This window comes from Sagittula salina, from assembly GCF_017813235.1.
Taxonomy (GTDB): domain Bacteria; phylum Pseudomonadota; class Alphaproteobacteria; order Rhodobacterales; family Rhodobacteraceae; genus Sagittula; species Sagittula salina.
Genome location: NZ_JAGISH010000011.1, coordinates 1 through 57056, shown reverse-complemented (window position 1 = coordinate 57056; position 57056 = coordinate 1). Strand labels below are relative to the sequence as shown.

Below are 57056 nucleotides of genomic sequence, written 5' to 3'. Positions count from 1 at the left end.
GTAGGTATGCGGGTTCTGCGCCACCTGGGGCAGCCGCCTCAGCAGCCGCGCGCGGTCTGCCTCAGATATCGTGGACAGCGCCGTGTTGGCGGGGTGGAAGCTCTCTGTTTCCACGCCATTTGCGAACAGCACCTCGTGCCGGGGCAGAAGCAGGTGGATGTAGGTCACCTCGCGCACGGAGGTATCCAGCCGCACCGTCGCCCCATTCACCAGATCGCGCGCGGCCACCAGCACTTCGGGCGTGTTGAAAAGTGCCCGCGCGACCACACCTTTCACCACCATCCGGTGCTCCGGCGAAACGAGGATCTCCTCGTCCGGCTCGCCGATTCCGAAGGCGCCGGGATGGATGCGGATCGGGCGCAGCTTTGGCATGGCAAAGAGCCGTGCGCCGGACATGCGCCGCGACCCGACCCACTGGATTTCCTGCGGCCCGCTGTCCTTCGTCTGCACATGATCGCCTTCGCGCAGGGCCTCCACCGGCACCGGACCATCCGGCGTCAGCAGGCGCGTCCCGGGGCTGAAACAGATCACACCCGACGCCTGTTCACCGGTCGCGTGGCCGCCGCGCAGGTCCAGCGTGTGATGCACGATCCACAGGTCGCGCCCGGCGGGCGGGAGTTCATCGAGGAACATCAGCAAAGGGAGGGAGCCGCGCCCGACTTCGATCAGCGTCACCGTGTAACTGGCCGATCCGTCCGTGACGACAAAGCTCGAATCCGTCAGCGGGTGGTCTGCCTCCACTCCGTCGATGCGTGTCTTGCGTGGTATTGCCGCCCCCACGAGGCGTCGCACCATGCGCGCCGCCCGCTGACGCAGATCCGCTTCGCCTTCTGCCTGATCCAGACGCAAGACCGTTCTCGGACCATCCACCCGAACCGGTTCGCCACGCCAGGACCAAGCGGCCCCGACGATCAATGCGGACGATGGCGCGGCCTTCAAGCCGCCTATTTCCGTCTGCGACCAGGAGATGACGAACGTGCCTCGATAGCCCGCTGCCATGCCAGTATTCCTGCCTGAGAACTATACCGTTCTATTGTTCTTATTGTTGAAAGACTAGCGAATGACGATACCGTTGGAAAGCACCACCTGTACGAACCAGCATGTCGGTGTAAGGACCAAATCCAGCGTCCTCCCGTTCCCGTCAAACCACGGAAAACCGGCCGCGAAGCGTGCTCAGAACGAGAGATCGATCCGCATGGAGCCGACAAACTGTCCCTCGGGCTGCGCCTCGAACTCCTTCGACAGCCATGTGACACCGTAGAACAAGGCCTTGTTGTCGCCCTGCCAGTGCAGCCCGGCGCGTGCCCGCGACCTGTTCGTCACATCGTAGCCACGGCTGGCGGGCATGAGCTTCGAGCTGTCCACATAGGCGAAATCCCCACCCAGCACGTAGGAAAACCCCGGCATAGCATCTGTCACCACGCGATAGCGCTGGCCGGAGATGCCATCGCGCACCAGAAACTCTCCCTGCCCCACCGGCCCAAAGGTCAGGTCAACGCCCGCGCGCACCATGGTTTCCAGCCCGACGCGGGCCTCGGCAAAGGGGCGCAGCACGCCCCGGCCCAGGGGAATGGTGTTGGCGACCTCGACCACCGCCGTCGGATGCACCGCGTTGGGGATCTGGTTCGACAGCACCGACGGCGAAGCGGCCACCACCCCCATCAGGTCATGCATCGCCGTCTGGAAGCTACCGATGCCGGTCTGCGAGCCGGTGGCCGAAAGATCGGCACCCAGGCTGAACTCCACCGGGCCGCGCATGAAATGCGTGTGCAGGCCCAGCGACACGACCCCGGCGAATGGCCGGTCATCGGGCGCGGGCACGCGGATGTATTCCGGCGACACCACCTGCACGCCGAGGCGGTACTCCAGCACGTCAAAGGGATGATCGGGCAGCATACCGGTCCATCCCCCCCGCGCCACCACGCGGGAGGCAGAGACAGAACCGGTTTGCCAGCGGTCGCGGCGATCACCAAAGAGGTCATTCGTGGTCAGTCGGCCATGCCCCACCAGAACCCGGCCCCCAAAGCCAGTGTCAGGGCTGCCGGGGCCACTTGGCGTATAGGTGTAATCGCCATGGTCTCCAGAATAGATGTTCGCCGCGTCAATGCCGGGGGTATAGTCGGGCGCATCATCAGAACCGGCGTAATCCACCAGATGGTCGGCGGTCTGGGCCTGCGACTGCAGGCTGGGCGCAATTGCCAACAGGGCGGCCAGCGCCACGGCATAACGACGGAGCATCGCGGTCCTCGGTCTTCGTGCCCCCCCGGGCCAGAAAGAGGTAACACAATCCTGACGATCCGCAGAAGTCTGCGGCCACATTTTTCGCTTTCCTGTGGCGGCTTTGCCCTTGCCGATAGCCGGAGCCCACGCGCACGTCCGGACACGCGAAACGCCCCGCACGGGGCCCTCTGGTCTTGTTTCGGCAGTGTGGTGCCGGTGAAGCGTGTTTAGTTCCCGCTGCAGGCACCGCCCTGGCCAATATCCTCAGCAAAACAAGGGGTACCTGCAGTTGGGCGGTGGGGTCAACAGGTGCGTTGTGGTCTACGGTTTGGTCTACGGGCCAAGTGAGCGCCTTTTGATTTACCAGTTCCGCCGATAGTAGAGCCGTTGGCTTACCTTGGCCTCAATGACGCCACACGGGGTGCAAGGGCTTGTGCGGAGTTCGTGCGCATCACAGAGAATGTCGGGGGTGTCCTTTTCTTCACGGGCCATATTCGGCAGCACTTCTGTTGCGATTTTCGAGCGGAAGCTTAGCGCTTGTGGTGCGGTGGACCCGAGTATGAACTGGTAGAGCAACCGCTGTGACAGCAAGAACGATGTCTTTATGCCTCGATATTCAGTAGCCACTTCCCAGAAAGGGAAATGGGCTACGAACTCCTCAGTCAAGCTCGACGAAGATCCGGGCAAAGACCCCCATACGCGCGGACGAACCGGTTGTAGAGCGTCCTGGACGGGCCATAGACGAAAGGCGCGCCCTTCCACTGCAACCCGTTCTTCTTAAAGTAGATTATCCCGCTTAGAACCCGCCGGTCATCCACCCGCGGCTGGCCTCGGGACTTCGGAAAGAACGGCCGCAGTCGCGACATCTGTTCGTCGGTAAGCCAGAAATGCCCGCTCATCATGCCCCCTGTGTTTGAGAGCTTGAATCATGCAGCCCGTGGAGCCTCAAGCACGTTTATGGGGCCTGACCCTAGGAAATCGATCAGTAAACCAAAATATCATCCGTGAGCGCTGCAAGGTTCGTATTCAGGACCGTCAGAGTATCACCGCCGCCGAAATCGAAGACAACATGGTTTCCACTCTGGGTGGCGTGATTGAGCGCATCTTGTGCGTTCGCCAGACCAAAGTTGCGGAAGACAACGGTATCTACATTGTCAGTGAAATCGTTGATTTGATCCTGATCCCAGCCAAGGTTGAAGTTGAAGTGATCGGCTCCTGAATGCCCCACGAGGATGTCATTCCCGAGGCGACCATGTAGGTGATCATTGCCTGATCCACCCCAGATCGTGTTGTTTCCGGCGTCTCCGCGCAAGTTGTCGTCACCATTTCCGCCGTGCAGGCTTTCGATGCTGATATAGGTATCACCTGTCGCCGCGCCGGTGTTGTATTGTGAAAACTGAAGGTCTGCTATGAAACTGGCGCCGGTGGCGTAATACATAGCACGGTCGATACCCGCCCCGCCGTCGAGACGATCTGCGCCATTTCCGCCGTAGAGGATGTCATTCCCGTCTCCACCGCGCAGGTCGTCGTCGCCATCACGCCCGTGCAGCTTGTCGTGGCCATTCCAACCCCAAAGTAGATTAGCCCCAGCATCGCCACGTAGGTCATCATTGTAAGCTGACCCATGAAGGTGCTCGATACTGTCGAAGGTATCGCCTGCCGCTTCGCCGGTGTTGAGGGAGGCGTTTTGCAGGTCGACGAGAACAGCGGCAGTTGCGTTGCTGTATTGCGCACGGTCTATGCCCTCGCCCCCCATCAACTGATCGGCTCCAGCATCCCCAAAGAGAATGTCATTGCCTTCGCCCCCATCCAGACGGTCTATACCGCTGCTACCATAAAGGGAGTCGTTGCCCGCGCCACCAAATAGGTCGTCGTTGCCAGACAGACCGTAGAGGCGATCATTTCCATCCGCCCCCCAAAGCGCATTGTGCCCGGAGGAACCATATATGCTGTCATTGAAGTTCGAACCGTATGCGTTCTCGATATCGATCAGGGTATCGCCTGCTGCATCGCCCGTGAAACTTGCCGCACTTGTGTTGTCAATGCGGACCCAAATCGCTGATCCGGCATCGGCGTAACTTACGGCATCGACACCGCTACCGCCATGAAGCGTGTCACCGCCCGCGCCACCGTTCAGGATATCGTTTTCATCATTGCCGGAGAGATGATCGGCCCCGGCACCTCCAATGAGGATATCCGCATCCCCACCACCGTGCAGCGTGTCATTGCCGCTACCACCATCCAGATGGTCGAAGCCAGCACCACCTTCAATGCTATCGTGGCCGTCACCACCTTCAATACCGTCATGGCCCGCACCGCCAAGAAGCGTGTCGTTGCCTGCATCTCCTTGCAGGCGGTCGTCACCGAGCCCACCGTCCAGGTTGTCGTTACCTTCTCCACCATCGAGGTCATCCGAACCGGCATCACCACTGAGTTGGTCGTTCCCTGAACCGCCAAGCAGAGCATCGGACCCATCTCCCCCCCTCAGCGTATCGGCACCATCTCCGCCCAAGAGGTAGTCTGCGCCCCAGTTGCCGACCAAAACATCGTTACCAGAGCCGCCTTTAAGAGTATCCGAGCCTTCGTCTCCATCCATTTGGTCGTTGCCAGAGCCCCCTTCGAGGACATCGGAGCCTTCTTTCCCATACAGGAGGTCGTCGCCCGCATCGCCACGCAGATAGTCGTTGCCAGAGCCCCCGGTCAGCGTATCGTTCCCAGCCTCACCGATCAGAGCGTCGTCGCCATTCTGTCCATTCAGAAGGTCTTCGCCAATGCCCGCCCAAATCGTGTCAGCACCATCACCGCCATTCACGGTGTCATTGCGCCCCGTAGAAGCAGCATAGGCCTGATACCAGGTGAAGTAGACATCGGACGTGATCGAATCATTGCCGGGGCCGCCGTCAATCGAATCCGCACGCGTTTCCCAGCCAAACATCGTCGCGTTCGGGTCCGTCACAGCAATGTTGTTTGCCCAGTAAAAGCTGTCTTGGTTGTCCTCTGCTGCATTGACATACGCCAGGGTAATTGTGCTGCTTGCGCCTGCTCCAGACGTCAGAAACGCGTCCCAATCAGCATCTGGCAATGATGATGCTATGACAGCATCAGTTTTCCCTGCGGCACGCCCGTGCTGAATGTAATGGATAGTTGCCCCCGATAGATCGGTGCCATAGGCTGCCCGCACGTCAGCGTAATTGCGCAAGTATTGCTCAGCATTGAAGTTGCCGGTACTTCGGCCCTCATCCCGACCATGGTTGATATAGTGCTTCGTTGCATTGAAGAGATGGATGCCATAAGCGTTGTAAACATCGGCATTTGCAGCAAGGTATTGCAGAGCATTGAACGTGATCTGCTTGTCTTCGCCCTGTCCATGGCTCAGCCACCAGTCTTCACCTGTTTGCCAATTCGTTCCGAGGGCATCAATCAGATGGTTATGGCTGGCAATCAGAGATAGTGCGAATTCCGCTGTGGAGGGGCGATCCAGATGTGTCCAATGCAGTTGGTGATTTCCACCATTGAACGTGACCTGCTCTACGTCCTGCACCTGGACAAAGGTATCGCTTGACCAGAACAGATACTGACCGACGCCTTGTGCGCCGTTTTGTACATGTTTCCAATCCCACATGTTCGCGCTGCCGCTTAGGATGAGCTTGTCAGTCCCTGTGCCGCCTTGCACGACATTGTTACCCCCATAGATCGTGAGGGAAAATGTGTCATTGCCTTCACTGCCGCGATATATGTCATCCCCGTGGCTATCATGGAACAGATCGTCGCCCGCGCCACCTTCGGCATAGTCATCGCCATGGCCTCCATGGAACGTATCGTTTCCGTCATTGCCAAAGAGCTGATCATCACCGTTCTGGCCTTCCAGAACATCCGCTCCCGCTCCACCGTGAAGGCGGTCGTCACCATCCGCACCACGTAGCGTATCTTGTCCGCCACCACCAGAGAGATAGTCATCGCCAGTCGATCCGAAAATATTGTCCTTTCCAACTCCACCGATGAGCATGTCATCACCTGACCCACCGTGCAGGTAGTCATTGCCATCCCCACCAAATGCGACGTCGTCTCCGGCCTGTCCGTACAGTTTGTCATTGGCGCTGCCGCCGAGCAGCATATCGTCACCACCGGCAGCTTTGATCGTGTCTTTACCGCCATCCCCGGACAGCATGTCATCAGCACTGCCAGAAGTTATGTTATCCGCGCCATCTCCACCATAGATTGCTACAGATCTGTCTGAGTACGCTGCGGTGAAAGTATCGTTTCCTGATCCGCCATAGGCTGCTTCGAACTCGTTGGTCTGCAGATCAAAGGTAATGCCGGTGTCGCCTATATAGATCGCGGTGTCATAGCCTGAGCCGCCCCGGACAATAGCGTCGTGCGCGTCAAAGAAAATCTGATCGTTGCCACCATAGCCAAGCAAATGGTCCGCGCCCGCATCACCAGACAGCAGATCGTCCATATGCCCGCCATAGATAGCATCCGCCCCAACCCCGCCAGATACCTGCACAGACCGTGTGTGGTTTCGAGCGTCGAGTTGGTTGTTGCGGTCATCACCAGTCACGCCGTCGAGCCTATCAGCCGTCAGGTTCACGGCAGCTAAACCTGTGCCATCCATTACAGCATAGTTGTAAGATTGCCCGCTTTCGAGCTCTATAGAGTAGCCAATTTCCGTTTCTACTCGCCTCCAGCCAATAGAGTTATAGGCCAAAGACACATCCCCGACACCTCCCTCTACGACTTGGCCGTTCATGGTGAACGATGCCAGGCCATGTAGCGTGTTTCCAAAAATAGATACGTCGTCATCGGTGTTGCTATAGGCGGAGCCGTCATCGTAGCCTAGGCTGATCTGAGTGATTCCCCACTCACCGAGAGTACGCAGCTCGCCGTCATCAGTCTCGCCGTCCTGGTCAAGGTCTTGCCAGATACGTAGCTCCGACTCAATTGAGTCTTGAGAGTTCAGTATACCGTCGTTGTTGTCGTCAAAGGCACGCCTTAGTGCTTGAAGGTCGGTGTCACCTGAGTTGCCCCATAGGGAAAATGCCAACTCACGCCCTTGGTTGATCTCTCCATCGCCAGCCCCACGACTACCATCTGCATTCAGATCAATAACCAGAAAGCCATCGTCTGGAGCTGCCCAGGTGGTTTGCTCTCGAAAACCATCTCCATCCACATCGAAATGCGCAGTTGAAGCTATGGAAATCTCGATGCCGTCCTGATCGAGATCCATAATAACAGGCCAAAGCCCAAGAAGATCACCAAGACCATCCCAAAACCCCGAGCCGTCTGTATTCAAGTCATCAGGCCGGGATACGGGTCTTGGAGAAGTATCCCCGTTTTCGTTTGTTACTGTGTTTTCAGCCCAATCCCAGTAGTCATCATCTAAATCTTGTGTGTAATCGTATGCGTATCCATCCCCAATAACGTTGTCACCCAAGGCACCCTCAACATAAGAGTACGGCTGTGGGCTGTCGTTCTCATCGTAATATATTCCAGTTTGCCCATTTGTCGCATCTAAAAAGACCTGGTTGAGATCGATATTAACTTCACCATTCAAAGCTTCCTCAAGCGCATTTGCTAAGCGTGGATCATCTAGCTCTGAAATTAGCTCGCCATTTTCCGCAGCAGCTTGAAGAAGGTCTTCAACTTGACCCCAAGTCAAACCCATCGATGCGCCTACGCTCGCAATGGTCATGCCAACGGCATTGTTGTACAAATCCCTGATAGAATCAGCTTTCGCCAAAGCGTCAGCCTCTCCAGAAACAACCTTGGCAATCCCCGGCACGATCTCCTTAAGGAATCCCATGTATTCTGCGGTTGAGGGGTAACCACTACGTGAAAATGGATTAACTCCCGGGTGATTATACGCCAACTTAGCCGCCACATATGTGTGAGCCATTGCGTTGATTTGTCCGGTGGTGTCAAAACCAAATGACCGGGCGAAATCAATCGCAGGACCAGCAACCATGTTAACAACATCACCCCACGCCTGCTTCGGCGTTGGAAGTCCTTCCCACCACAACTCACCATTGGGACCATTCTGAATTACAAAGCCGTCCAATTTATCAACCCTATTCTATTTCTATTTTATAAAATTTCCCGCCCACAGGAGAAGCGGACTTTCTTACTGAGATCCAACTTTCAGAAGAAACAAAACAACCAGAGTTTTGAAAAATAACCCTGATGCCGTCAGAGGTAAAATTTACAATCTCATAGATCACATTGCCTGATTCAGAAACCAATATTACAAAGCTTTCAAGCTCACCCACGAATACATCAACGTCAATATCCAAATTATTATCTAAGACAAACTTGGAAACCTGAGTGTATTCTGGGACAACGCAGACAGATCGATATTCTGGAAACAGGCCTGACAGGCGAAAATAACCAGGCCGCGCAAATTGATCAGATAGATTCCGGCTGGATTCCGCATAAGAACCGATTGCAAAGATCGAGAAAAACACTATCAGATTATTTATGCGAGAGACAAGCATCCTAACGCCTCTTCTTCCCAAGCACCTTGATGACGTGATTGCGAACCTGGGTGCGCCGCTCCTGCACGACGATGTATTTGTCTTTCTTCTTTCGGCCAAAGACGAATATAGCGCCAAGACAATGCCGCCGAGAATCAAAAGCAGTTCCATCAAGCCCCCACACTCGTTCCTTCCGGGCAGACTACCCGCCTGGCGAGAAGTGTAAACCGGTTATTCCCCGCTATAGGAACTCAAATTTTTCTTCGAATGGTTTGAAATCTTCGCTCCGGGCCAGGCGCTGAAGAACGGCCTGCTTGCAACTCTCGTGCTCGAACTGGCAATAGACACGATTGCCCACATAAACGCCCTCGTGTTGCACATCGTAATGCAGGCTAGGGGCACCTTCGAGCATGGCCTGGGTATGGGCATAAACCTGGCGCAAAAACTTGGCCGTGTCCTTGCCGTTATGCTGCTCGAAGAGCCCGAAGAGGGGCTTCTGACCGGGCCGATCGACAAGGAACACGCCATCGGGCACAATGTAGCCAATGCCGCCGCTTTCCACATCGATGCGATTGTCAGCCAAGCTCTTGCCGCCCTTGTTGTTGCGGTTCGAGCCGCTGGATTGCTGGAAGTAGCAGGAGAAGAACCGGCTCTGATGATGTGACCGCCCTCCGGCGGCATCAGTGTTCCAAGGTGTGTCTGCAACGATCCACATAGGAGAGCGGTCATGTCAGAGACTATCACGGTCGGGCTCGATCTGGCGAAGAATGTATTTCAGGTGCATGGGGCCGATGGCACTGGCCGTGCCGTCCTACGCAAGAAGTTGCGGCGCGCTCAGGTGCTGGAGTTTTTCGGCCAGCTTCCGTCTTGTGTCGTCGCAATGGAGGCCTGTGGCGGCGCTCATTTCTGGGGGCGCGAGATCGGCAAGCTGGGACATGAGGTGCGGCTGATCCCGCCCGCCTACGTGAAGCCCTTCGTGAAGCGTCAGAAAAACGATGCGGCCGGTGCCGAGGCGATCTGCGAGGCCGCGCTACGTCCGACGATGCGCTTCGTGCCTGGGAAGAGCGAAGAGACGCAGGGCGCGGCGATGGTGTTTCGCGTGCGCGAGCTTCTGATCCGGCAGCGGACCCAGGCCATCAATGCACTGCGAGGGCATTTGAGCGAGTTCGGACAGGTCGTGCCACAGGGGGCAGCGAATGCATCGAAGTTGATTGCAATCGTCGAAGATGGGCGAGCGGTCCCTGCGACGCCTGCTGATCATCGGGCCAACAGCGTCATTATCAAACGGCATACCCACGCTTCGGCCAAGCCCGGCACGTGGCTCGGCGGCATGCTGTCGCGCAAGCCGCCGATGCTGGTGCGCGTGGCACTGACGAACAAAATGGCGCGCATCGTCTGGGCTCTGATGGCCAGGGGTGGTGTCTATCAGTCTCCGGTCGCGGCGGCATAAGCCGACCGTCGATCGCGAGAACGTCGGAGCGGAAGAGGGCAAGGAGCAGTTTGGCGCAACAGTCGAGAGACGGGATCGGGAGAACCAGTGCGCAACAGAGTGCCATCGAGCACGCGGCTTTGATCTGGACCCGACCTTCGAACACCATGCGGGCCCGCGGCATGCTCGACGCCGCATCTTGAGGCCGGACACATTTCAGCACCCGGTGACACGCGGCAGCCAGCTCTAAAATTACCTCTTTCGCATGGGGCGATTACACATGTTGCACAAATCCCGTGTGGGATTCATCTCATGAATCCAGCGTAGTAGCTGGGGTGCATGAGCAGACCTACACCCCCGACCTACAAGACCAAGAACTGGCCAGCCTACAATGAAGCGCTCAAGCGCCGTGGCTCGCTGACGATCTGGTTCGACCCCGATATGCGCCCATTTGGCCGCGCATGGCTGGGCCTTCGACCCGGCGGATTCGGCGCGGTATGACGCGGAGCGAGCCATGTTCCCGGCGGATGTGCTGGACTGGGTGCGGGTGTCACAGCCCAAGGCTTGGGACGTGCTGGAGAAGCGCGGCGCGGATGCGGTGCTGGACCGGCTGCGCAAACAGATCGACCAGCGCGGGACGCTCGAAGTCCTGCGCCATGGCATCGAGGCGATGGGCCTCCGCTCGCCCCTGAAGCTGGCCGAGTTCAAGCCTGCGGTCGTAGTAGACCTTGCCGAACGGATTGGTGAAGTCGATGCCGATCTCGCTGGCGGCGAAGTTGATGACCGAGCGCACGGTCCCGAAGACCCTCGTGATGCTGCTGCCCGCCAGCTTGCGCTCGATAAGGTCGTCCCGTAAGCGATTCGCGTCCGCCTAGGTGTACTGCGTGATGTCCTTGTCGCCGCATACGTCGGTGACGTAGCCACAGGCGCGTTCTGCAGCCCGCTGGAAGGTGGCAGGACGCCCCTTGCTTTTGAGCGCAGATAGCTTCAGTAAGGCTCACAGCGGCGCTCTGTGTGGCTACAGCAGTAAGCTGAGGTGCGGTGATGACGCCGGGCGAGTCGTTGACGGCTTGCCGGATGAGGTGCTTGCCAGGAATGTCCGTCTCTTCGACCCGCAGATGATACCAGAACTGATCAAGCTGCTGGGCCGCCTTGGTCGCCCGAGACGCGGCGATTGCGGCCGCCCGTGTCCAAAGCGAATACGATACTCGATTGGAAGAATAACGGTGCCGAAGATCACGCGGAACGCGTCGGCTGAAGTAAAAGATGCCCGCCTTTACAAATGTAAACGGCACGGATGTCGGGGTGATTTTGGTCTTCGCCATGGTCTACGCCTATGTCAGCTCGTGTCAAAGCTGAGGCTTATCAATGGCTCGGGCCTGTTAGTGGTGCCGGTGAAGGGACTCGAACCCCCGACCCCATCATTACGAATGACGTGCTCTACCAGCTGAGCTACACCGGCATCTGGTGGACGGCCCAATAGCAGGCCGTCCGCACCTTGAAAAGCCCTAACTTGCGGCTTTCTTGTCGGCTTCCGGAACTGGCTCTCCGACGATCTCCGCGTCCTCTGCCTCGGTCGAGGCGGTGGTTGATGCCTGCGCCGTCTCGGGGCGCGCGGCAGTGGCCGGGCTGATGTCGATGACATCCGCAGGGGCGGGAGAGGGTTCCGCCTGATCCTCGGTGGACTTGTCCTCCAGTGCGCCGACAATCAGCGGCAACATGTTGGCGCCTGCGGGCAGCACGACCTCAGACTGCGGCGGGGTCTTCCAGGACAGCGTGTCAAAGGCCCCGCAGTTCGAACAGGTGGGTCGCCAGTCGCCGTGGATCGTGTTGCAATTCTCGCAGACCCACTGCGGACCACGCGGCGCGGTGACTGCCTTGGCCAGCCAGGCGCGCACCACTTGATCCTTCGCGCCCTCGCCCTTTTCGATGGCCGCCATGATGGCCAGAACGCGGGCGTCAGGCTCCTTCTCCGGCAGATCGCCCAGTGACCGGCGCGCTTCGGGAAAGTTTTCGGCGGCGAGGTTCAGTTCCGCCAGCAGGAGCCTTGTCTCGCGGTGCTCCGGGTTGATCCGGGTCAGCGGCACGAAACGCTTGATGCGCTGGTCGGGGGTCTCGTTCGGCTCGATCTCCGCAAAGGCTGCGGCGAGGTCGGGATGCGGGTGGGTCTCCCACGCTTTCTTGAGCACGCGCATGGCGTTGCGCGGGCGCTTCTGCGCGATGTAGGCGCGGGCGGCCTTTGCGGCGGCGGGGACGAGGTCCGGCGAATTCCTGTTCGCCTCGATCGCCTTTTCGGCGGCGGCGAGGCTCTCGTCACGGTTCTCGATCTCGGTCGCCTGGCTGAGCGCCAACACCGCGTCGCGCCGCTTGTAGACGTCGCGCGGCAGGGATCCGTGCTTCAGCTTGGCCGACAGGGTCTTTCGCGCGCCTGCCCAGTCTTCCTTTTCGGCCTGCAGGCGCAGCAGAGTGTCCTGCACCTCTTCGTGCTTCGGCTTGATCGCAAAGGCGCGTTCGGCCAGGGCCAGCGCGGTGTCGGTATCCCCCGCCGCGAGCTTCTGGTGCATGATACCCCTGATGCCGACAAAGCGCGTGGAATCACGCTGCAGCAGGCGCTTGTAGACCTGCTCCGCCTTTTGGCGGTCGCCGACCATTTCCGCCGCCTGCGCGGTGATCAGGTCGGTCAGTTCCGGCTTGTGCAGGTACTTCTCCGCGCGTTGCGCCTTGGCGATGGCAAGCCGTCCTTCGCCCGAAGCCAGCGCCATCATGCCTTCGGACAGCGCCTCGTATCCCTTGCGTTCGCGGTTGCGGTGGAAATGCCTCGACAGCGCGGTTTCATCGCCGTTGATGAACCGCAGAGTGGCGACCAGCAGCGCAACCACCTGAATGAGAACCCAGACCGCCGCAACGAGGACGATGGCGCCGAGAACCATCATCAGCGGTGTAAGCGTGTATTCCACCCCGGCCAGAGTGATGCGGGCCTGCGCCAGCCCCGAGCCATCCGCCTCGATGAGGTAACCGAGCCCGAGGGTCAGCGCGGCGACCAGTGCGACGAAAACGACGATCTTGATGAGTGACCACAACATGCTGACGCACCCCTTATTTCTGATTCAGTTGCTGCGAGAGTGCCGAAGCTTCGGCCAACGCATCCCGGCGCAGGGTGGCGCGTGCCATCCAGTCCGCCAGCGGCGGCCGCGCCCCTTCGGGCAGGGCATCCAGCTCCGCGAGCGCGGTATCGAGGTCCCCGGCCCTGACGGCGGCTTCGGCGCGCGACAGGATCGCGTCGACCGAACTCCCTTCCTTAGGCGTGACGGAACGGGCGCCCAGCTGGCTCTGGAAGAAACTTCCAAGCCCGGAGGGTTGTTCGGATGGCGCCTTGCGCGACGCGGCGAGCGAGGCCCGCGCGGAATCGGGGAATTCGTTGCCCAGCGCCGCCATGGTCGGCACGCCGTCGGCGGCCGCAGTGGACAGCGCCTCCGGGACGCTGACGCCGCTGTCCGACACGGTGGCCAGCGGTTCGGCATAGGGCTGACCGGCCTGTACGCGGGCCAGCACATCCGCGAGCGCGGCCTGTGCCGCGGCGACGCGGGCCTGATCCTCGGCAGAGCTTTCCAGCGCGCGGGCTTCCTCCACGATCTTCGTGACCTCGGCGGTCTTTTCCTCAAGCTGCTGCGAGAGCGCGGCCTTTTCCGCCTCCAGCGAGGCCTGCTGCTCATCCACGGCGGCGCGAAGCTGGTCCAGCTCGCGCTCGTAGGCGGCGATAGCCTCCGGCGATACGGCAGCCTCCAGCGGGCGCTTCTCCAGTTCCGTGATGCGGCCATCCAGCCCGACGATCTGCTCGTTCAGGCCGGTCAGGCGGCCGTCCATCTGCGTCAGGCTGTCCTGCACCCCGGCAAAACCGCTTTGCAGCGTGCCAAGGTCGATGCCCGCGACCTGCTGTTGCAGATCTTCGACCTGCCCACGAAGGCTGCCCGCGCCCGCGTCGAGACCGGAAAGCCGTTCGTCCTGCGCGCTGAGGGCGGCGCGTGTTTCGTCCTCGAAAGGGTTGGGCTGCGTCAGCCCGTACCATGCCGCGCCATAGCCAAGGCCCGCCGCGATGGCGCCCCCCAGCAACAGCGGCAAGAATCCGCCGCTGCTCTTCTGGACCACTGCAGGCACCGGCGCGCTGGCCGGGGCCGGCTCATCGCGGGTTGTCTCTGTGGCGGTCGCTGTGGGGTCCTCCGGCGTGGCGTCGGACGCGGCGCTCCCGGCGCGCGCTGCGCTTGTCGTCTCAGAATCCATGGGCTCGGAATCTGTGGTCTCCGACGCCGCTGCTTCGGCTTCTGCCGTGGCGGGCCCTGCGCCTTGCGCCTCGGCTTCGGTGGTCCCCGTGAGGGTCGCATCGCCCTCCGGCGTTTCCGCCTCAAAGGCGCCGTCCGTGACCTCGTCGGTGGTCGCCTCGGCCTCTGCGCCCGCCTCCAGCGTCCCTTCGGTCGCGGTCTCGGCGTCGCGCGTTCCGTGCAGCGCGCCCTCGGGCGCTTCGGTCTTGGCCGTATCCTTCGGGGTCTCCCCCGCTGTCTTTTCCCTGTCGGTCTTGTTCTCAGTCGTGTCTGCCACGTCCTGTCACCCTTTTACCTGCCCCCTCGGGGGTCTCCTCCGGCGCGTCCCCGCCGCGCGCCCGTGACTGCGCCAGTGACTGCGCCGGTTTCGCGGCCTCGACCAGCAAGGCCGTCACCGCATCCAGCATTGCCGGCGAGTCGGGTCGCGCCGCGACCTTCAGTACCTCTATATGGAGCGGCGCAACGGCGATGGCCACTGCTTCGCTCATGGCCGCGACAAGAAGCGGCGCTTCAACGCGGTTCATTGCCAGCAATTTGCCCGATCGCGGCGAAAATACCGGCGCCACCACGGGCACCGTCCCGATCAACGCCGCGCGAGCACTTTCGTTCAGCGGCTGCTGCGGCTGATCGTACAGCGTCACCGTGCGCGTGGGCAGCCCCGCATTGGTCAGCCTTTCCGCCACCTCGCCGCGCTGGTGCCGCCCCGCCAGCCGCAGTAGCGGCGCGGCGACCCGAGCCGCCGTCAGCGCCTCTACCAGCGCATCGGCGTCCTGCGCCACATGCGCCACGTACAGCCCGATGCCGCGCGCTGCCTGCGCTGTCGCCTGCCCCACTACGTAGACCGGAACCTTCAGGGAACGCCCCTTTGGCAGAGCCTGCCACGCAGCGACCCCGTGCGCCGAGGTAAAGATCAGGCCCCGCACGTCCTCCGCCGGGACGTCGACCGGCAGCCGTACGATGTCCATCAACGGAGAGATGATCGGATCAAAGACCGCGCCCCGTCCCCGAAGCGCGGCGATGAACCCCTCCGAAACCGCCTGCGGCCGGGTCATCAGAAGGATCGGGCGGGCGTCGGGCATCTGACCTCCGGTGCCGGGGCATTTGGGGCGCGCCCCTGCCCTTCAGGCGCGTTGTTGTCGGCGCCTGCCCCCGGGGACATTGTGGGGGGCGTCCACCGGTGGTAACCCCTTGCCGCATTCATGGCAACGGGAGCGCACCATGGCCGAACCGCTGATCCTCGGGCTGGAGAGCAGCTGCGACGACACCGCCGCCGCGCTGGTTCGGGGCCGCGATGTGCTGTCCTCGGTTGTCGAGGGGCAGAACAGCCTGCACGCAGCCTACGGCGGCGTCGTGCCCGAAATCGCCGCGCGCGCCCATGCCGAGCGGCTGGATCTGTGCGTCGAACGCGCGCTGGACGAGGCCAGCGTCACACTGGCCGACGTCGACGCCATCGCGGCAACCGCCGGGCCGGGACTGATCGGCGGCGTCCTGTCCGGCGTCATGATGGCCAAAGCGCTGTCGGCCGCGCTGGGAAAGCCGCTGATCGGGGTCAATCACCTCGCCGGCCACGCGCTGACACCGCGGCTGACCGACGGGCTTGCTTATCCGTACCTGATGCTGCTGGTGTCCGGCGGGCACTGCCAGTTCCTGATCGTGCGCGGGCCGCAGGATTTCACCCGCCTCGGCGGCACCATCGACGACGCGCCCGGCGAAGCCTTCGACAAGACCGCGCGCCTGCTGGGCCTGCCCCAGCCCGGCGGTCCCTCGGTAGAGATCGAGGCCCGCAATGGCGACGAAACCCTGTACCGATTCCCCCGTCCGCTGCTGGACCGCCCCGGTTGCGACCTGTCGTTTTCCGGTCTGAAAACCGCTCTGATGCGCCAGCGCGACCAGATCATCGCCGACCGCGACGGGCTGACACGGGCCGACCGCGCAGCGCTTTGCGCCGGGTTTCAGGCCGCCGTGCGCGACGTGCTCGCCGAAAAAACCCGCCGTGCCATAGGGCTTTACATGAATGAAACCCCCACCGAACCGGCCTTTGCCGTGGCGGGCGGGGTGGCTGCGAACATGGCCATTCGCACCGCGCTTGAATCAGTTTGCATTAACTTTGGAATCAGATTCACCGCCCCGCCGTTACGATTATGTACCGATAATGCCGCTATGATCGCCTATGCCGGCGGGGAACTGCTGGCGGCGGGCGTGTCGCATGACATGTCGCTGCAGGCCCGGCCACGCTGGCCACTGGACCGGAGGGCCGCACCTTTGGTCGGTCACGGAAAGAAGGGTGCCAAGTCGTAACCCCAAGGGCACGACACCCGGCACCACAAAAGGAGACGGCATGAAGGACGCCTTTGCATGACGGTTTCGGTTTTCGGAGCGGGCGCCTTTGGCACCGCTCTCGCCATTGCGCTCGCGCGCGAAGATCGCCCTGTGACGATCTGGGGCCGCGACCCCTACGCCGTGTCGCGCATCCGCGATCACCGCTCATCGCCGCGGCTGCCCGGTATCCGCATCCCCACGCGTGTGACCGCCACGGCGAACCTCGACCGTGCGCTGGAGGCGGAAACGCTGCTCATCACCGTTCCGGCACAAAGCCTGCATCAACTGCTCGACCGTATCGGGAACAGGGCTGGACATGCCCGCGTCGTGCTGTGTTGCAAGGGCATAGACATGGAAAGCGGCCTCGGCGTTTCCTCGCTCTGGGCAAAGGCCCGCCCGGGCGGCACGCCGCCCGCAGTGCTCACCGGTCCGAGCTTTGCCAATGACATCGCCCAGGGCCTGCCAACGGCGCTGACGCTCGCCTGCAGCAGCGAAGAGACGGGCCAGGCACTGCAAAAGGGTCTCTCCACCTCGGTTCTGCGGCTATACACCACGACGGACACCATCGGCGCCGAGCTTGGCGGCGCGATGAAGAACGTGATGGCAATCGCCTGCGGTGCCTGTATCGGCGCCGGTCTGGGCGACAGCGCGCGCGCCGCCCTGATGACGCGCGGCTTCGCCGAGATGACGCGCCTTGCCACCCACATGGGCGCGCGGGCGGAAACCATGGCCGGCCTTTCCGGCCTTGGCGACCTCGTGCTGACCTGCACCTCCGAACAATCGCGCAACTTCCGTTTCGGCCTTTCGCTGGGCCGGGGGGAGGATTTCGACCCCTCGGTGACCGTGGAAGGCGCCGCCACCGCCCGCGCCGCCGCGCGCGTCGCACGGGAGAACGGCCTCCCCTTGCCGATTACCGCAGCGGTGGCGGAACTGACCACGGGCGACTTGACGGTCCGGGACGCAATGGATCAATTGCTGTCCAGACCGCTCAAGGAAGAATGACACATGCTGATTGCCCTGATGGCTTTTGACAAACCCGGCGCCCTGCAGGTCCGGAAGGACAACCGCGACGCCCACCTCGCTTATATCGAGGCGACCGGCGTCGTGACGCAGGCCGGTCCGCTGCTCGACGACGCGGGCGAAATGGCCGGATCGCTGGTCATCCTCGACGTGGCCGACACGGCCGCCGCGCAGGACTGGGCCAACAACGACCCCTACGCCAAGGCCGGGCTGTTCCAGTCCGTCACCCTCCGTGCCTGGAAAAAAGTCATCTGATGGCCTTCTGGCTTTTCAAATCCGAACCCGATGCATGGTCGTGGGCCGATCAGGTGGCCAAGGCCGACGCAGGCGAGGAATGGAACGGGGTGCGAAACTACCAGGCGCGAAACTTCATGCGGCAGATGGCGGTGGGGGATCTCGGTTTCTTTTATCACTCGCAAAAGGACCGCGCCGTGGTCGGCATCGTCGAAGTCATCGCTGAAAGCCACCAGGACAGCACCACCGACGACCCGCGCTGGGACTGCGTCGATATCAAGGCGGTTGAACCCCTGCCAAGGCTCGTCACGCTCGACACGGTGAAGGCCGACCCGCGCCTGTCGGAGATGGCGCTTGTCCGCCAGTCCCGCCTTTCGGTTCAGCCGGTCACGGCCGAGGAATGGCAGATCGTCCGCACGCTCGGCGGCCTCTGACGCACTGAGCGTGCCCCTCCGGACACCCTTTCCGTTACTGGCAACTGCGGAAGAAGACCCGTCTCGGCACGGTCCTGGCGGGTAGAACAGAACGACCACGTCGAGCGGCAGCACCGCGTCCGTACAGAGCCGGTCGGCTTTTACAGCGCGCGGGTTGCACGGCTCCCTTGCCGGGCGGGCCAGGGCCATCCTCACAAGACCGGCCCTGGACCCGCCCCGACCGCTGACACAGTCCCCCACAACACTGGCGAAAACGCGACATTTATTACGAAAGCGATGCAAACGCGCGTTGTTTACCGGTCGACCGGCATCCTGGAGGGCTTCGGAAACGTGTGCGGGGGACCCCGGCAGCAGCCAAGGCCCCCCTCTCACCCACGTGCTCCCTACGCACCACACGTGAAACTGGATTTTGGGCCTGACCGTTCTAGCCAGATTTGCAAGAACCATACCCTCGGGCGTGCCTTCTGGCAAACGTCGAGTACCCGCAATTTTCCGCAAAGCCCGACAAAAGAAATGACCGCCGGATCTCTCCGACGGTCCCTCGATCACGGTTCGACCCGGTCAGCCGTAGACCGCTTCCTTACCGAAATGCTTCGTCAGCATGTAATAGATCACGGCGCGGTACTTGTTGCGCTCGGACTTCCCGTAGGTCTCGATTACCTGATTGATCGCGTCCATCAGGTCGGGAGTGTCCGAAAGGCCCAGCTTCTTCATGAGAAAGTTGGTCTTCACGGTGTCCAGCTCGCCGGCCTGGCTCGACGCCACAGTCGAACTGTCGGCATTGTAGATCGACGGACCGCAACCAATTGTCACCTTGGTCAGAAGGTTCATGTCCGGCTCCATGCCGCACTTGTTGCGCAGATCATCCGCATATCGCTGGATCAGCTCGTCACGCTTTCCCAATGGTGTTCTCCCTCATTCCGTGGACGCCGCGCGCCCGTTTTTTTCGATGCGGCCCCGCCGGGCCTCGGAAAACATGGTGAATCACGTGGGGGAAGCTGGCAAGGAAAATGCGTCCCCCGTTTTCCCCCTGCCCGCGAACGGGTGTTCCGGTGTCGTTTGCCCCGCGGTCCGCGATCAAAGCCCCGCCGCGACCGCCTCCAGCGTCAGGGCCCCCGGGTGCAGCCCTTCGCGCACCAGTCGCGCGCCCATCGCCTGCATGGCCGCGTTCACCGGAACGGGCACGCCGTGAAGCCGCCCGAGGCGCACGATCTCGCCGTTCAGCCAGTCGGTCTCGATACTGCCGGCACCGCGCAGCAGGCTCTGTGCCGAAGACCCGCCGGGGCGTGCCTCTCCCGCCACCTCCGTGCCGTTCATCAGCGCGCGTTTCGCCGGGTCCGCGTCCCCGCGCCGCTCGACCCGGATGCCCGCCGCGCGCAACACCGCCTCCGCCTCGTCCTTCATCCGGGCGGACAGGTCGCCGAAATCCGCCCCCCGCCCCAGCGAAGCCTCAAGGATATTGCCCAGATTTACCAGAAGCTTGCCGTATTTGGACGCCATCACGTCCTCACGCACGAACCCCGCCATCCCCGCGCCGTCCAACACCATCGCCAGTGCCTGGTCCGCTGCATCCGCCCCGCGCGGGTAGCGGCCCAGGTCAAAGACTCCGAACTTCGGCGCGCCGTTACAAACCACCTTGCCGGGGTGAAGGTAGGTCGCGGGCATCATCACCGTGACGCCGTGCACGTTCGGGAATAGCCGCAGCGCGAGGTCCTCGTTCGTCACGCCGTTCTGCAGGCAGAACAACGGCTGGTCGGTCACTCCCGCCGCGCGCAGATCCTCCAGCGCGCCGGGGGTGTGCTGCGTCTTCATGCACAAGAGCACCATGTCGTCCGCGCGCCAGTCGATCTCCGCGGGGTGACCCACGCAGGCGAGGTGCTCCACCACCTCCAGACCGGGCGCCTTCAGCCACAGCCCGTCTGCCCGCACCGCTTCCAGCATGGCACCGCGCGCAATGGCGACGACCTCCACGCCCGACCGTGCCAACAGCGCAGCGACACTGCCGCCGATCGCGCCCAACCCGTAGACAACAACCCGCATGAACCCCTCCCTTTTGCCGCAGCCTGCAACGAAAAAGGCCGGGCGTATACCCGGCCTTCCGTACCCTTGGGCCGACCGCTGAACGGCCAACCGGCACAGGATGGATTTTCAACCCACCGTCAGTAGCGGTAGTGTTCCGGCTTGAACGGCCCTTCGGGCGAGACGCCGATATAGGCCGCCTGCTCCGACGACAGAGTCGTCAGCTTCACGCCGATTCGGCCAAGGTGCAGCCGCGCCACCTTCTCGTCCAGATGCTTCGGCAGGATATAGACGCCCGGCTTGTAGTCCGCCCCGTTCTTCCACAGTTCGATCTGCGCCAGCACCTGGTTGGTGAAGGACGCCGACATCACAAAGGACGGGTGCCCGGTGGCATTGCCAAGGTTCAGCAGCCGCCCTTCGGACAGCAGGATGATGCGCGAGCCCGAGGGCATCTCGATCATGTCGACCTGGTCCTTGATGTTGGTCCACTTGTGGTTCTTCAGCGCCGCGACCTGGATTTCGTTGTCGAAATGGCCGATGTTGCCAACGATGGCCATGTCCTTCATCTCGCGCATGTGCTCGATGCGGATCACGTCCTTGTTGCCGGTGGTGGTGATGAAGATGTCGGCATCCGCCGCCACGTCCTCCAGCAGCACGACCTCGAATCCGTCCATCGCCGCCTGCAGGGCGCAGATCGGGTCGGCCTCCGTGACCTTCACCCGCGCGCCGGCGCCGCGCAGCGACGCGGCAGAGCCCTTGCCCACATCGCCGTAGCCACAGACGACGGCGACCTTGCCCGCCATCATCACGTCGGTGGCGCGGCGGATGCCGTCGACCAGCGATTCCTTGCAGCCGTACTTGTTGTCGAACTTCGACTTCGTGACGGAATCGTTCACGTTGATCGCCGGGAAGGGCAGCTGGCCGGTCTTGTGCAGGTCATACAGGCGATGCACCCCGGTGGTGGTCTCCTCGGAAACGCCCTTGATCGCTTCCCTGACCTTGGTGAACCAGCCCGGGGAGGCCGCCATGCGCTTCTTGATTTGCGCCTTGATGACCTCTTCTTCTTCCGACTGCGGCACGGGGATGATCTCTTCTCCGGCCTCGGCGCGGGCGCCCAGCAGGACATACAGCGTCGCGTCGCCGCCGTCGTCGAGGATCATGTTCGCGCCGTCCGGAAACTGGAAGGAGCGGTCGAGGTAATCCCAGTGCTCTTCCAGCGTCTGCCCCTTCACCGCGAAGACCGGCGTGCCGCCCGCCGCGATCGCCGCAGCCGCGTGATCCTGCGTCGAGAAGATGTTGCACGAGGCCCAGCGCACGTCCGCGCCCAGCGCCACCAGCGTTTCGATCAGCACGGCCGTCTGGATCGTCATGTGCAGCGACCCAACGATCCGCGCGCCTTTCAGCGGCTTTTCCTCACCGTATTCGACGCGCAGCGCCATGAGACCGGGCATTTCAGTCTCGGCGATGTCCAGTTCCTTGCGGCCAAAATCGGCCAGCGCAATATCCTTGACGACGTAATCCTGGGTCACCGGGGGTGCCTCCGTTGCAAACGAGCTTTGGCGCGGAGTTACCATCAAGGTGATTAACAGGCAATGACACCGCTCCGGGAACTGCACGGCAACGGCCCTTTGAATTCTGCGCGACACCGGACTAGACAATTCCGGACGAACGAGGACCGGCGGAAACGGCGCCGGGCAAGGCAGGACGCGACCGACGATGGCCAGATCCCCCCGCGCATGGCAGCGCATGCTTTCGGGCCGCAGGCTCGACCTTCTCGACCCGACCCCGGTGGACATCGAAATCGAGGACATCGCCCATGGGCTTGCCTTCGTGGCGCGCTGGAACGGCCAGACCCAAGGCGATTTCGCCTATTCCGTGGCCGAACATTCCCTGCTGGTAGAAGCGCTCTTTGCCCGCCAGAACCCGAAGGCGAGCGCTGCCCAGTGCCTGACTGCCCTGCTGCACGACGCGCCGGAATACGTCATCGGCGACATGATTTCCCCGGTGAAGGCGGCTGTCGGTCCTGAATACGGCGATCTGGACAAACGCCTGGCGGCTGCCATCCACATCCGCTTTGGCCTGCCCGCCCTGACCCCCGCGCGTCTGAAACGGCAGATCAAGAAGGCAGACAATATTTCTGCCTGGATGGAGGCGACGCAGATCGCGGGCTTTACCGAGGCAGAGGCCGACCGCTTCTTTGGCAAGCCCGACCGCGACTTGATCGCCGATCTGACGATCGAACTGCGCCCGCCAGTCGAATGCCGTCACGCCTTCACCGCCCGGCACGCGGCGCTTCTGGCGGAGTGCTGAACGCTCAAATCGGGGAAGCTGAAACAATTCGCCGCAAAATCGCCTGATTCGCACGCCATAAGGAAACAAAGGCGGAATTAGCCGCCATTCGTCATTTACGAAGGAGCTTCCCCGTGTCGCGTGCAAGGATCATGATTCTCTCTCTCTGCGTCCTGGCCACTGCCGGATGCGGCGGTGCATCCGTGGTCAGCCGCAACGCCGGGGCAATGGCGTTTTCCACCTCCGGCACGGCGGGCGACCCCGACATGGTCGCACAAGCCCAGGCGCTGGATGTCATGACGCGGGACCTGATGCGGCGCGCAACGATCAAGGGCGCCTCCGTGGGCGCCGCGGCGGGCTGCGGACTCGCGGTGATCTCGGCCTCCGAGGGGGCGAAATGCCTCGCCGGGGCGGTAGCGGGCGGCGCCGTCGGCGCGGTCGTCGGCAACGCCATGGGCCGCGCCGAAGTCGCAAAGCGGGTGGAAATCGTGCGCCTCAGCCGCGTCACCCCGGCGATTTCCGGCGCGCAAAAACAGATGGCGCACCTCAACGATGGCATGGCGGATTTCATGGCAGCCCAAGACGACGAAATGGCAGTGCTGACGATGCAGCGCGATCAGGGCAACCTGACCCCGAAGCAATACGAAGCCCGCCTTGCCAAGGCCCGCCAAAACCGCGCCGCGGTGGCAGAGGCCCTGACGCTGTCCGCACGGCAGGCGCAGATGGCCCATGCAGCGCTTGTGGATGCCCGCGCCAAGGGGCAGACCGGCCTCGACTGGCACATTCTGCAAGTGGAAACGCTGGAGGACGAGGCGACCTCCGCCCGCGCCCGCATATCCCTGCTCTGACGTGTCTCTCGGGCACCGGAAACCAGAAAGGTTTTCGCCCCGTTTTTTCCGGGAAAACGCCCCCGCCGCGACTGGCCCGCCGCGACTGGCCCGACTGGGGCGCGTTCCGTAGGGGCAGCCCTCAGCGGGGCGAGCGTTTGGCCAGGATGCGTTGCAGCGTCCGGCGGTGCATGTTCAGCCGCCGCGCTGTTTCCGACACGTTGCGGTCGCACAGTTCATAGACCCGCTGGATATGCTCCCAGCGCACACGGTCCGCGCTCATCGGGTTTTCCGGCGGCGGCGGCAGTTCGTCCGTCTTCGACAGCAGCGCATTGGTGATGTCGGTGGCGTCGGCGGGTTTCGACAGGTAGTCCGTCGCGCCGATCTTCACTGCGGCGACGGCGGTGGCGATTGCGCCATAGCCGGTCAGCACCACGATGCGGGAGTCGGGGCGTTTCGCGCGCAACACCTCGACAACGTCGAGCCCGTTGCCGTCCTCCAGCCGCAGGTCCACCACCGCGAAGGCCGGTGGCCGCGCCGTGGCGATCGCCGTCCCGGCTGCCACGGATCCCGCCGTTTCCACCTCGAACCCGCGCTTTTCCATGGCCTTGGCCAGACGTTTCAGGAAGGGCTCGTCGTCGTCCACCAGGAGAAGGGACTTGTCCTCACCCAGATCGTCCATGTGGTCTTCGGCCAAGTGCCCGCCTCCTGTTGCGAAACCAGTGAAGGAAACTATTAACCACGCCCCGGTGCGCGGTCAAATGCCGCAAGGTCAGCCTGCGGCACCCGACGGGAACCGGTTCAGGCCCCGCTTCAGGACTTCGCGGCCTCGGTGAAGCAGGACACGCGGTCCGCCATCTCCTGCGGCGTCACCTCGCGACGGAAATAATCGACGAAACCCGCCTCCGGCAGCACGAGGTAGGTAAAGGTCGAATGGTCGACGAGATAGTATTCCGGATCGCCGCCCTCCTGTTTCTTGTAATAGGTCCGGTAGGCTTGGCTCGCCGCCTTGATCTGCTCCGGCGCGCCGGTCAGCCCGATCATCTTTTCGTGAAGGTTCGAGGCGAAGTCACCCACCACCTCCGGGGTGTCCCGCTCCGGGTCGATGGAGACGAAGACCGGCGTTACGCTGATTCCGCGTTCCGCCAGCAGATCCACGGCTTCGGCGTTGCGCGCCGTGTCAAAGGGGCAGACGTCGGGGCAGAAGGTGTACCCGAAATACAGCAGCGTCGGTTCGGTGATCACGTCCCTGTCGGTCACCGTCTTGCCCTGGCTGTCGACCAGCGTGAAAGGCCCGCCGATGTCGCCCGCAACCGCACCCTGGCGGCACTCGGCAAACGTGTCATCGCCACGGCCGAAAAGCCCCGCCTGCGAGGCGATGAAGGTGCCGCCCAGCAACAGGATGACCGCCACCCCGGCGGTGATCGCATAGGTCCTGGCTGTCATGTCTCCCTTTCCGCCGACGTTCGCCGACTGTCACATATGGTTATCAGCATGTTTCCCCTAGCATGCGCCATGGCGCTTGCCAACGCGGCCGCAAGAGACGAAACAAATCCCATGAGCACAACCGATTTCGGCCTCCTCGGCGAAGCGAGCCGCAGCAACTGGATCCGTCTGCGGACGATGATCCTCCTGCGCTGGGTCGCGATCTGCGGCCAGCTCGCGGCCATCGTCATCGCACAGCGGCTTTACAACCTCCAGCTTGAACTGGGGCTGTGCTATCTTGCCGTGGGTGTCTCCATCGTCGGCAACCTCGTCGCCATGTTCGTCTTCCCCGAAAGCAAGCGCCTTTCGGAGATGGAGAATTTTCTCATGGTGCTCTTCGACCTCCTGCAGCTCAGCTTCCTGCTGTTCCTGACGGGTGGTCTGAACAACCCCTTTTCCCTGCTCATCATCGGGCCGGTGACGATCTCCGCCTCGGTGCTGTCGCTGCGCTCCACCGTGATCCTTGGCGCCACCGCCATGGTGCTGGTCACGGTGATGATCACCCACCATCTGCCGCTCCGCACCGACGAAGGCTTTGTCCTCCGCATCCCCGACATCTTCATCTACGGGCAATGGGTCGCGCTGGTGATCGCGCTGGCCTTCCTGTCGGTCTACAACCGCCGCATCGCACGCGAAATGACCTCGATGTCGGATGCGCTCGCCGCCACCCAGATGGCGCTGGCGCGGGCGCAGAAGCTGAACGACCTCGGCGGGGTTGTGGCCGCCGCCGCGCATGAACTCGGCACGCCGCTCGCGACGATCAAGCTCACCTCATCGGAACTGGCGGAGGAACTCGACGACCACCCCGACCTGAAGGAGGACGCCCTGCTGATCCGTTCCCAGGCGGACCGCTGCCGCGATATCCTGCGTTCCATGGGGCGCGCCGGGAAGGACGACCTGCACATGCGGCAGGCCCCCCTGCTGGAGGTCATCCGCGAGGCCGCCGAACCGCACCAGGACCGCGGCAAGGACATCCTGATCGAGGACGGCCCCGGTCCGGGCGGCGAATACCTGGCGCCCGAGGTCTACCGCCGCCCCGAAGTCATTCACGGGCTGCGCAACCTCGTGCAGAACGCAGTCGATTTTGCCCGCTCCACCGTCTGGATCGAGGCGATGTGGACGGACGACATCATCTCCATCCGCATTCTCGACGATGGCCGTGGCTACCCGCCGCATCTGATCGGACGACTTGGCGATCCGTTCATGCGCCGCCGCCGCTCCGACGCGGACCGCAGGGCACGCCCCGAATATGAAGGCATGGGGCTGGGCCTCTTCATCGCCAAGACGCTGCTGGAACGGTCCGGGGCAGAGCTGAGCTTTGCCAATGGTTCCGACCCCTACGCGCCGCACCCGACGCCCGGCACACCCTGCGGCGCCATCGTGGAAGTCGTCTGGCCCCGCGCGCAGATCGTCGCGCCCAGCGGCCCCGGCACCAGACTTGGTGAAAACCAGCGTTTCGAGGCCTGACCCGCGCCATCTGCCCACTCACGGCGTATTCTGTGACGTTTACGCCACATTAACCAAAGTGAATTATTCTGTGCCAGGGGTGAAATTCGCCCTCAGGTTGACGAGCGTGGGTGCTACAGTGTCCCGACGGCGACAGGTGCAACGGGGGACGGAGTGGACCAACTCGATGTCATTGCGATCAGCGCAGGCATAGGCCTCGCCATTCTCGTCGCCGCGCTGCTGGGTCTGGCCATGATGCGGCAGGCAAAAGGGCCGTCCATGGGCGACGCGTCCCCGACAACGACGGTCCTGCTTTTCCAGGATGGCACGGTGATCGACTATACCGCCAGCGCGGGTGCCCTGCTCGACCGGCCGGAATTGCGTGGCACGTCGTGGTCCGAACTGCGCGCCGCGCTGCTGCCCGGTTTCCCGGACCTGCCGAAGGTCCCGCCGACCGCGCCCGCCGCATGGGTCTGCACCATCCTGCCGGATGCCCAGCTGACCGCCATGCCCGCCGGGCGCAGCCTGCGACTGTCGTTGACGGTCGCGCGGGGCGAACCCGCTATACTCTTCCGCGCCGCCAGGGAGAGGGATGAATTCCGCCGTCTCGAAGGTATCTGCCAGGCAACGCCCGCCCCCGTCTTCCAGACCGACGGCGAGGGCCGGGTGACCTGGCACAACCACGCCTTTGCCGCCCTTTGCGAGGAGCACGGGCACGACAATTGCCGGGTGAATCCCTTCGACATGCCGGTGCCGCTCTCGCGGCAAAGCCATGGCACCCGTGTCAGCCTCCCTTCCCCGGAAGGAGAGAGCAGCTGGTTCGAACTGACCTCCTCCCCGGTGGGCGATGGCTGGGTACATTTCGCCAGCCCCATCGACAGCCTCGTGCACGCCGAGATGGCCCAGCGCCATTTCGTCCAGACCCTGACGAAAACCTTCGCCCACCTGCCCATCGGCCTCGCGGTCTTTGACAAGAACCGCCAGCTTGTGCTGTTCAACCCGGCGCTGGTTGACCTGACGCACCTGCGGGTGGATTTCCTCGCCGCGCGCCCGAACCTGCTGTCGTTCTTCGACACCATGCGCGAGAACCGCATGATGCCCGAGCCGAAGAATTATACCAATTGGCGCGACCAGCTGTATCAGGTGATCACCGCCGCGCGCGAAGACCGCTACGCCGAAACCTGGAACCTGCCCTCCGGCCTGACCTACAAGATCACCGGCCGCCCGCATCCCGACGGCGCCGTGGCCTTCCTGATGGAGGACATCAGCGCGGAAATCAGCCTGACCCGGCGTTTCCGCTCGGAGCTTGAGCTGACGCAGTCGGTGCTCGACTGTCTCGACGATTCGGTGGCGGTCTTCTCGCGGTTGGGCGTGCTGATCTTCTCCAACGCCGCCTATCGCGAACGCTGGAAATCCGACCCCGACAGCGCCTTTGCCGAGGTCACCATCGTGGACGCCACCCGCGACTGGCGCGACGCCTGCGAACTCTCGTCGATCTGGACCGAAATGCGCGAATTCGTCCTGACCCTGCGCGAACGCGCCAGCTGGGAGGCGCCGCTCCGAACCCTTCAGGGCGAGGACCTGCTCTGCATCGTGGAGCCGGTCGCCGCCGGGGCCACCATGGTGCGCTTTACCCGCCCCCGGCCCGCCCCCCAACGACAGCAGCGAACCGAAACAAACGACAATACCGTCACCGGGACCAACGCCCCGTCCAACGCCCCGACCAGCGCCCCGTCCAGCGCTCAGGACACCGTGGACACCTGACGGACCCGGCGGCACCGGGGATCTTTTGCGCTTTTCGCGGCGGCGGAAATCGCCCATCTTCCGGGCCATGTCCAACACCGCCGACAGCCCTGCCCTCTCGCGCTGCCCCGCGCTGACCCTGCCCACGCCCGAGGCCACCGCCGACCTCGCCCGCGCTCTTGGCGCGCAGTTGCGACCGGGTGACGTGCTGCTGCTGTCCGGCGGCATCGGCGCGGGCAAATCACACTTCTGCCGCGCCCTGATCCGCTCGCTTCTGGGAGAGGAGGAGGACGTGCCCTCCCCCACCTTCACGCTGGTGCAGGAATACGACACGCCGCACGGCGCCCTCTGGCACGCCGACCTATATCGCCTGTCCCACCCGGACGAAGTTCTGGAGCTCGGCCTCGCCGACGCCTTCACCGACGCGATCTGCCTTGTGGAGTGGCCCGACCGGCTGCGCGACCTCGCCCCGGAGAACGCCCTGAAACTGCACTTTTCCACCACCGCCGAAGACTCCGCCCGCCACCTGTCCCTGTCCTGGAGCGATCCGCACTGGGACAGCCGCGTGCACGCGGCGCTTTCCGCCGCGCCGGACCCGGCCCACGCCACGACGATCGACGCCTTCCTGCATCGGGTCGGCTGGGACGGTGCCCTGGCCGAACCGCTCGCCGGGGATGCCTCTGGCCGATCCTACAGCCGCCTGCTCCGTGCCGGAGGCGAAAGCGCCATCCTCATGCAGGATCCCACCGGTGATACCGGGCTCTTTGCCCGCATCGCCCGTCACCTGACCGCGCGCAACCTCTCCGCCCCGCTTGTCCTGGCCGAGGCGGACGGCCTGCTGCTGCTCGAAGACCTCGGCGACGCGCTCTTTGCCCGCCTCGCCGTCACGCCCGAGATCGAACAGCGCCTCTACCTCACCGCGGTCGAGGCGCTGGTGAAACTGCACGCGACGCCCGCCCCGGCCACTCTGCCTGTGGCCACACCGGACCACCTCGCGCAGGCCATCGACCTCGCCTTTTGCCATTACGCGCAGATGCCCGCCCTGCTGGCGGAGGCCGTGGACACCTTCCGCCCCCTGCTGGCGGAACATGCCCCGCCCGAGGATGTCATGGTCCTGCGCGATTTCCACGCCGAAAACCTGCTCCTGCTCGAAGGTCGCACCGGTGCCGCCCGCGCCGGGCTGCTCGACTTTCAGGACGCGCTTATGGGCAACACCGCCTACGATCTCGTTTCGCTCTGCCGCGACGTGCGGCGCGACGTCCGCCCCGAAACCGAAGCGGCCTGCATCCAGGCCTACCTCGACGCCACCGGCGCCGACCCGCAGGCCTTCCGCGCCGCCTATGCCGTGCTTGGCGTACAACGCAACCTGCGCATTCTTGGCGTCTTTTCCCGCCTCGCCGTGACGCGGGGCAAGACGCGCTATCTCGAATTCCTCCCACGCACATGGTCGCACATTCAGGCACAGATGATGCACCCGGCGCTGGAACCCCTGCGCCCGATCATCAGCCAACTGCCGCCGCCCGACGCCCCCCATATCCAAAGCATTCTCTCCCGATGCCCGTAACCGCCCCGCAAACCCCCGCCGCCGTCATGCTTTTTGCCGCCGGGTTCGGCACGCGGATGGGCGCGCTCACTGCCGACACGCCGAAGCCGCTCCTGCCCGTGGCGGGCCGTCCGCTGCTGGACCACGCGCTCGACCTGACCCATGGCCTGTCGCCGCGTGTCGTCAACGCGCATTACCGCGCCGAACAGGTGGTCCGGCACCTCGCCGGGACCGATGTCCACGTCAGCGTGGAGGCCCCCGAGATCCTCGACACCGGCGGGGGTCTGAAACGCGCGCTCCCGCTGCTTGGCCCCGGCCCGGTCTTTACCCTGAACACCGACGCCGTGTGGTCCGGGCCGAATCCGCTGGATATCCTGCGCGCGGCGTGGAGCCCGGATCAGATGGACGCGCTGCTGCTATGCGTGCCGCTGACCCGCGCCGTGGGCCGCAAGGGCGGCGGCGATTTCAGCCTTACGGATGGACACCTCGCGTGGCAGGGCGATGCCGTATACACCGGCGCCCAGATCGTGAAGACCGCCCGCCTCGCGCAGGTCGAGGAAGACGCCTTTTCCCTCCATCGCCTCTGGAACGAGGCGCTCACCGCCGGGCGCTTCTGCGGCGTCACCTATCCCGGTACGTGGTGCGACGTGGGCCACCCGGAGGGCATCCGCCTGGCCGAGGACATGCTCCGCCACTCCGCGACCTAGGCTGCCGGTCTTCCGTCCCGCGCTCCGAAACCCGGCTTGCCCCCGCCTGCCCAAAGGTCCATCCTGCCCCTCCGGGGCGAAACGGGGCGTTATGGTGCAAGTGACTGAAACAAAACTATTTTACGATCACGGCCCGCGCCTGTTCGCGCTGCCGCCCGGGGCCGACTTCCCCGCCGCGCTGATCGACGGGTTGCGGCAGCGCCTGCATGGCCAGCCGCCGGAGGCCATCGCCCGCGTCGAGCTATACGTGAACACCGACCGCATGGCCCGCCGCTTGCGCGCGCTCTTCGACGCGGGCCCGGCCTCGCTGCTGCCCAAGATCCGGCTCGTAACCGATCTGGCCGATCCGCTGACCCGCGCGCAACTCCCCACGCCGGTGCCCCCGCTGCGCCGCCGCCTGGAACTGACCGGCCTCGTCTCCCGCCTGCTCGAGGCGCAGCCCGACCTGGCGCCGCGCGCCGCGCTCTTCGACCTTTCCGACAGCCTCGCAACCTTGATGGAGGAGATGCACGGCGAAAACGTGCCCCCCGATGCCATCTCTGCGCTCGACGTCTCCGACCAGTCGGGGCACTGGCAGCGGGCGCAGGCCTTCTTCGACATCGTGCAGGGCTATTTCGAGGATGATGCCGCCCCCGACGCGCAGGCCTTCACCCGCCGTGCGCTGGCCCTGCGCATGGACCGCTGGGAAGTGGCGCCGCCGCAGCATCCTGTGATCGTGGCGGGCTCCACCGGGTCGCGCGGGACGACGCATGCCTTCATGACCGCCGTGGCACGGCTGCCGCAGGGCGCCGTGATCCTGCCGGGTCTTGATGGCGACATGCCGGGCACGGTCTGGGACATGCTCGACGATCCCCTGACCGGGGAAGACCACCCGCAGTACCGCTTTGCCCGGCTGATGCGCGATCTGTCGCTGTCGCCCGCGCAGGTCGCGCGCTGGACCGATGCCGCCGCCCCCGCACCCGCCCGAAACCGCGCGCTTTCGCTCGCCCTGCGGCCCGCGCCGGTCACGCACCAATGGCTGTCGGAGGGGCCGAAGCTGCCCGACCTGCCCGGCGCCATGACCGGCGTCACCCTGCTGGAGGCACCCTCCCTGCGCGAGGAGGCGCTGGCCATCGCCCTGCGCCTGCGCCAGGCGGCAGAGGACGGCACGGAGGCCGCGCTGATCACCCCGGACCGGATGCTGACCCGGCAGGTGACCTCGGCGCTGAACCACTGGGGCATCGTGCCCGACGATTCCGCCGGGACGCCCGCGCAGTTGACCCCGCCGGGGCGCTTCCTGCGGCTGGTGGCGGAGCTGTTCACCCGCCCCCTTGCCGCCGACCTGATGCTGTCCATCCTGAAGCACCCGCTGTGCCATGCGGGCGCCGACCGGGGCCAGCACCTGCTGAACTCCCGCGATCTCGAACTCTCCATCCGCAAGCACGGGATGCCCTATCCCACACCCGCAACCCTCTCTGACTGGGGCGTGACGCACGACCGCCCCGCCTGGGCGACATGGGCCGGCCAGCTTTCGGCCTGCGAGCCGCGCGCCCTGCCGCTTTCGGACTGGGTCGCCCGGCACATCGCGCTGGCAGAGGCGCTGGCCGCTGGCCCCGACGGAACGCCCCGCCCACTCTGGGACGAAACCGCCGGCCGCCGCCTGCGCATCATCATGGACGGCCTCGGGGCCGAGGCGGAGCACGGCAGCGAAATGTCCGCCCGCGACTACGCCGACCTGCTCTTTGCGCTGCTCAGCCGCGAGGAGGTCCGCAACCCCGACGCGCCGCATCCGCTGATCCGCATCTGGGGCACGCTGGAGGCCCGCGTGGGCGGGCCGAAGCTGATGATCCTCGCCGGACTCAACGAAGGGTCATGGCCACAGGCCCCCGCCGCCGATCCCTGGCTGAACCGCCGGATGCGGGCGGAAGCCGGGCTCTTGCTGCCCGAACGCCGCATCGGACTGTCGGCGCATGACTTCCAGCAGGCCGCCGCCGCGCCGGAGGTCTGGCTGACCCGCGCGCTGAAATCCGACGACGCGGAAACCGTGCCCTCGCGCTGGATCAACCGCCTCGTCAACCTGATGACCGGCCTGCCCGATCGCCACGGCCCCGAAGCACTGAAACAGATGAAGGCGCGCGCGCAGCCGTGGCTCCGCCTGGCGCGCGCGTCCGAGGCGCCGATCCATGCCGATCCCGCGCCGCGCCCCTCGCCCGCGCCGCCCGCCGAGGCGCGGCCCCGCCATCTGTCGGTCACGGCGATCAAGCGGCTGGTGCGCGACCCCTACGCGATCTACGCCAGAAACGTGCTGGACCTGAAACCGCTCGACCCGTTGATGCAGGCGCCCGACGCGCTGATGCGCGGCATCCTCACCCACTCGGTGATCGAGACCTTCATCAAGGAAACCGTCGAAGACCCCTCGAAACTTTCACCTGACCGCCTGTCGGAGATCGCCGCCGACCTGCTGGCGCAGGTACCCTTCCCGACGGTCCGCACCCTCTGGCAGTCGCGCGTCAACCGCTTCGCCCCGTGGTTCACCGCCTCGGAGGCGGAGCGCCGCCGGCGCGCTACCCCGCAAGCCGCCAATTTCGAGATCGAGGGCAAGGCCGAGATCCCAGCCTTGGGCTTCACCCTCACCGGCACCGCCGACCGCATCGACATGGACGACCGCGCCGGCGCCCATGTCTACGACTACAAGACCGGCACCGCGCCCACCGCCGCCATGCAGAAGGCCTTCGACAGGCAACTTCTGCTCGAATCCGCCATGCTGCTGCAGGGTGCCTTCCCCGGCCTCAGCCCGCGCCATATCGCCGCCGCCACCTACGTCCAGCTCAAACCCGGCGAGCCGAAGGAAATCCCCGCCCCGCTTGAGGACTGCCCGCCGGAACAGGTCTGGGCCGAGTTCACCGCCCTCATCGCCGCCTACATGGACCCGGGCAAAGGCTTCACCGCCCGCCGCGCGCTCCAGAAGGACACCGACCTCAGCGACTACGACCACCTTTCGCGCTTTGGCGAATGGGACGTGACCGACGCACCCGTGACAATGGACCTGACATGAGAGACGACGCCACCGAAGCGCAAGTCCGCGCCGCCGCGCCCTCCCATTCCACATGGCTCGCCGCCAACGCCGGTAGCGGCAAGACCCGCGTGCTGACCGACCGCGTGGCGCGCCTGCTGCTCGAAGGGGTCGACCCCTCCCACATCCTCTGCCTGACCTACACCAAGGCCGCCGCCACCGAGATGCAGAACCGCCTGTTCAAGCGCCTCGGCGGCTGGGCCATGCTCGCCGAACCCGCGCTGCGCGCCGAACTCGACCAGCTCGGCGTCGAAACCCAGCCCACGCCCGCCTTTCTTCAGGACGCGCGCACGCTCTTTGCCCGCGCCATCGAAACCCCCGGCGGGCTGCGCATCCAGACCATCCACAGTTTCTGCGCCGCCCTCCTGCGCCGCTTCCCGCTCGAGGCGCAGGTTTCCCCGCAGTTCAAGGAGATGGAGGACCGCGCCGCCGAGCTTCTGCGCGCCGATCTGCTGGAGGACATCGCCCAGGGCCCCGACCGCCTCCTGCTCGAAGCGATCGCGCCCTACCTCTCCGGCGACAACACCGAACCGCTCCTGCGCGCGCTGACCGCCCACCGCGCCACCTTCCTCGATCCGCCCACGCCCGAAGACATCCGCCAGCACTACGGCCTGCCTCCGGAGGCCTCCGCTGAAACGCTGCTCGGCTCCATCTTCCTCGGGTCCGAAGCCCGGCTTGTGGCCGACCTCATCCCCGCCTTCCAGCAGGGCGGAAAGACCGAACAGGGTCTTGCCGACACGCTGAAAACCTTCCGCGCCGCCGACGCGGAGGGCCTGACCGTGCTGAAATCCGTTGTCCTCACTCAGGGCGGCACCCTGCGAAAGAATTTCCCCACCAAACCCACGCGCAGGAATTTCCCCGACCTCTGCGAGGCCTACGACCAGCTCGCCGCCCGTATCGAAGCCGCGCTGGAAACCGAAAAGGCGCTCGACGCCGCCGCCCGCGACATTGCGCTCACCGCCTTTGCCGCGCGCTTCGTCCCGGCCTACGAGCGTGCCAAACTGCTGCGCGGCTGGCTCGACTTCGACGACCTCATCACCCGCGCCCGCGACCTCCTGTCGAACGAAAAGGTGGCCGACTGGGTGCTCTACAAGCTCGACGGCGGCATCGACCACATCCTCGTGGACGAGGCGCAGGACACCTCGCCCGTGCAATGGCAGGTCATCGAACGGCTGGCCCACGAATTCACCTCCGGCGAGGGCGCGCGCGACACCCGCCGCACGATCTTCGTCGTGGGGGACAAGAAGCAGTCGATCTATTCCTTCCAGGGCGCAGATCCGCGCGAATTCGACCGGATGCGCGAGGATTTTCGCGAGCGGCTGAAAAACACAGATGCGCCGCTGGTGAACTCCGAACTGGCCTTCTCCTTCCGCTCCGCCGAACCGATCCTGCGCGTGGTGGACAACACCTTTGCCCATGCGCTCGAGTCGGGGTTCGACGGCGCGCTGCACCGCGCGTTCAAGGACCGGATGCCGGGGCGCGTCGACCTCTGGCCCGTTGTGGACAAGGTGAAGGACGACGCCGACGGCGAGTGGCACGAACCGCTGGACCGGCAGGCCTCCACCCATCACACGGTGATCCTGGCAAAGCGCATCGCCCGCTTCATCCGCCAGACCATCGACGCGCATCACCCGATCCCCGAGGAGGTCGACCATTCCGGCACCTATGTGCCACGCGCGGTCCACGCGGGCGATTTCCTGATCCTCGTGCGTCGCCGTGGCCCGCTGTTTCGGGAAATCATCCGCGCGGCCAAGCAGGAGGGCCTGCCCATCGCCGGCGCCGACCGGCTGAAGGTCATGGCAGAGCTTGCCGTGCGCGACATCATCGCCGTGCTGAAGTTCCTCGAAACGCCAGAGGATTCGCTCTCGCTCGCCACCGCGTTGCGCTCGCCCTTGTTCGGGCTTTCGGAACAGGACCTCTTCACTCTGGCGCACGGCCGCCCGCGCAAATACCTCTGGGAGGTGCTGCGCGACAGCGACGCGCCCTATGTGACCGTGCTGAAGGACCTGCTGCGCAACACCGATTTCCTGCGCCCCTACGACCTGATCGACCGCATCCTGACCCATCACAAGGGCCGCCGCCTGCTGATCGGGCGGCTGGGGGCAGAGGCCGAGGACGGCATCAACGCCTTGCTGCAACAGGCGCTCAGCTACGAGCAGACAGAGGTGCCGACCCTCACCGGCTTTCTCGAATGGGCGCAGGCCGACAACCTCGAAATCAAGCGCGCCCCGGATTCAAAGGGCTCCACCCTGCGGGTCATGACGGTACACGGCTCGAAGGGGCTGGAGGCGCCCATCGTCATCCTGCCCGACTGCGCAAAGCCCGACACATCCGTGAAGGCCGACCTGCTGCGCGATCCGGAGGGCGTCGTCTGGAAACAGACCGCCGCCCAGCAACCCGCCCGCCAGAGCGCCGCCATCGACGCCGCCAAGACCCGCGAGGCGCAAGAACGCGACCGGCTGCTCTACGTCGCCCTGACGCGGGCCGAAAAATGGCTGGTGGTCGCAGCTGCGGGCGATCTGGGGAAGGACGGCGACGCCTGGTACGATCAGGTGCAGCGCGGCATGGGTGCCAGCGCTGCCGTGCCGCATGTCTTCGACTACGGCGATCTGGGTGCGGGCGAAGGTCTGCGCGTGGAATCAGGCGACTGGGTCACGCCGCCCGCCGACCTGCCAACGGTCGCGGAGGACGAGCAGCCGGTCTACCCCACGGAGATCGACCTCCCCCTGCCGCCACCACCCGTTCCGGCGGTGACGCGCAGCCCCTCCGACCTTGGCGGGGCAAAGGCCCTGCCCGGCGCGGAGGGCGACACGGAGGAGGTCGCGCTGGCCCGTGGCACCGCGCTGCACCTGCTGCTGGAAACCCTCGCCGCACTGCCCGCCCCCCTGCGGGCAGAGGCCGGACCCAGTCTTCTGGCCGAACTGGAGCAGAACCCCGACACGGCGCTGATCCGCGACCAGTTGCCCCTGATCCTCGCGGAGGTTCTCTCCGTCCTCGACACCCCCGCGCTGGCGCGGGTCTTCGACGACCATGCCCTGACGGAGGTGCCGGTGAGCGCCGAACTGCCCGGCATCGGCCGCATCCACGGCATCATCGACGTGCTGCGCGTAACGCCCGGCACCGTCACGGTCGTCGACTTCAAGACCAACCGGACCGTCCCCGCCACACCGGCGGACGTGCCCGAGGGCCTGTTGCGCCAGATGGCCGCCTACCACGCCGCGCTGGCGCAGCTCTACCCCGGCCGCAGCATCGAAACGGCGCTGCTCTGGACCGCCACCGCCCACTACATGCCGTTGCCGCACGACCTCGTTACCCAAGCTCTTGATCGGGCCGCCATGCCTTGACGACTCCCGGCCCGACGCATACCTTCCGGACCTTGAATGCTGACAGCACCGAAACGCCCCCAATCAGGAGGACACTCCCCATGGCCACCGTCGCCGTAACCGACGCCACCTTCGACGCCGAAGTGGTGAAATCCGATGTCCCCGTCGTGGTGGACTTCTGGGCCGAATGGTGCGGCCCCTGCAAGATGATCGGCCCCGCGCTGGAAGAACTCGCCGCCGAATACGGCGACAAGATCAAGATCGCCAAGGTCGACGTCGACTCGAACCCGAATTCCGCCGCCGCCATGGGTGTGCGCGGGATCCCCGCGCTCTTCATCTTCAAGGACGGCGCCCCGGTTTCGAACCGCGCCGGCGCCGCGCCGAAGGCCGCGCTGAAGTCCTGGATCGAAGACTCCATCTGATCCACTGCCCGGTCAGACCAGACGCAGAAGGCCCCCGATCCGGGGGCCTTTTTTCGTCCTCCATAGACCTCCACGGTTGACAAACCGCCCGGCCCCGCAACCCATGGAGGGCACAGACCCGACAAGGATCCCCCATGGCCCGCAACATCGTCCTTCTCTTCGACGGCACCTCGAACGAGATCTGCGCCAACCGGACGAACATTCTGCGCCTTTATGGCACGCTGACCAAATCCGACAGCCAGATCGTCTGGTACGATCCCGGCGTCGGCACCTTCGGGGCGGAAAACTCCTGGCTCGAAATCTCCAGAAAGGCCAACGAGTTCTGGGGGATGGCCACCGGCTGGGGCCTCGATGGCAACGTGAAGGAAGCCTACCGCTTCCTCGTCGACACCGTGCAGACCGACGCGGTCGGGGAACGCGACCGCATCTACATCTTCGGCTTCTCGCGCGGCGCCTACACCGCGCGCGTGCTGGCGGGCTTCCTGCACGCCTTCGGCCTGATGGAGCCGCGCAACCTCAACCTGCTCGACTACGCCTACCGCGCCTACAAACGCATCGGCGACGACGGGGACGAGAACGCCTTTGCCGAAATGCGCCTGTTCGAACGCATCATCCGCCCCGAACGCCCCGTGATCCGCCTGCTCGGGCTGTTCGACACCGTGGCCTCGGTCATCGAATCCGGCCGCGTCCTGCCGCGCCTGCGCAACCACGCGCATGTGGCGCACAACGTCTCGGTCCAGTCCGTGCGCCATGCCGTGGCGCTGGACGAACGCCGCACCATGTTCCGCCCGCTGCTCTGGCCGCGCGGACAACACTACAAGGCGAACCGCTTCGACCCCGCCGACGGCGACCCGCAGGACCTGCGCGAAGTCTGGTTTCGCGGCGTACACGGCGACATCGGCGGCGGCTATCCAGAGGAGGAATCGGCCCTCGCCAAGATCCCGCTCCACTGGATGATCGAGGAAACCCGCCCCCTCGGCCTGCTCTACAAGACGCGCACCGTGAACGAGATCGTGCTGGGCCGGGGCAAGGCAAGCTACGTCGCCCCCGACCCCCGCGCCGACCGGCACGAATCCATGCACGCCCTCTGGCCGATCCTCGAATTCATCCCCCGCCACAAGCCCAAGGATTCGCGGCGCCCGGCGTGGAACGGGCTTATCCTGCCGCGCAAGGAACCCCGCCACCCGCCGCAAAGTGCGCTGATCCATGCCTCGGTGGCCGAAGGTCCGCTGCCGGACAACCTGCCCCCCGATCACGCCTTCTACGACTTCGGGGGCTGACCCTCGTCCAGCCGCAGCGTGAGAAAGGCAAGGTCGAGCCAGCGGCCAAACTTCACCCCGACCTCGCGCATGACGCCGGTCTCCTCGAAGCCCAGCGACAGGTGCAGCCGGACCGACGCGGCATTGTCCGCCTCGATCCCCGCCACCATGACGTGCTTGCCGCAGTCCCGCGCCCGCGCGATCAGCGCCACCATCAGCGCCCGCCCGACCCCGCCGCCGCGCGCGTCCTTGTCCACGTAGACCGAATGCTCGACCGTGTGCTGGTAGCCATCAAAGGCCCGCCAGTCCCCGAAGGAGGCATAGCCCAGCACCCGCGCGCCTTCGACGGCGACGATCACCGGATAGCCCTGCGCCTGCCGCGCCTCCCACCACTGGCGGCGGTTCTCGAGGTCCACGAGCGTCTCGTTCCAGATCGCCGTGGTATGCTCGACCGCATGGTTGTAGATCGCCCGGATCGCCTCCAGATCCCCCTCGCACGCGTCGCGTATCTCCATCCCCGGCCCCCAGATCCCTATCGTTCGCAGGCCTGTATCGGCCCCCGGCAGGGATCATTCAAGTCGGCAAGCGCTTGTCGGGATAGGGCATGAGCGCGCCCGTCCCCGCGAGGGCGGTCGCGGCCAGCGCGGGCTTGTCCTCATTGCCAAACAAAGCCTTCAGGGGGGCAATCACCTTCCGGTCGAGGTCTTCCTCGGATTTCATCGAGAAGACGGGGAGTGCGAAAAAGTAGGCGCCGCCCTCGCCCCACCCCCACAAACCATGCCCATCGTGGTGGATTTCAACCGCAGCCTGTTCAACCGGATCATAATCGGGGGACGTCCAGTGGACGCCTTCGTCTTCACCTTCGTGCCATCCCACGATGAGGCAAGCCTGATCAATCCAAGGCCAATTCGTTTCGACGAACTCCGACTCGGGATCACTGCAGAACCGGATGTGCAGGGAGATCGTGCCAAATTGCCTCGGTTTCCTCGTGCGTCCACGCTGCCCTGGCAGTCGCTTTACCCTTTCGACGACATTGAATTGCCAACCATAACTGGCGTGATCAAAACCTTTGAAGCCTGTGTCGTCGGCACCAGCATCATCTATGGCCCCAACATCAGCGAACCCGGTCTTCAGTCTTTGCCACAGCGTGTCCAGCATCGGGTAGAGCTCCTGCCAAGCCCGAACGATATTACTTGTTGAAGAGGCCAGAACCCTTCCCTTTTCAAGATCGTCCATCACACTACACTCCACAATGGTTCGAACGTCAGGTTTGGAACACGCGCCATCGGGACATTCATCCCGGCAAAAACATGACCCATGTCCGTATTCTGCAGGGCCAACCCGAGGCGATCACTCCAAAGTCCCAGCGCCCCCGGGCAACTGTCCTTCCGTCTCTGAATGTCCGCCGAAACCTCTCTCCATGTCCGCCCATGGAGGACGAGCCCTTCGGCAACCTCGGGGGCTTTTGCCTCGCCCAACAGGACTGCTGCCTCGACGCTGTGACCGCGCCGACGCGCCGCGCACACCTGCTGCTCTATCTGCCTGTCTGACAATTGAGCGTGCCATTTCACCTCTACGACCACGGTCACGCCATTGCAGGTCACCACCACGTCCGGTTCGATGTAACGGCGATCCCCTTCACCCTCGAGCTGTGGCCACAGTTCTATTTCCACCGCGCCGCCAGTGTAGGGCCCCACCGCCTCCGCAAACCCATCGCCCAACACGATGGTCAACGCCGCGTGGCGGTCGGCATCGGCGAGCAGTTTCATCTCCCCGAATACCGAGGAGGTCATGAGGTCTTCCTGTGGCCGGTTCTTGCCCCCAAGGCCAGTGTCAGGTCCTTCGCGGACCCTGCCCAGCAGGCGATGCGCCTTCTTTCGTGCCAAGGCTTCGAGCATGGTCAAACCTCCCCCGTTCGGCCCTGAGTGTGGCACGGGTTGCGAAGGTACACTAGCAAGACCCCGCCGCAGAAGCGTGAAGAATTCGTTAATCCTGCCGGGCCAACCCGTTGAAATCCTTGTGTCCGGGGCATGTCCCACGGTGGGACGCCCCCTCCGGGGCCCCACCCGTTTCACCGGCCCCGCCCTTGCCTGCCCCGCACCGGAGCGCCATATCGAAGGCCAACCAAAGGAGGCACCATGAGCGACGATTTCCCCGGCTGGCACGGGACCACCATCATCGGCGTCCGCAAGGGCGGCAAGGTCGTGGTCGCGGGCGACGGACAGGTTTCCCTCGGCCAGACCGTCATCAAGGGCACCGCCCGCAAGGTCCGCCGCCTCTCTCCGGGAGGCTATGACGTGGTCGCGGGCTTCGCCGGTTCCACCGCCGACGCCTTTACCCTGCTCGAACGGCTGGAGAAGAAGCTGGAGGCCACGCCCGGTCAGCTTCAGCGCGCCTCGGTCGATCTGGCAAAGGACTGGCGGACCGACAAGTACCTGTCCAAGCTGGAGGCCATGCTGATCGTCACCGATGGCACCGATCTTTACGTGATCACCGGCGCCGGCGACGTGCTCGAACCCGAACACGACGTGGCCGCCATCGGCTCGGGCGGGAATTACGCGCTGGCCGCCGCCCGCGCCATGATGGACACCGACAAGGACGCCGAGACCGTTGCCCGCGAAGCCATGGCCATCGCCGCCGACATCTGCGTCTACACCAACGGCAGGCTGACCGTGGAAACCATCGGCTGAGCCTTCATCCCCGCGCTGCCAGTTCGGCGCGCGGGGAATCCTCCGCCCGCTGCCATGCACCGTCACGGCGCAGGTAGGCGACGCGGGACATGGGGGCGAATTCCCGCCCCTCCGCGCCCCAGCTCTCGACCGAGACCGCCTCTGCCGACAGCTCGAGCAGGTTGAACATGTTCACCTCGCCGCGCACGCGACTAGACAGGCTGGTGCCCGCCTGAACGAACAGTAGCTGCGGCCAGGCCCGGAACGGCGCAATCACCGTGTTATGAAGGTGTCCCGACAGGACCACCTGCGCACCGCATTCGGCAAAAGCCTTCAGGGCATCATCCGCGCCGCTCATCAGGCGTTTTTCGACCTCCGGGCCGTGTTGCAAAGGGTGGTGCAGCATGACCACCCGGGCCCGCCCGTCGGCAGCGCCGAACGCCTTGCAGGCGCGCCGCACGCGTGCGGGGGACAACCGCCCGCGTTGCCATGCGAAGCGATTCACCGTGTTCACCCCCACAACGACCATCGCCTCGTCCTCGTAAACCGGTTCAAGCTCCTCGTGAATGGCGGCGCGGTAGCGTTTCCACGGCTTCAGCAAGCGCACCCAGAGATTATCCAGTGGCGTGTCATGGTTCCCCGGCACGGCCAGCCACGGCATCGCCAGCCGGTCAAGAAAGGCCGAGGCCTGTTCGAACTGGGTACGCCGCGCGCGTTGGGTGAAATCGCCCGAGATCGCAACCAGGTCCGGTGCGATCCGTTCGACCACCTCCAGAAGTGGCTCTTCGAGGTCCGCTCGATCCTTACCGTAATGCAGGTCCGACAGGTGCAGGACTCGCCTCATTCTTCCTCCGTCTTTTCAACCACGCGCCCATTCTCCGCTGCTGCATCGGCCAGTGCACACGGCATCACCAGCCGCAGCGACCCCTCCGACATGCCGAACCGCAGGGGCGCGGCCACCCGGCGCTTTTCGCCATCATAGGCCAGCAGGACGCGAGACTTGCCATCCACCTCCAGAAGCAGATCTTCTGCGGCGAACAGATCGTAATCCACGCCTTCTTGCACCGTGCCCAGGGCCAGCTTGAAAACGCGGCTGAATAGCTCCATTCGGGTGCGTGCGTTCACCAGCAGCACGGCAAAACCGCCCTCCCGGATCGCCTGCACCCCTTCCAGCCCGAAGCGTTCCAGCTGAAAGGCCGAGCGCGCGACGAAGACCAGCGCCGTGCGGTATCGCCCACCGTCGCCGTCCATGGTGATGCGCACCCGCATGGGTTTGCGGAACCGCAGGAAGGTCTTGACCACAGACCAGTGGGCCATGATCCGCCGCCGCCCCCAGCGTCGGTAAACGGTTTCCCGAACCTTCAGAATGGAGGGATAGATGCCCACAGAGGCATTGTTCAGAAAGACTTGTCCGTTGACCTGCGCCACGCGGCGCTCGACCACCCGTCCACCGGCCAACTGGCGGGCGGCCTCTCCGGGGTCTTCGGACAGGCCGAGGCCCCGAGCGAAATAGTTGAAAGTGCCCAGCGGCAACACCCCGTAGGCCACGGCGGACCCGAGGAAGGCATCGGCCACCGCCATTGCGGTGCCGTCGCCGCCCGCTGCGATCACCAACGAGGGATTGCGCGCCTTGACCTCCCGGATTGCCTCCAGGAGGCCCTTGCCTCCCTGAAAGGAGACGATCTCTCCTCCCAGCACCTGCGCGGCGGTTTCGACCGCCTGCCGGTCGCGCGAATTTCGCCCCGACTTGCGGTTGGTGATAATGATGACGGGTCCGTCGGATGCCAGCGGCCCGGGCAGGTCGCGGGACATATCGAGCGGCAAGGGGCCTTGATCTGGCATGGGGGCGTTCTCCAACACGAGGGATCAACACCCGGAGGACCGGGTCGGTTCCTTGCGGCGTGTACGCATAACGCGGCGGCAGGCAAAACCGCGCGGTCCCGCGAGGGTTGGAATTTCCGCCGCAACGGTTATCTCACTGGCAACCGTTGCAAAGGACCGACATGACCGACCTGACCCCCCGCGAGATCGTCTCGGAACTCGACCGTTTCATCATCGGCCAGAAGGATGCAAAACGCGCCGTCTCCGTGGCTCTGCGCAACCGCTGGCGGCGCAAGCAGCTGTCGGATGACCTCCGCGACGAGGTCTATCCGAAGAACATCCTGATGATCGGCCCGACCGGCGTCGGCAAGACCGAGATCAGCCGCCGGCTGGCGAAACTCGCCCGCGCCCCCTTCATCAAGGTTGAGGCGACCAAGTTCACCGAAGTTGGCTACGTCGGCCGCGACGTGGAGCAGATCATCCGCGACCTCGTGGACGCCGCCATCGCGGAGACCCGCGAATGGATGCGCGAGGACGTGAAGGCCCGCGCGCATCAGGCCGCCGAGGAGCGCGTGGTCGAGGCCATCGCCGGGAAGGACGCGCGCGAACAGACCCGCGACATGTTCCGGCGCAAGCTGAAGGCGGGCGAGCTGGACGACACAGTGATCGAACTCGACGTGTCCGAAACCGCCAACCCCTTCCCGAACATGGAGATCCCCGGCCAGCCCGGCGCGAACATGGGGATGATGAACCTCGGCGACATCTTCGGAAAGGCCTTCGGCGGACGCACCACGCGCAAATCCATGACTGTCTCTCAAAGCTACGAGGTGCTCATCACCGAAGAAGCGGACAAGCTGCTGGACGACGAAACCGTGAAACAGGCCGCCCTTGAGGCGGTGGAGCAGAACGGCATCGTCTTTCTGGACGAGATTGACAAGGTCTGCGCGAAGACAGAGGCGCGCGGCGGCGACGTCTCCCGCGAGGGTGTGCAGCGTGACCTGCTGCCGCTGATCGAGGGCACCACCGTTTCGACCAAGCATGGCGCGGTAAAGACCGACCACATCCTCTTCATCGCTTCAGGCGCCTTCCACATTGCCAAACCGTCGGACCTGCTGCCCGAGTTGCAGGGCCGCCTGCCGATCCGGGTGAATCTCTCCGCCCTGACGGAACACGACTTCGTCCGCATCCTGACAGAGACCGACAACGCGCTGACCCGCCAGTATACCGCGCTGATGAAGACGGAAGAGGTTGACGTGACCTTTACGGAGGACGGCATCCACGCGCTCGCCCGCATCGCGGCAGAGGTCAATGCCAGCGTGGAAAACATCGGCGCGCGGCGGCTCTATACCGTGATGGAACGGGTTTTCGAGGAACTGAGCTTTGTCGCACCCGACAAGGCGGGCGAGGCGGTCACCGTCGATGCCGCCTTCGTTGAACGCGAGCTCGGCGACCTCGCGCGTTCCACGGACCTCAGCCGCTACGTGCTCTGAAAACTCACGCTCCCCGGGCGCAACCTGCGCCCGGCCACCTGCTTCTTTGGTTCAGAAATACCGCGATGGGGGTTCGGGGGAAGCAGCGCTTCCCCTGGGTCCGTCGTCCGCCGTCAGGCGGGCGAAACCAGCCTCAGCCGGGTCGCTTCTGCAACAGCTGCATCACGTCGCCCATGTCAGGCCCCCGCTCCATGCCGGTCACGGCCTTGCGCAGCGGCATGAACAGCCCCTTGCCCTTGCGTCCGGTCTTCTCCTTCACCGCATCGGTAAAGGTTTTCCACGTCGTCGCATCATAGGGCGGCTCGCCCAGCAGCGGCATGGCCTCGGTAATGAACGCGCGGTCTTCCTCGGCCACCAGCGGCTCCGCCCCGTCCCGGAACAGCGCCCACCAGCCGGCCATGTCCTTGCGAGTGGTCAGGTTCTCGCGAACCACGCTCCAGAACAGTTCCGCCTTGTCGTCGGGCACGCCCAGAGCGCGGACCTCGTCGGCGACCGCCTCCAGCGGCAGGCCGTGCAGCTTCTTCGCGGTCAGCGGAAAAAGGTCTTCGGCGTCGAATTTCGTCGGCGCGGAACCGAACTGCGACAATTCCCAGCCCTCCGCGATCTCGTCCATGGACATCCGCAGTTCCACCGGCTGGCTCGACCCCAGCCGCGCCATCAACGACAGCAGCGCCTCCGGCTCGATGCCGTTTTCGCGCAGATCTTTCAGCGCCAGCGTGCCCAGACGTTTGGACAGGGCCTCGCCCTGCGGGCCGGTCAGCAGCGAAAAATGCGCGAAGTCGGGCGCCTTGTGGCCCAGCGCCTCGATCATCTGGATCTGCGTCGCGGTGTTGGTCACATGGTCGTTGCCGCGCACCACGTAGGTGATGCCCATGTCCACGTCATCGACCACCGAGGCCAGCGTATACAGGAACTGCCCGTCCGCCCGGATCAGCACCGGGTCCGAAACCGACGCCGCGTCGATCGACACAGGGCCGAGGATGCCGTCGGTCCATTCGATGCGTGCGTGGTCCAGCCTGAACCGCCAGACGCCGCTGCCCCGCTCTTCGCGCAGTTTCGCCTTTTCATCCTCCGACAGGGCCAGCGCGGCGCGGTCGTACACCGGCGGCTTGCCCATGTTCAGCTGCTTCTTGCGCTTCAGGTCCAGCTCGGTCGGCGTTTCCCAAGCCTCGTAGAACCGGCCCTTCTCGCGCAGTTCCTGCGCCGCCGCCTCGTAGCGGTCCAGCCGCAGCGACTGGCGCTCCACCCGGTCCCATTCGATTCCCAGCCATTCGAGGTCGCGCTTGATGCCGTCGACGTATTCTTCCTTCGACCGCTCCGGATCGGTGTCGTCGATGCGCAGGATAAAGGTTCCGCCTGCCTTCTTCGCGATCAGGTAGTTGAACAGCGCGGCGCGCAGGTTGCCGACATGGATCCAGCCGGTGGGCGACGGGGCAAAGCGGGTGACGGTCATCGAAAGGGCCTCCTGAACGGGCGGCTAGCAGCGAAAAGGTTCAGGTGGCGGTGTTTTCACGAAATGCCGCTCTTGTCCAGTTGGCGCAAGGGCGCCGACCGGCAAATCCCCCTTGCGGCCACGGCCTGACAGGCCATGGTGGCGCAAAGCAGGAGGTGAGCCATGCAGATCCTGACCGTGACCCTGAATCCCGCACTCGACCTTGCGACGTCGGTGGCGCAGGTGGTGCCGGACCGCAAGCTGCGCTGCGCGGCGGAAACCGCAGAGGCCGGCGGCGGCGGCGTCAATGTGGCCCGCGCGATCACCCAGCTGGGCGGGCAGGCGCAGGCATGGGTGGCGCTGGGAGGAGCGAACGGGGAATGGTTGGGGCAGATCCTCGACGGACTCGGACTGGACTGGCACCGGCTGGACAGTCCCGGGCCGACCCGGCACAGCTTCTCTGTCACCGACGAGGCAACGGCGGAGCAGTACCGGTTCGTCCTCACCGGACCGTCGTGGACCGGGGCGGAACTGGATACCGTGCTCGACCGCATCGTCGAGGCAAGCCCGGCGGATGCCATGGTGGTTTTCTCCGGTTCCATGCCCCCGGGGGCGGAGCCGGGTTTTCTGCCGCGCGCCTGCGCCCGCCTGGCACCGCGCAGGGTCGTCATCGACACCTCCGGTCCGCATCTTGAGGTGCAAGCCACAGGCCCGGCCCCCGCCCCATTTGTCCTGAGGATGGACAGCCACGAGGCCATGGCGCTATCGGGGAAACCTCTGGCGACCCGCACCGAAAGCGCGGCCTACGCCGAAGACCTGCGCCAGCGCGGCGCCGGGGATATCGTCATCATCGCGCGCGGCAAGGACGGGTCGGTCATGGCGACGGCCGAAGGGCGCTGGCACACCTCGGCGGAAAACGACGTGGTGGTGTCCGCCATCGGCGCGGGCGACAGTTTCGTGGGCGGCTTTTGCCTCGCGATCGCCGGGGGCGCGCCGCCCGAAGAGGCGCTCAGGCGCGGGGCGGCGGCGGCCTCTGCCGCAGTGATGAGCCCCGGCACGCAGCTTTGCCACCCACAGGATTACGCCCGCGTTCTGCCACTTACCGGGCTGACGCGGCTGTGAGGCTTTTCGTTTCGCTCACCCTGCCGGAGGCAGCGATCGGGCCGCTTTTGGACCTTCAGGACCGCCTCCCGATAGGCCGTCCCGTGTCCGCGGACAACCTGCACCTGACGCTGGCCTTTCTGGGCGACCAGCCGGAAGCCGCGCTGGAGGGCCTGCACGACGCGCTGTCCACCCTGCGGGCGGCGCCGGTGCCGCTGGTGCTGTCCGGTGCGGCGCTGTTCGGCGGGCGCAAGGGACAGGCGGCCGGGCTGGAGGCAGACGGCGGGGCGGCGCTGACCGCGCTGCACGACCGGATCAAGGCGCGCCTGCACGGGGCCGGTGTCCACTTCGAACGGCGGCGGTTTCGCCCGCACGTCACGCTGACCCGGCTTAAGGGCGGCGCCGACGCCTCCCGCGTGCTGTCGGTTCTGGCTGGCGCGCACATAGGACCCGTGACCTGCACCGGCTTCGCGCTGGTCGAATCGCGCTTGCATCCGGACGGAGCGATCTACGAACCGCTTGCGTGCTGGCCGTTGGGGTAGCGCCGCAGACCACCCGGACTGCGCGGGCTATGGGCGGGCCAGGGGTGAAATTCGAGTATTTCAGAAGCAAAGTAGCCGGGGGCTTCCCGTCGGGCCGCAGGGCGCCTAGAACGGCAGGATGACGCGCACAGATCCCGAAACATTCCTGCAAATGGCGGAGGCTGCATTGGCCGAGCTGCCTCACCCCTTTCGCGGCCCGGCGGCGGAGGTTCTCCTGCGCGTGGAGGACTGGCCGCCGCGCCATATCCTCGACGAGATGGGGATCGACGACCCGCTTGATCTGACCGGCCTCTACGAGGGCATTCCCCTGACGGAAAAATCGGCCGCCTACCCTTCGCCATACCCGGACAGTGTCTGGCTGTTCCGGGAGCCGATCCTGCAGGAATGGCGCGACCGGGCGGACGTGAGCCTGCGGGATCTGGTGACGCATGTCGTGGTGCACGAAATCGCGCACCACTTCGGCTGGTCGGATGACGACATCGCCAGCATTGACCGCTGGTGGGAGTAGGCCCGCCAAAGCCCCATGACTTGCACGCAATGCAAAGGCGATGGGACCAAGGGAAACGTTGGTCCCGCTTCCCCCGGAAATCCCAAAGGCACGGCTGGCAAAGCGCCGCCCTATTCCTCCCGCCAGCGGTGAGCTGCCGGATAGCGGCGATCCAGTCCGAAGGCGCGATCAGAGAGCCGGGGACCCGGTGCAATGTCCGCACGCGTCTTTTCCGAGGACGTCAGCAGGGTCTGCGCCCTGATCACATCCGCCCGATCGTGACCGGCCGCGACGCAATCGGCAACGGAACCGTCGCGGACGACGAGAATTTCGAGGATCGCATCCAGCGGATCGGGGCCGGTCGCAATGACCTCTTGCGGGATCACCATGCCGGGCGGGCCGAGCATCCACGCGCGGTGGTTGGCGTTACGCCATTGGCTCAGTTGCACGGCGCCGGTTTGAAAAAGATCCTTTAACAGCGCGTATCCACCCACCATGGCATCCGGGCCGCAGCCCAGAGCGAGGCCGGACTTGGTCGCCGTGGCGAGCAGCATTTCACCCCCTCTCTCGGCTTCGGTTTCCAACAAGAGAGCGCGCAAGCGGGCGGGCGCGATGTCCGCGACCACGGCAGCCAGCGCCGTCTGAGCCTGGGCCAGCGGCAGCGCGTCGCATCCGAGGCCAAGCGCCGCTGCGCAGGCCCGTGCCGATCTGTCATCCTCCGCTGCCACGCCGCGCACCCGTGGCCGGCCCAGAGCATCGACGGCGACCGCCGCCACCAGCGCCGCGCCCGCACTGCCCAGCCCGACCAGCACCCGGTCAACACCCGTCTTCGCGCAATAGTCCCGCAGACCCAGCACCAGCGCGGCGTAGTCCTGCTCCGAACCGCCGGGATGCGCCACAAAGCGCCCCTCCTGCGCGATCCAGCCTTCAGGCCCGCGCAGGAAATCGACGTGCTCCACGGCCTCTGCCATCACCGGAAGCTGCACTGCCGGCACGCCCCGCGCGTTCAGCACAAAGGAGCCGCCGTCGAAGACCAGCGCGCCCTCCCCGCCCACCATGTTCAGGCAGGCCAGCGGCAGACCGCTTTCCACCACACGCGCCACCACCTGGTTCTGTCGCAGATCGAAGCCGTTGCGGAAATAGGGCCAGGCCGCGGGAACCAGGAGGATCTCGGCCCCCGTTTCCTCCATCGCCTCGACCACGTCCGGGTGGCAGGCGTCCTCTCCGAGCGGCATCCCGATGCGCACGCCGCCCACATTCACCGGCCCCTGCATCGCCCCGCGCGAGAAGGTGCGCACCTCGTCTAAGGCGCCTGAGTTCGGCAGGAAGAATTTGGGCGTGACCGCCGCCACCCGGCCGCCTTGCAGAAGACAATAGCCGTTGTGCAGCGTCCCCGCCTCCGGCCAGGGTGCGCCGATCGCAAGCGCGGGTCCGTCCGCGCAATGGCGGGCCAGCGCCTCCACCTCCGCCACGGCGGCGGCGACGAAGGCCGGTTTCGCAATCAGATCCTGCGCGCCGCCTCCGGTCAGGAACAGCTCTGGCAGGGCGACGAGGTCGGCACCGGCCTCCCGGCCCGCCTGCCATGCCTCCCGCGCGCGGGAGGCATTGCCATGCAAGTCGCCCAAAGTAGAATTCAACTGAGCCAGTGTCAGGCGGAAACGGTCGGTCATGGAGGCTCCTTTCTCCGGGTCTCCCACATAGCAGACCCGCCCCGAGAGGGAAGCGCAGCCCCCGCCCGAGCATCCCCCATTGCCCCAACGCCGCGCCCGGTTTACCAATTGTGACCAGAAAAGACCCGCCGGGAGGGCCCCCAACCATGAAGACCGCAGGCATCATCACCCTGTTGGCCGCGCTGACCGCCTTCGGACAGGCGCTGGCGCAGGACGGCTCCGTCATGACGAAGGAGTACGAAAACGGTGGCGTCTACGAGGGCACCTTTGTCAATGGCAAGCAGGACGGCAAGGGCACCTATCGCCTGCCCAACGGCTACGAATACACCGGCGACTGGGTTCAGGGCGAACCGCGCGGTCAGGGCGTGGCGCGTTTTCCCAACGGGTCGGTTTACGAAGGCCAGTTCGCCCGCGGCAAGCCCGAGGGCATGGGCAAGATCACCTTTGCCGATGGCGGCACCTACGAAGGCACCTGGCTCGACGGCAAGATCACCGGGCAGGGCGTGGCGACCTACGGCAACGGCGTGCGCTATGAAGGCGCCTTCCGCAATGCGCTGCACCACGGCCATGGCGTGATGACCATGCCCGATGGCTATGTCTACGACGGCCAGTGGGTGAACGGCGTGAAGGAAGGCACGGGAAAGATCACTTATGCCGACGGATCCGTCTATGACGGCCGCATGGCGAACGGCAAACGCAACGGCACCGGCACGCTGGTGATGGCCGACGGGCTGACCTACGAAGGCACCTGGCGCGACGGTCAGATCGACGGACGAGGCAAGCTGACGCAGCCCAACGGCGACGTCTACGAGGGCGAGCTGGTGGACGGCCGCCGCGAGGGTCAGGGCAAGGTCACCTACTCTTCGGGCGACGTCTACGAAGGGGCCTTTGACAATGACCAGAGACACGGCTTCGGCACTTTCACCGGGACTGACGGCTACACCTATGCCGGAACCTGGATTGCCGGTCAGATCGACGGCGAGGGGAAGGTCACCTACCCCGATGGGTCGGTTTACGAGGGTACGTTTCAGGGCGATCTGGCGAACGGCAAGGGCAAGATCACCTACACCTCGGGCGCGACCTACGAAGGCACTTGGGTCGATGGCGTAATCGACGGAAACGGCCTCGCCACCTACCCGAACGGCGTCACCTACGAAGGCGACTTCGTCAACGCACGGCGCGAGGGACAGGGTGTGCTGACCTACGCCGACGGCTACCGCTACGAGGGCGAATGGAAAGACGACGAGCGCCACGGCAAGGGCCGCGCCACCTACCCTGACGGTACAGTCTACGAGGGTCAGTTCCGCGACGGCCTGCGGCATGGGATGGGCACGCTGGTGATGGCTTCGGGCTTCCGCTACGAGGGCGAGTGGGCCAACGGCGAAATCAACGGTCAAGGCGTCGCCACCTACGCCAACGGCGACATCTACGAAGGGAATTTCGTCGGCGGCAAACGCGACGGCGAAGGAACCATGCGCTACGCCACGGGCGAGCAGGCCACCGGCGAATGGATCGGTGGCGCCTTGACGAAGAACTCGACGACGACACCAGCAGAGGGAGCCGCGGCGCCGGAGGTCCCGGCCGACCAGTGAACGGTTTCGCCTCGCGTGCCGCGAGGCGACCGACTGGGGGGCTCTGCCCCCCAGACCCCCGGGAGTATTTATCAAGGGAGAAGCAGAAGGAGCGCCCGGAACGGCGGCGTGGGTTCCTGCGCAATACCAGGTGGCTGCAAAGGTTTTTCCTGCGTGTGGCACCGGGCGCTGTTGGCGGCCTTTGACCGGACGTTTCGGCGGGCTCATCCGCCGTTTCCGCCCCTGATGGCATTTGAGGGGGCCCCGCGTGCGGTGGCAGAAGAGTTTGCCTGCGCGCCGATCCGGTCACCGGTGACCGTTTCATCCTGAGCAAGGCAGCGGCGGGCGCACTGACCTCAACCCCGGCCAATGTCCTCGCGCGCGATGGCGACGGTCTTTACCACCGCGAAACATTCCACGCCCTCGGCCAGCCCCAGCGTCTCTGCCGAGCGGCGCGTAACGCGGGCCAGAACGCGGCCAGCAGGGGTGCTGAGCGCCACCAGCGCCCCTGGCCCCTCTCCTGCGCGCAGGCTATCGATCGTCCCGGGCAGGATGTTGAGCGCCGACAGCCCCTCGGGCCGCGTGCGCGAAAGAATGACCTCCTGCGCGGCGATGCGGATGCGAATCATGGTACCCGTGGCCGAGGCGACGCGCGGCAGGAAGAGCGGCACGCCACCTGCATCCAGTTCGGTCAGCCCATCCTCATGGTGGCGCGCCACGCGGACCTCGAGCACCGCGCCAACGCTGCGAATGCCCGCCGGCACGAGGTCGGGATCGCCCAGGATCTCGCTGGCCGTGCCCTGACGCAGCACCTGGCCGGCGTCCAGCACCACGACGTGCGTGGCAAGGCGGGCGACCTCGGCTGGCGAATGCGTAACGTAGAGGATGGGGCAGGACTGGTTCCGCAAGTATTCGAAATACGGGAGAATTTCCGCCTTTCGCGGTTCGTCCAGAGCGGCCAGAGGTTCGTCTGCGAGGATCACGCCGGGTCCGGACAGGAGTGCCCGTCCAATGGCCACGCGCTGCTGCTCCCCGCCCGAAAGCCCGCCCGGACGCCGCGCCAGAAGCTCTCCGATGCCCAACATTTCCACCACGCGGTCCAGATTTGGCGCCCGCCCCCGCGCGCCATACAGCAGATTCTGCCGCACGGTGAGGTGCGGAAATAGCCGCCCCTCCTGAAATATAACACCAAGCCCGCGCTGGTGCGGCGGCAGGTTCAAGCCTTGAGCATCGTCGAACAGCACCCGTCCATCCAGCACGATGCGCCCCCTGTCCGGTGCAAGCAAGCCGGCGACGGCTTTGATCAGGCTGCTCTTTCCGGAACCGGAACGGCCAAACAGTACGGTTAGTCCGGGCGGCAGCGCGAGGTCCACATCCAACTGGAAGCCTTCGAAACGATGCTGGAGGCGGATCTCCAGCATCAGGCGCCGACCCTGCGCGCGACGCGCCGTGACAGCCATTCCGACAACGCCAGCGCCGCCATGGCCACCGCGATGGAGACAGCGACCAGCCGCAGGGCGGAGGCCTCTCCGCCCGGCACCTGCAGGAAGGCGTAGATGGCGGAGGGCAACGTCTGCGTCTGGCCCGGGATGTTGGAGACGAAGGTGATGGTGGCGCCGAACTCCCCCATCGCTTTGGCGAAGGCGAGGATGGCGCCGGTCAGTACGCCGGGCAGGATCAGCGGCAAGGTGATCGTGGCAAAGACCTTCAGGCGGGAGGCGCCGAGGGTGGCGGCGGCTTCTTCAAGTTTGGGGTCGACCGCTTCGATCGACAGGCGAATGGCACGGACCATCAGCGGAAAGCCCATGATCGCCGCCGCCAACGCAGCCCCTGTCCACCGAAAGGCGAAGATTATCCCCACGGCCTCCAGCGCGGCGCCAAGCGGCGCGCGCGGGCTGAGCGTCATGAGCAGAAGGTAGCCCGTCACCACTGGCGGCAGGATCAGCGGCAGGTGCACCAGCCCGTTCAGCATCTGACGCCCGGGAAAACGCCAGCGCGCCAAGGCGTAGGCCGTCAGCACGCCGATGGGCAGAGAGGCCAGCATCGCCCAGAAGGAGACCTTCAGCGACAGCGCGACAGCCGTCCATTCCTGCGGGCCAAGCCAATCCATGCCTACTCCGCCAGAACGCGAAAGCCGTTACGTTCAAACATCGCCCGCGCCTGGGGTGTAGCCAGGAAGGTCAGGAACGGAAGGCCCGCCTGTTCATGTCCTGTCAGCGCGGCGGCGGGATAGGTAATCGGGGGGTGGCTGTCGTCGGGAAAGGTCGCGCGGGCATGCACGCGCGGTTCCGCCTGCGCATCGGTGGCGTATACGATGCCGAAGGGCGCCGCCCCCGTAGCGACCAGCGCAAGCGTGCTGCGCACATTGTCGGATTGGGCAACGGAGGGAGCAACACCGGACCACAACCCAAGGCTGGTGAGCGCGGCCTTGCCGTAGATGCCGGCCGGGACGGAATCGACCAGTGCCATGGCCAGCTTGCCACCGGCCAGCAGCGCGGGTAGGTCGGTCTGCGCGGTCAGCGTCACCGGGGTGCCGGGTTCTGCAGAGACCAGCACAAGCGCATTTCCCAGCAGGTCGCGTCGGGTGCCGGGGGCGAGCAGGCCGCCCCCCTCAAGCGCGTCCATCCAGTCTGTATTGGCCGAAAGAAATACATCCGCAGGCGCCCCCTGCTCGATCTGACGGGCCAGCACGGAGGACCCGGCGTAGGATGCGGTCACATGATCGCCGGTTTCCGCCTCGTAGGCCCGCGCGATCTCCTCCAGCGCAGTGCCCAGCGATGCAGCCGCGAAAACGGTGACGTCCCGCGCCCAGAGCGGCGGCGCGAGGAAGACGGCGAACAGGCAGGCGAGAAAGCGTATCATGCGGAAATGTCTGACACGACAGGCCCCGCCCGGCCAGTTGAAAAACCGACACAGCCCCGCGACCTTCCGCCATGGGTCAGGTGAGTGAAAGCCCCTTGCGCAGGGCGATCAGGTCGAGATCCTGGCTGACAAACACCGCGCCAGCGTCGATGCAGTCCTGCGCCAGAGACAGGTCGACGGCCAGAACGCCCGGAGGCAGCCCCAGCGCCCGGATGCGGCGAATGTGATCAACCACGGCGCGTTTCACCTCTGGATGGCTGGGCTGGCCGGGGTACCCCATGGAGGCCGCGAGGTCCGCCGGCCCGATGAATATTCCGTCAAGCCCCGGCGTGGCGGCGATCTCCTCCATGCGCTCGACCGCCTGCACCGTTTCGATCTGGACGAGGATACAGATCTCGTCACGCGCCTTTTCGTGGTAGCCAGCGATCGTGCCAAAGCCCGTCGCGCGCGTCATCCCTGCCACGCCGCGAATGCCCTCCGGCGGATAGGTGACCGAGGCCACAGCCAGCGCCGCTTCCTCCGGGGTCTGGACGTAAGGCACGAGGATCGTCTGCGCGCCGAAGTCGAGGTATTTCTTGATCAGCGCAGGCTCCAGAACCGCAGGCCGGACGATGGGGGACACCATATAGGGCGCCACGGCTTGGAGAAGAGGCAGGATGTTGTGTATGCCCGTCGGGGAATGCTCCGTGTCAAAAAGCATCCAGTCATAGCCACATCCTGCTGTCATCTCGGCCGCGAGCGGGTCCGAAAGGGTGCACCAGATGCCACGCTGCAGGCGCATCTCCTGCAATGCCGTCTTGAAAGCATTCTTTTTCAACAACATTTCACCCTCCTGTAGGGGTGCAAATTTTTTTCATCCAGGACATTGAGGAACAAAGACTCAGCAGCATTCCGCGCGCAAATTTTTTTGCTGCTCCTGCGCATAGCCTGAACCCCGTGTGACGGCAAGCTCAGCCTTGCAGGATTGTAGCCGGGTAAAGGCATGGATCTACTATGACCTGCCACGGGATTTACCCGCAACCCGCTGCGATGCACCGCGACCACGCGCACCGGCGGTGTCGCGGTCAGCGCATCGGCGTCGATCTGCCGTGCGAAGGCCGGACCCCAGCCCAGCCGCGCCAGCGCTGTGGGTTCGCGCCGTTTTACGGTGTCTCCAGGCAGGAAGGCGGAGTAGTCGCGGACCATGGGACTACCAGAGCGCTGGATCGTCGAAGGCGGCGACGCAGCGCACCGACCCGCTCAAGGGCGTCAGCGGCGCGTCCGTCAGGGACTGAGCTATCCAGCCCTGCGGCTGCTGGAGCGGTTGCGGCGCGTGCAGGTCGGCCTCCGATACGGGCTTGAAGCCCACGCGGGCGTAGAAGCCGGGGTCGCCATAGGTGACCGCGATGTCCACGCCCTCCTGCCGGGGCAGGTCGAGTCCATGCATGATCAGCCGTTGCCCGATGCGCTGACCCTGACGTGCCGTGGCGACCGCCACGGGCGCCATCATGAAGACCTTGCGCGGATCGCCCGCATAGGTGAGGCGCGTGAAGAAGATGCCGCCGAGGAGCGCGCCGTCCTCCCAGGCAGTGACGACGCGCAGATCCTCAGCGGGCGTCTCCGCAATCAGGCGGCGCGCGAGGGCGCCGATCAGCGCGCCTTCCTCCGCGCCCTCGGAGGCGGTGAAGGTCGCCGCGAAAAGCTCTGCGATGGCCTCGGCGTGCGGGGTGAAGTCCTCGATATAATCCATGTCTCAATCCTCTCTGGTGCCAGGCGGGGTCAGACTCGCTCCAGCACGAACATCTCGCAGCCGAACTGCCCGTGTCCGGCCTCGAACACGGCGATCTCGCGGCGCAGGTCTTTGAGGACACGGCTTCCCGCGAGATCCGACTCCAAGGCCTCGAGCCTCGCGGCGAGCGGGCGGTAGTAGGTCTCCATCCCCTCCGTCCCGATGTCGAAATGACCGAGGACGCGGTAGCCCGCGCGCATGGCCTGTGCGATGCGGGTCGCAGGCGTCGCCATCGCGGGATATTCCGAGGCCCAGAAGGCGCGGATCTCGTCGTCGGGCGTGTCGGTCCGCCAAACCATGTCGGAGACCACGAGAACGCCGCCGGGGCGCAGGAGTTGCCGCCAGTCGCGCAGGGCGCGCTCGACGCCGATGATGTAGGCGCTGCCCTCGGCCCAGATCACATCCCAGGGACGCTCGGGGGCCGGAATTGCGGCCATGTCGACGTTCTGCACCGCGATCTGGTCGGCGAACCCGCCCGCTGCGATCCGCGCCCTGAGCTTGTCGAGCGCGACCTCGGCCGTGTCGGTTGCCGTGATCCGCGCCCGCGTTGCCTCGGCGAGTGTCATCGTCGCCATGCCGGGGCCGCAGCCGATCTCAAGGATCATCCCGGGCGCGAAGGGCAGCATGCCGAGCGCCCGGCGTGTCGCGTCGGCCGTTCCCGGGCCCCACCAGCCAAGGCCGGCGAACACCTCCATGAAGCCCGCCATGTAGGCGTTGTGGGCGTTCATGTCCTTGGACACCAGCGCGACCAGCCCGGCCTCCGCGCTGGAAAACCCCTGCGACATCAGCCATGCGCGGTGCAGATCGGGTGCGACGCGCTCTACCTCTTCGTGCCAGTCCTTGAGGCTTGACTGTCCGAGCAGAGCCGCCAGAAGGTCGCGCGACTTGCCTTTTTCGGCGATCTCCGCGTCCAGCACGGCCAGGCGCTGGCACAGCATGTCGCGGTCGAGCTTGCCATCGAGGCAGGCCTGACATTCCTGCAAGTTCAGCCCGCCGGCCTGAAGCTGCTTGGACCTGTCCCGATTTCGTGCCGCCCCAAGTGCTCGTTTAGGCCACCTTGCGTTCGAAGGCGACAGGGCTTTTCCA

The 57056-nt window shown here is 65.0% G+C and carries 50 protein-coding genes, 1 tRNA gene and 3 pseudogenes (1 of these 54 running past the window's edge); 23 read left to right on the top strand and 31 right to left on the bottom strand.

Annotated elements, in window-relative coordinates; translation table 11 throughout:
• The 6 genes and pseudogenes from J5474_RS17725 to J5474_RS17700 all read right to left on the bottom strand — a co-directional run.
• Positions 1–999, bottom strand: the 5' portion of a protein-coding gene (locus J5474_RS17725) for a Hint domain-containing protein (protein ID WP_209362532.1). Its footprint begins 66 nt before the window's first position; the window shows 999 of its 1065 coding nt (coding positions 1–999); its start codon is at positions 997–999; its stop codon lies off the left edge, out of view.
• Between the two features lie 174 nt (positions 1000–1173).
• On the bottom strand, positions 1174–2238 hold the full coding sequence (locus tag J5474_RS17720) for a lipid A-modifier LpxR family protein (RefSeq protein ID WP_209362530.1): 1065 nt from the start codon (positions 2236–2238) through the stop codon (positions 1174–1176).
• A gap of 683 nt (positions 2239–2921) precedes the next feature.
• Positions 2922–3119: pseudogene (locus tag J5474_RS17715) on the bottom strand (transposase); the annotation flags it as partial.
• Between the two features lie 83 nt (positions 3120–3202).
• The gene (locus J5474_RS17710) at positions 3203–8278 is read right to left on the bottom strand and encodes a calcium-binding protein (protein ID WP_209362528.1); all 5076 of its coding nucleotides are present in this window, start codon (positions 8276–8278) and stop codon (positions 3203–3205) included.
• Between the two features lie 10 nt (positions 8279–8288).
• The gene (locus tag J5474_RS17705) at positions 8289–8711 is read right to left on the bottom strand and encodes a hypothetical protein (RefSeq protein WP_209362526.1); all 423 of its coding nucleotides are present in this window, start codon (positions 8709–8711) and stop codon (positions 8289–8291) included.
• Between the two features lie 220 nt (positions 8712–8931).
• The gene (locus tag J5474_RS17700) at positions 8932–9405 is read right to left on the bottom strand and encodes a hypothetical protein (RefSeq protein WP_209362524.1); all 474 of its coding nucleotides are present in this window, start codon (positions 9403–9405) and stop codon (positions 8932–8934) included.
• A gap of 12 nt (positions 9406–9417) precedes the next feature.
• Here J5474_RS17700 and J5474_RS17695 point away from each other — a divergent pair, with 12 nt between their 5' ends.
• From J5474_RS17695 to J5474_RS17685, 3 genes and pseudogenes are all read left to right on the top strand, one after another.
• A complete protein-coding gene (locus tag J5474_RS17695; RefSeq protein ID WP_209362522.1) occupies positions 9418–10140 on the top strand; it encodes an IS110 family RNA-guided transposase in 723 nt (240 codons plus the stop codon).
• Between the two features lie 318 nt (positions 10141–10458).
• Positions 10459–10563, top strand: a pseudogene (locus tag J5474_RS17690) (IS5/IS1182 family transposase); the annotation flags it as partial.
• A 70-nt stretch (positions 10564–10633) separates the two neighbouring features.
• Positions 10634–10975 (top strand): hypothetical protein, encoded by a 342-nt coding sequence (locus J5474_RS17685; protein ID WP_209362521.1) that lies wholly within the window; start codon positions 10634–10636, stop codon positions 10973–10975.
• Between the two features lie 316 nt (positions 10976–11291).
• On the opposite strand, the pseudogene J5474_RS23315 reads toward J5474_RS17685, so the two are convergent.
• From J5474_RS23315 to J5474_RS17665, 5 genes and pseudogenes are all read right to left on the bottom strand, one after another.
• Positions 11292–11444: pseudogene (locus tag J5474_RS23315) on the bottom strand (DUF6538 domain-containing protein); the annotation flags it as partial.
• Positions 11445–11505: 61 nt separating this feature from the next.
• Positions 11506–11581, bottom strand: a tRNA-Thr gene (locus J5474_RS17680).
• A gap of 46 nt (positions 11582–11627) precedes the next feature.
• Entirely contained in the window at positions 11628–13202 is a 1575-nt protein-coding gene (locus J5474_RS17675) for a heme biosynthesis protein HemY (protein ID WP_209362520.1), read from the bottom strand.
• Between the two features lie 13 nt (positions 13203–13215).
• Entirely contained in the window at positions 13216–14712 is a 1497-nt protein-coding gene (locus J5474_RS17670) for a COG4223 family protein (protein WP_209362519.1), read from the bottom strand.
• Positions 14696–15514: a uroporphyrinogen-III synthase gene (locus J5474_RS17665; protein WP_209362518.1), complete on the bottom strand. Its 819-nt coding sequence runs from the start codon at positions 15512–15514 to the stop codon at positions 14696–14698. The genes J5474_RS17670 and J5474_RS17665 overlap by 17 nt, the downstream gene beginning before the upstream one ends.
• Before the next feature lie 139 nt (positions 15515–15653).
• On the opposite strand from J5474_RS17665, the gene tsaD reads away from it, so the two are divergent.
• Genes tsaD through J5474_RS17645 form a run of 4 tightly spaced genes read left to right on the top strand, consistent with a single transcriptional unit; the run spans position 15654 to position 18442 of the window.
• The gene (gene tsaD, locus J5474_RS17660) at positions 15654–16733 is read left to right on the top strand and encodes a tRNA (adenosine(37)-N6)-threonylcarbamoyltransferase complex transferase subunit TsaD (protein ID WP_209362517.1); all 1080 of its coding nucleotides are present in this window, start codon (positions 15654–15656) and stop codon (positions 16731–16733) included.
• Positions 16734–16790: 57 nt separating this feature from the next.
• On the top strand, positions 16791–17756 hold the full coding sequence (locus J5474_RS17655) for an NAD(P)H-dependent glycerol-3-phosphate dehydrogenase (protein ID WP_209362516.1): 966 nt from the start codon (positions 16791–16793) through the stop codon (positions 17754–17756).
• A 3-nt stretch (positions 17757–17759) separates the two neighbouring features.
• Complete coding sequence (locus tag J5474_RS17650) at positions 17760–18029, top strand: YciI family protein (protein ID WP_209362514.1); 270 nt, start codon at positions 17760–17762, stop codon at positions 18027–18029.
• Positions 18029–18442, top strand: coding sequence for an EVE domain-containing protein (locus J5474_RS17645; protein ID WP_209362512.1), 414 nt, complete (start codon positions 18029–18031; stop codon positions 18440–18442). Before J5474_RS17650 ends, J5474_RS17645 begins: the two co-directional genes overlap by 1 nt.
• A gap of 561 nt (positions 18443–19003) precedes the next feature.
• Here the strand turns inward: J5474_RS17645 and J5474_RS17640 are convergent.
• The 3 genes from J5474_RS17640 to ahcY all read right to left on the bottom strand — a co-directional run bounded on the left by J5474_RS17640 (position 19004) and on the right by ahcY (position 21990).
• Complete coding sequence (locus J5474_RS17640) at positions 19004–19345, bottom strand: DUF2853 family protein (RefSeq protein WP_209362510.1); 342 nt, start codon at positions 19343–19345, stop codon at positions 19004–19006.
• Positions 19346–19519: 174 nt separating this feature from the next.
• Positions 19520–20482, bottom strand: coding sequence for a ketopantoate reductase family protein (locus J5474_RS17635; RefSeq protein WP_209362508.1), 963 nt, complete (start codon positions 20480–20482; stop codon positions 19520–19522).
• Positions 20483–20601: 119 nt separating this feature from the next.
• Entirely contained in the window at positions 20602–21990 is a 1389-nt protein-coding gene (ahcY, locus tag J5474_RS17630; RefSeq protein WP_209362507.1) for an adenosylhomocysteinase, read from the bottom strand.
• A gap of 187 nt (positions 21991–22177) precedes the next feature.
• Between ahcY and J5474_RS17625 the strand changes: the two genes are divergently transcribed.
• Positions 22178–22771: an HD domain-containing protein gene (locus J5474_RS17625; protein WP_209362506.1), complete on the top strand. Its 594-nt coding sequence runs from the start codon at positions 22178–22180 to the stop codon at positions 22769–22771.
• Positions 22772–22884: 113 nt separating this feature from the next.
• On the top strand, positions 22885–23598 hold the full coding sequence (locus J5474_RS17620; protein ID WP_209362505.1) for a hypothetical protein: 714 nt from the start codon (positions 22885–22887) through the stop codon (positions 23596–23598).
• 121 nt (positions 23599–23719) lie between these two features.
• Here J5474_RS17620 and J5474_RS17615 read toward each other — a convergent pair whose 3' ends face one another.
• Entirely contained in the window at positions 23720–24259 is a 540-nt protein-coding gene (locus tag J5474_RS17615) for an ActR/PrrA/RegA family redox response regulator transcription factor (RefSeq protein ID WP_209362706.1), read from the bottom strand.
• Positions 24260–24390: 131 nt separating this feature from the next.
• Positions 24391–25023: an SCO family protein gene (locus tag J5474_RS17610; RefSeq protein ID WP_209362503.1), complete on the bottom strand. Its 633-nt coding sequence runs from the start codon at positions 25021–25023 to the stop codon at positions 24391–24393.
• Positions 25024–25134: 111 nt separating this feature from the next.
• Between J5474_RS17610 and regB the strand changes: the two genes are divergently transcribed.
• On the top strand, positions 25135–26529 hold the full coding sequence (regB, locus tag J5474_RS17605; RefSeq protein WP_209362501.1) for a sensor histidine kinase RegB: 1395 nt from the start codon (positions 25135–25137) through the stop codon (positions 26527–26529).
• Positions 26530–26682: 153 nt separating this feature from the next.
• On the top strand, positions 26683–28272 hold the full coding sequence (locus J5474_RS23160; RefSeq protein WP_209362498.1) for a PAS-domain containing protein: 1590 nt from the start codon (positions 26683–26685) through the stop codon (positions 28270–28272).
• On the opposite strand, the gene J5474_RS23310 is transcribed toward J5474_RS23160, so the two are convergent.
• Positions 28199–28441, bottom strand: coding sequence for an MJ0042-type zinc finger domain-containing protein (locus tag J5474_RS23310; protein ID WP_209362703.1), 243 nt, complete (start codon positions 28439–28441; stop codon positions 28199–28201). The genes J5474_RS23160 and J5474_RS23310 overlap by 74 nt on opposite strands.
• On the opposite strand from J5474_RS23310, the gene tsaE reads away from it, so the two are divergent.
• From tsaE to J5474_RS17560, 6 genes are all read left to right on the top strand, one after another.
• Entirely contained in the window at positions 28340–29815 is a 1476-nt protein-coding gene (tsaE, locus tag J5474_RS22850) for a tRNA (adenosine(37)-N6)-threonylcarbamoyltransferase complex ATPase subunit type 1 TsaE (RefSeq protein ID WP_245216552.1), read from the top strand. The two genes, J5474_RS23310 and tsaE, sit on opposite strands and share 102 nt — an antisense overlap.
• Entirely contained in the window at positions 29806–30501 is a 696-nt protein-coding gene (locus tag J5474_RS17580; RefSeq protein WP_245216551.1) for a nucleotidyltransferase family protein, read from the top strand. The genes tsaE and J5474_RS17580 overlap by 10 nt, the downstream gene beginning before the upstream one ends.
• A 100-nt stretch (positions 30502–30601) precedes the next feature.
• Complete coding sequence (addB, locus tag J5474_RS17575) at positions 30602–33535, top strand: double-strand break repair protein AddB (protein WP_342454062.1); 2934 nt, start codon at positions 30602–30604, stop codon at positions 33533–33535.
• Positions 33532–36897 carry a double-strand break repair helicase AddA gene (addA, locus tag J5474_RS17570; protein ID WP_209362494.1) on the top strand — a complete coding sequence of 1122 codons (3366 nt, stop codon included), beginning with the start codon at positions 33532–33534 and terminating at the stop codon, positions 36895–36897. Before addB ends, addA begins: the two co-directional genes overlap by 4 nt.
• 80 nt (positions 36898–36977) lie before the next feature.
• A complete protein-coding gene (trxA, locus tag J5474_RS17565; RefSeq protein WP_209362492.1) occupies positions 36978–37298 on the top strand; it encodes a thioredoxin in 321 nt (106 codons plus the stop codon).
• Between the two features lie 134 nt (positions 37299–37432).
• Entirely contained in the window at positions 37433–38578 is a 1146-nt protein-coding gene (locus tag J5474_RS17560) for a T6SS phospholipase effector Tle1-like catalytic domain-containing protein (protein ID WP_209362490.1), read from the top strand.
• On the opposite strand, the gene J5474_RS17555 is transcribed toward J5474_RS17560, so the two are convergent.
• The 3 genes from J5474_RS17555 to J5474_RS17545 are packed head-to-tail and all read right to left on the bottom strand — an operon-like array spanning position 38560 to position 40461.
• Complete coding sequence (locus J5474_RS17555) at positions 38560–39072, bottom strand: GNAT family N-acetyltransferase (RefSeq protein ID WP_209362488.1); 513 nt, start codon at positions 39070–39072, stop codon at positions 38560–38562. The genes J5474_RS17560 and J5474_RS17555 overlap by 19 nt on opposite strands.
• A gap of 58 nt (positions 39073–39130) precedes the next feature.
• Positions 39131–39793, bottom strand: a complete 663-nt coding sequence (locus tag J5474_RS17550; RefSeq protein ID WP_209362486.1) for a hypothetical protein — start codon at positions 39791–39793, stop codon at positions 39131–39133.
• Positions 39793–40461, bottom strand: a complete 669-nt coding sequence (locus J5474_RS17545) for a hypothetical protein (protein ID WP_209362485.1) — start codon at positions 40459–40461, stop codon at positions 39793–39795. The genes J5474_RS17550 and J5474_RS17545 overlap by 1 nt, the downstream gene beginning before the upstream one ends.
• 234 nt (positions 40462–40695) lie before the next feature.
• Between J5474_RS17545 and hslV the strand changes: the two genes are divergently transcribed.
• Positions 40696–41247 carry an ATP-dependent protease subunit HslV gene (gene hslV, locus J5474_RS17540; RefSeq protein WP_209362483.1) on the top strand — a complete coding sequence of 184 codons (552 nt, stop codon included), beginning with the start codon at positions 40696–40698 and terminating at the stop codon, positions 41245–41247.
• 4 nt (positions 41248–41251) lie between these two features.
• On the opposite strand, the gene J5474_RS17535 is transcribed toward hslV, so the two are convergent.
• Both J5474_RS17535 and J5474_RS17530 read right to left on the bottom strand, forming a co-directional pair.
• Positions 41252–42070, bottom strand: coding sequence for a metallophosphoesterase family protein (locus tag J5474_RS17535; RefSeq protein WP_209362481.1), 819 nt, complete (start codon positions 42068–42070; stop codon positions 41252–41254).
• Positions 42067–43068 carry a diacylglycerol/lipid kinase family protein gene (locus J5474_RS17530; protein ID WP_245216550.1) on the bottom strand — a complete coding sequence of 334 codons (1002 nt, stop codon included), beginning with the start codon at positions 43066–43068 and terminating at the stop codon, positions 42067–42069. The genes J5474_RS17535 and J5474_RS17530 overlap by 4 nt, the downstream gene beginning before the upstream one ends.
• A gap of 161 nt (positions 43069–43229) precedes the next feature.
• Between J5474_RS17530 and hslU the strand changes: the two genes are divergently transcribed.
• On the top strand, positions 43230–44537 hold the full coding sequence (hslU, locus tag J5474_RS17525) for an ATP-dependent protease ATPase subunit HslU (RefSeq protein WP_209362479.1): 1308 nt from the start codon (positions 43230–43232) through the stop codon (positions 44535–44537).
• Between the two features lie 133 nt (positions 44538–44670).
• Here hslU and gltX read toward each other — a convergent pair whose 3' ends face one another.
• Positions 44671–45990, bottom strand: coding sequence for a glutamate--tRNA ligase (gene gltX, locus J5474_RS17520; protein WP_209362477.1), 1320 nt, complete (start codon positions 45988–45990; stop codon positions 44671–44673).
• A gap of 162 nt (positions 45991–46152) precedes the next feature.
• Here gltX and J5474_RS17515 point away from each other — a divergent pair, with 162 nt between their 5' ends.
• From J5474_RS17515 to J5474_RS17505, 3 genes are all read left to right on the top strand, one after another.
• Positions 46153–47091: a 1-phosphofructokinase family hexose kinase gene (locus J5474_RS17515; RefSeq protein WP_209362474.1), complete on the top strand. Its 939-nt coding sequence runs from the start codon at positions 46153–46155 to the stop codon at positions 47089–47091.
• Positions 47088–47612, top strand: a complete 525-nt coding sequence (thpR, locus tag J5474_RS17510; RefSeq protein WP_209362472.1) for an RNA 2',3'-cyclic phosphodiesterase — start codon at positions 47088–47090, stop codon at positions 47610–47612. Before J5474_RS17515 ends, thpR begins: the two co-directional genes overlap by 4 nt.
• A 118-nt stretch (positions 47613–47730) precedes the next feature.
• A complete protein-coding gene (locus tag J5474_RS17505) occupies positions 47731–48120 on the top strand; it encodes a metallopeptidase family protein (RefSeq protein ID WP_209362470.1) in 390 nt (129 codons plus the stop codon).
• A 110-nt stretch (positions 48121–48230) separates the two neighbouring features.
• Here J5474_RS17505 and J5474_RS17500 read toward each other — a convergent pair whose 3' ends face one another.
• A complete protein-coding gene (locus J5474_RS17500; RefSeq protein ID WP_209362468.1) occupies positions 48231–49769 on the bottom strand; it encodes a nitrilase-related carbon-nitrogen hydrolase in 1539 nt (512 codons plus the stop codon).
• A gap of 146 nt (positions 49770–49915) precedes the next feature.
• Between J5474_RS17500 and J5474_RS17495 the strand changes: the two genes are divergently transcribed.
• Positions 49916–51361, top strand: a complete 1446-nt coding sequence (locus J5474_RS17495; RefSeq protein WP_209362466.1) for an MORN repeat-containing protein — start codon at positions 49916–49918, stop codon at positions 51359–51361.
• A 335-nt stretch (positions 51362–51696) separates the two neighbouring features.
• On the opposite strand, the gene modC is transcribed toward J5474_RS17495, so the two are convergent.
• From modC to J5474_RS17460, 7 genes are all read right to left on the bottom strand, one after another.
• Positions 51697–52761 carry a molybdenum ABC transporter ATP-binding protein gene (gene modC, locus J5474_RS17490; protein ID WP_209362694.1) on the bottom strand — a complete coding sequence of 355 codons (1065 nt, stop codon included), beginning with the start codon at positions 52759–52761 and terminating at the stop codon, positions 51697–51699.
• A complete protein-coding gene (gene modB / locus J5474_RS17485) occupies positions 52761–53450 on the bottom strand; it encodes a molybdate ABC transporter permease subunit (RefSeq protein WP_209362464.1) in 690 nt (229 codons plus the stop codon). Before modB ends, modC begins: the two co-directional genes overlap by 1 nt.
• A 2-nt stretch (positions 53451–53452) precedes the next feature.
• Positions 53453–54202, bottom strand: a complete 750-nt coding sequence (gene modA, locus J5474_RS17480) for a molybdate ABC transporter substrate-binding protein (RefSeq protein WP_209362462.1) — start codon at positions 54200–54202, stop codon at positions 53453–53455.
• A gap of 76 nt (positions 54203–54278) precedes the next feature.
• Positions 54279–55025, bottom strand: a complete 747-nt coding sequence (locus J5474_RS17475) for an HpcH/HpaI aldolase family protein (protein ID WP_209362460.1) — start codon at positions 55023–55025, stop codon at positions 54279–54281.
• Positions 55016–55387 carry a hypothetical protein gene (locus J5474_RS17470; RefSeq protein ID WP_209362457.1) on the bottom strand — a complete coding sequence of 124 codons (372 nt, stop codon included), beginning with the start codon at positions 55385–55387 and terminating at the stop codon, positions 55016–55018. Before J5474_RS17470 ends, J5474_RS17475 begins: the two co-directional genes overlap by 10 nt.
• A 4-nt stretch (positions 55388–55391) precedes the next feature.
• A complete protein-coding gene (locus tag J5474_RS17465) occupies positions 55392–55931 on the bottom strand; it encodes a GNAT family N-acetyltransferase (protein ID WP_209362455.1) in 540 nt (179 codons plus the stop codon).
• A gap of 29 nt (positions 55932–55960) precedes the next feature.
• Positions 55961–57056: methyltransferase domain-containing protein (locus tag J5474_RS17460; RefSeq protein WP_209362453.1), on the bottom strand; the 1096-nt coding region annotated here is incomplete at its 5' end.

Coding starts and splice junctions, on each gene's coding strand:
- J5474_RS17720 (WP_209362530.1), bottom strand. CDS start 2,238: ATGCTCCGTCGTTATGCCGTGGCGCTGGCCGCCCTGTTGGCAATTGCG.
- J5474_RS17705 (WP_209362526.1), bottom strand. CDS start 8,711: ATGCTTGTCTCTCGCATAAATAATCTGATAGTGTTTTTCTCGATCTTT.
- J5474_RS17700 (WP_209362524.1), bottom strand. CDS start 9,405: ATGTGGATCGTTGCAGACACACCTTGGAACACTGATGCCGCCGGAGGG.
- J5474_RS17695 (WP_209362522.1), top strand. CDS start 9,418: ATGTCAGAGACTATCACGGTCGGGCTCGATCTGGCGAAGAATGTATTT.
- J5474_RS17685 (WP_209362521.1), top strand. CDS start 10,634: ATGTTCCCGGCGGATGTGCTGGACTGGGTGCGGGTGTCACAGCCCAAG.
- J5474_RS17675 (WP_209362520.1), bottom strand. CDS start 13,202: ATGTTGTGGTCACTCATCAAGATCGTCGTTTTCGTCGCACTGGTCGCC.
- J5474_RS17665 (WP_209362518.1), bottom strand. CDS start 15,514: ATGCCCGACGCCCGCCCGATCCTTCTGATGACCCGGCCGCAGGCGGTT.
- tsaD (WP_209362517.1), top strand. CDS start 15,654: ATGGCCGAACCGCTGATCCTCGGGCTGGAGAGCAGCTGCGACGACACC.
- J5474_RS17655 (WP_209362516.1), top strand. CDS start 16,791: ATGACGGTTTCGGTTTTCGGAGCGGGCGCCTTTGGCACCGCTCTCGCC.
- J5474_RS17650 (WP_209362514.1), top strand. CDS start 17,760: ATGCTGATTGCCCTGATGGCTTTTGACAAACCCGGCGCCCTGCAGGTC.
- J5474_RS17645 (WP_209362512.1), top strand. CDS start 18,029: ATGGCCTTCTGGCTTTTCAAATCCGAACCCGATGCATGGTCGTGGGCC.
- J5474_RS17635 (WP_209362508.1), bottom strand. CDS start 20,482: ATGCGGGTTGTTGTCTACGGGTTGGGCGCGATCGGCGGCAGTGTCGCT.
- J5474_RS17625 (WP_209362506.1), top strand. CDS start 22,178: ATGGCCAGATCCCCCCGCGCATGGCAGCGCATGCTTTCGGGCCGCAGG.
- J5474_RS17615 (WP_209362706.1), bottom strand. CDS start 24,259: ATGGACGATCTGGGTGAGGACAAGTCCCTTCTCCTGGTGGACGACGAC.
- J5474_RS17610 (WP_209362503.1), bottom strand. CDS start 25,023: ATGACAGCCAGGACCTATGCGATCACCGCCGGGGTGGCGGTCATCCTG.
- regB (WP_209362501.1), top strand. CDS start 25,135: ATGAGCACAACCGATTTCGGCCTCCTCGGCGAAGCGAGCCGCAGCAAC.
- tsaE (WP_245216552.1), top strand. CDS start 28,340: ATGTCCAACACCGCCGACAGCCCTGCCCTCTCGCGCTGCCCCGCGCTG.
- J5474_RS17580 (WP_245216551.1), top strand. CDS start 29,806: ATGCCCGTAACCGCCCCGCAAACCCCCGCCGCCGTCATGCTTTTTGCC.
- addA (WP_209362494.1), top strand. CDS start 33,532: ATGAGAGACGACGCCACCGAAGCGCAAGTCCGCGCCGCCGCGCCCTCC.
- trxA (WP_209362492.1), top strand. CDS start 36,978: ATGGCCACCGTCGCCGTAACCGACGCCACCTTCGACGCCGAAGTGGTG.
- J5474_RS17560 (WP_209362490.1), top strand. CDS start 37,433: ATGGCCCGCAACATCGTCCTTCTCTTCGACGGCACCTCGAACGAGATC.
- J5474_RS17555 (WP_209362488.1), bottom strand. CDS start 39,072: ATGGAGATACGCGACGCGTGCGAGGGGGATCTGGAGGCGATCCGGGCG.
- J5474_RS17550 (WP_209362486.1), bottom strand. CDS start 39,793: ATGGACGATCTTGAAAAGGGAAGGGTTCTGGCCTCTTCAACAAGTAAT.
- hslV (WP_209362483.1), top strand. CDS start 40,696: ATGAGCGACGATTTCCCCGGCTGGCACGGGACCACCATCATCGGCGTC.
- J5474_RS17535 (WP_209362481.1), bottom strand. CDS start 42,070: ATGAGGCGAGTCCTGCACCTGTCGGACCTGCATTACGGTAAGGATCGA.
- J5474_RS17530 (WP_245216550.1), bottom strand. CDS start 43,068: ATGCCAGATCAAGGCCCCTTGCCGCTCGATATGTCCCGCGACCTGCCC.
- hslU (WP_209362479.1), top strand. CDS start 43,230: ATGACCGACCTGACCCCCCGCGAGATCGTCTCGGAACTCGACCGTTTC.
- gltX (WP_209362477.1), bottom strand. CDS start 45,990: ATGACCGTCACCCGCTTTGCCCCGTCGCCCACCGGCTGGATCCATGTC.
- J5474_RS17515 (WP_209362474.1), top strand. CDS start 46,153: ATGCAGATCCTGACCGTGACCCTGAATCCCGCACTCGACCTTGCGACG.
- J5474_RS17505 (WP_209362470.1), top strand. CDS start 47,731: ATGACGCGCACAGATCCCGAAACATTCCTGCAAATGGCGGAGGCTGCA.
- J5474_RS17500 (WP_209362468.1), bottom strand. CDS start 49,769: ATGACCGACCGTTTCCGCCTGACACTGGCTCAGTTGAATTCTACTTTG.
- J5474_RS17495 (WP_209362466.1), top strand. CDS start 49,916: ATGAAGACCGCAGGCATCATCACCCTGTTGGCCGCGCTGACCGCCTTC.
- modC (WP_209362694.1), bottom strand. CDS start 52,761: ATGCTGGAGATCCGCCTCCAGCATCGTTTCGAAGGCTTCCAGTTGGAT.
- modB (WP_209362464.1), bottom strand. CDS start 53,450: ATGGATTGGCTTGGCCCGCAGGAATGGACGGCTGTCGCGCTGTCGCTG.
- modA (WP_209362462.1), bottom strand. CDS start 54,202: ATGATACGCTTTCTCGCCTGCCTGTTCGCCGTCTTCCTCGCGCCGCCG.
- J5474_RS17475 (WP_209362460.1), bottom strand. CDS start 55,025: ATGTTGTTGAAAAAGAATGCTTTCAAGACGGCATTGCAGGAGATGCGC.
- J5474_RS17470 (WP_209362457.1), bottom strand. CDS start 55,387: ATGGTCCGCGACTACTCCGCCTTCCTGCCTGGAGACACCGTAAAACGG.
- J5474_RS17465 (WP_209362455.1), bottom strand. CDS start 55,931: ATGGATTATATCGAGGACTTCACCCCGCACGCCGAGGCCATCGCAGAG.